48 protein-coding genes (1 of these 48 running past the window's edge) are annotated in these 57671 nt (G+C 48.9%); 30 read left to right on the forward strand and 18 right to left on the reverse strand.

What is annotated here, in order from left to right:
- The coding region (locus BM082_RS18035; protein WP_074928047.1) for an IS3 family transposase at window positions 1-282 on the reverse strand (282 nt) is incomplete at its 3' end.
- A 151-nt stretch (window positions 283-433) separates the two neighbouring features.
- Entirely contained in the window at window positions 434-934 is a 501-nt protein-coding gene (locus tag BM082_RS18040) for an FxsA family protein (protein WP_208862537.1), read from the reverse strand.
- Window positions 935-1334: 400 nt separating this feature from the next.
- Here BM082_RS18040 and aspA point away from each other — a divergent pair, with 400 nt between their 5' ends.
- The 7 genes from aspA (at window position 1335) to BM082_RS18075 (ending at window position 10320) form a co-directional block, all read left to right on the forward strand.
- Window positions 1335-2795, forward strand: coding sequence for an aspartate ammonia-lyase (gene aspA / locus BM082_RS18045; RefSeq protein ID WP_074928051.1), 1461 nt, complete (start codon window positions 1335-1337; stop codon window positions 2793-2795).
- A gap of 225 nt (window positions 2796-3020) precedes the next feature.
- Window positions 3021-4328: an anaerobic C4-dicarboxylate transporter gene (locus tag BM082_RS18050; RefSeq protein ID WP_074928053.1), complete on the forward strand. Its 1308-nt coding sequence runs from the start codon at window positions 3021-3023 to the stop codon at window positions 4326-4328.
- A gap of 184 nt (window positions 4329-4512) precedes the next feature.
- Window positions 4513-6348: a protein-disulfide reductase DsbD gene (locus BM082_RS18055; RefSeq protein WP_074928055.1), complete on the forward strand. Its 1836-nt coding sequence runs from the start codon at window positions 4513-4515 to the stop codon at window positions 6346-6348.
- A gap of 140 nt (window positions 6349-6488) precedes the next feature.
- Window positions 6489-7127 carry a LuxR C-terminal-related transcriptional regulator gene (locus tag BM082_RS18060; RefSeq protein ID WP_017007869.1) on the forward strand — a complete coding sequence of 213 codons (639 nt, stop codon included), beginning with the start codon at window positions 6489-6491 and terminating at the stop codon, window positions 7125-7127.
- 452 nt (window positions 7128-7579) lie between these two features.
- On the forward strand, window positions 7580-7846 hold the full coding sequence (locus tag BM082_RS18065; protein WP_017007870.1) for a DUF4212 domain-containing protein: 267 nt from the start codon (window positions 7580-7582) through the stop codon (window positions 7844-7846).
- Window positions 7847-7858: 12 nt separating this feature from the next.
- The gene (locus BM082_RS18070) at window positions 7859-9586 is read left to right on the forward strand and encodes a sodium:solute symporter family protein (RefSeq protein ID WP_074928057.1); all 1728 of its coding nucleotides are present in this window, start codon (window positions 7859-7861) and stop codon (window positions 9584-9586) included.
- 236 nt (window positions 9587-9822) lie between these two features.
- On the forward strand, window positions 9823-10320 hold the full coding sequence (locus BM082_RS18075) for a hypothetical protein (RefSeq protein ID WP_026024949.1): 498 nt from the start codon (window positions 9823-9825) through the stop codon (window positions 10318-10320).
- Window positions 10321-10490: 170 nt separating this feature from the next.
- On the opposite strand, the gene BM082_RS18080 is transcribed toward BM082_RS18075, so the two are convergent.
- The 3 genes from BM082_RS18080 to BM082_RS18090 all read right to left on the reverse strand — a co-directional run bounded on the left by BM082_RS18080 (window position 10491) and on the right by BM082_RS18090 (window position 15532).
- Window positions 10491-10703 (reverse strand): hypothetical protein, encoded by a 213-nt coding sequence (locus tag BM082_RS18080; protein WP_017007873.1) that lies wholly within the window; start codon window positions 10701-10703, stop codon window positions 10491-10493.
- Between the two features lies 1 nt (window position 10704).
- Window positions 10705-14157 carry a hybrid sensor histidine kinase/response regulator gene (locus BM082_RS18085; RefSeq protein WP_074928059.1) on the reverse strand — a complete coding sequence of 1151 codons (3453 nt, stop codon included), beginning with the start codon at window positions 14155-14157 and terminating at the stop codon, window positions 10705-10707.
- A gap of 199 nt (window positions 14158-14356) precedes the next feature.
- The gene (locus tag BM082_RS18090; RefSeq protein WP_017014479.1) at window positions 14357-15532 is read right to left on the reverse strand and encodes a 3-phenylpropionate MFS transporter; all 1176 of its coding nucleotides are present in this window, start codon (window positions 15530-15532) and stop codon (window positions 14357-14359) included.
- A gap of 199 nt (window positions 15533-15731) precedes the next feature.
- Between BM082_RS18090 and BM082_RS18095 the strand changes: the two genes are divergently transcribed.
- From BM082_RS18095 to acs, 3 genes are all read left to right on the forward strand, one after another.
- On the forward strand, window positions 15732-17531 hold the full coding sequence (locus BM082_RS18095) for a DUF294 nucleotidyltransferase-like domain-containing protein (RefSeq protein WP_074928061.1): 1800 nt from the start codon (window positions 15732-15734) through the stop codon (window positions 17529-17531).
- 1 nt (window position 17532) lies between these two features.
- Window positions 17533-18156 (forward strand): 3'-5' exonuclease, encoded by a 624-nt coding sequence (locus BM082_RS18100; RefSeq protein ID WP_017007878.1) that lies wholly within the window; start codon window positions 17533-17535, stop codon window positions 18154-18156.
- A gap of 229 nt (window positions 18157-18385) precedes the next feature.
- Window positions 18386-20335 carry an acetate--CoA ligase gene (gene acs, locus BM082_RS18105; protein WP_017007879.1) on the forward strand — a complete coding sequence of 650 codons (1950 nt, stop codon included), beginning with the start codon at window positions 18386-18388 and terminating at the stop codon, window positions 20333-20335.
- 36 nt (window positions 20336-20371) lie between these two features.
- Here acs and BM082_RS18110 read toward each other — a convergent pair whose 3' ends face one another.
- Window positions 20372-20938, reverse strand: coding sequence for a cytochrome b (locus BM082_RS18110; protein ID WP_017016961.1), 567 nt, complete (start codon window positions 20936-20938; stop codon window positions 20372-20374).
- 628 nt (window positions 20939-21566) lie between these two features.
- Here BM082_RS18110 and aroQ point away from each other — a divergent pair.
- The 9 genes from aroQ to BM082_RS18155 all read left to right on the forward strand — a co-directional run bounded on the left by aroQ (window position 21567) and on the right by BM082_RS18155 (window position 29772).
- Window positions 21567-22022 (forward strand): type II 3-dehydroquinate dehydratase, encoded by a 456-nt coding sequence (aroQ, locus tag BM082_RS18115; protein WP_017007881.1) that lies wholly within the window; start codon window positions 21567-21569, stop codon window positions 22020-22022.
- Window positions 22023-22049: 27 nt separating this feature from the next.
- Complete coding sequence (accB, locus tag BM082_RS18120; protein ID WP_074928063.1) at window positions 22050-22505, forward strand: acetyl-CoA carboxylase biotin carboxyl carrier protein; 456 nt, start codon at window positions 22050-22052, stop codon at window positions 22503-22505.
- 12 nt (window positions 22506-22517) lie between these two features.
- Window positions 22518-23864, forward strand: a complete 1347-nt coding sequence (gene accC / locus BM082_RS18125; protein ID WP_017007883.1) for an acetyl-CoA carboxylase biotin carboxylase subunit — start codon at window positions 22518-22520, stop codon at window positions 23862-23864.
- Window positions 23865-24174: 310 nt separating this feature from the next.
- Window positions 24175-24456, forward strand: a complete 282-nt coding sequence (locus BM082_RS18130; protein ID WP_017007884.1) for a YhdT family protein — start codon at window positions 24175-24177, stop codon at window positions 24454-24456.
- A complete protein-coding gene (gene panF / locus BM082_RS18135) occupies window positions 24449-25906 on the forward strand; it encodes a sodium/pantothenate symporter (protein WP_017014475.1) in 1458 nt (485 codons plus the stop codon). Before BM082_RS18130 ends, panF begins: the two co-directional genes overlap by 8 nt.
- Window positions 25907-26079: 173 nt before the next feature.
- On the forward strand, window positions 26080-26964 hold the full coding sequence (gene prmA / locus BM082_RS18140) for a 50S ribosomal protein L11 methyltransferase (RefSeq protein ID WP_017014474.1): 885 nt from the start codon (window positions 26080-26082) through the stop codon (window positions 26962-26964).
- Window positions 26965-27111: 147 nt separating this feature from the next.
- Window positions 27112-28077 carry a tRNA dihydrouridine synthase DusB gene (gene dusB, locus BM082_RS18145; protein ID WP_026024948.1) on the forward strand — a complete coding sequence of 322 codons (966 nt, stop codon included), beginning with the start codon at window positions 27112-27114 and terminating at the stop codon, window positions 28075-28077.
- 23 nt (window positions 28078-28100) lie between these two features.
- Window positions 28101-28397 (forward strand): DNA-binding transcriptional regulator Fis, encoded by a 297-nt coding sequence (fis, locus tag BM082_RS18150; RefSeq protein ID WP_002542007.1) that lies wholly within the window; start codon window positions 28101-28103, stop codon window positions 28395-28397.
- Between the two features lie 211 nt (window positions 28398-28608).
- A complete protein-coding gene (locus BM082_RS18155) occupies window positions 28609-29772 on the forward strand; it encodes a glycosyltransferase family 4 protein (protein ID WP_017016958.1) in 1164 nt (387 codons plus the stop codon).
- Between the two features lie 93 nt (window positions 29773-29865).
- On the opposite strand, the gene BM082_RS18160 is transcribed toward BM082_RS18155, so the two are convergent.
- Window positions 29866-30168, reverse strand: a complete 303-nt coding sequence (locus tag BM082_RS18160; RefSeq protein WP_017007889.1) for a carboxymuconolactone decarboxylase family protein — start codon at window positions 30166-30168, stop codon at window positions 29866-29868.
- Between the two features lie 234 nt (window positions 30169-30402).
- The gene (ppnP, locus tag BM082_RS18165) at window positions 30403-30681 is read right to left on the reverse strand and encodes a pyrimidine/purine nucleoside phosphorylase (RefSeq protein WP_017007890.1); all 279 of its coding nucleotides are present in this window, start codon (window positions 30679-30681) and stop codon (window positions 30403-30405) included.
- Between the two features lie 257 nt (window positions 30682-30938).
- Between ppnP and tpx the strand changes: the two genes are divergently transcribed.
- Window positions 30939-31442 (forward strand): thiol peroxidase, encoded by a 504-nt coding sequence (gene tpx, locus BM082_RS18170; RefSeq protein WP_074928065.1) that lies wholly within the window; start codon window positions 30939-30941, stop codon window positions 31440-31442.
- A gap of 95 nt (window positions 31443-31537) precedes the next feature.
- Here tpx and zntR read toward each other — a convergent pair whose 3' ends face one another.
- Window positions 31538-31948: a Zn(2+)-responsive transcriptional regulator gene (gene zntR, locus BM082_RS18175; protein ID WP_074928066.1), complete on the reverse strand. Its 411-nt coding sequence runs from the start codon at window positions 31946-31948 to the stop codon at window positions 31538-31540.
- 180 nt (window positions 31949-32128) lie between these two features.
- Between zntR and purH the strand changes: the two genes are divergently transcribed.
- On the forward strand, window positions 32129-33721 hold the full coding sequence (purH, locus tag BM082_RS18180) for a bifunctional phosphoribosylaminoimidazolecarboxamide formyltransferase/IMP cyclohydrolase (protein WP_017007893.1): 1593 nt from the start codon (window positions 32129-32131) through the stop codon (window positions 33719-33721).
- 125 nt (window positions 33722-33846) lie between these two features.
- Window positions 33847-35133 carry a phosphoribosylamine--glycine ligase gene (gene purD / locus BM082_RS18185; RefSeq protein WP_017007894.1) on the forward strand — a complete coding sequence of 429 codons (1287 nt, stop codon included), beginning with the start codon at window positions 33847-33849 and terminating at the stop codon, window positions 35131-35133.
- 121 nt (window positions 35134-35254) lie between these two features.
- Here the strand turns inward: purD and BM082_RS18190 are convergent, their stop codons facing one another.
- Together BM082_RS18190 and hupA are read right to left on the reverse strand one after the other, a co-directional pair.
- Entirely contained in the window at window positions 35255-35938 is a 684-nt protein-coding gene (locus BM082_RS18190; RefSeq protein WP_017007895.1) for a DUF1481 domain-containing protein, read from the reverse strand.
- Between the two features lie 43 nt (window positions 35939-35981).
- Entirely contained in the window at window positions 35982-36254 is a 273-nt protein-coding gene (gene hupA, locus BM082_RS18195; RefSeq protein ID WP_002542017.1) for a nucleoid-associated protein HU-alpha, read from the reverse strand.
- 235 nt (window positions 36255-36489) lie between these two features.
- On the opposite strand from hupA, the gene BM082_RS18200 reads away from it, so the two are divergent.
- The gene (locus tag BM082_RS18200; RefSeq protein ID WP_017007896.1) at window positions 36490-37686 is read left to right on the forward strand and encodes a hemolysin family protein; all 1197 of its coding nucleotides are present in this window, start codon (window positions 36490-36492) and stop codon (window positions 37684-37686) included.
- A 47-nt stretch (window positions 37687-37733) separates the two neighbouring features.
- On the opposite strand, the gene BM082_RS18205 is transcribed toward BM082_RS18200, so the two are convergent.
- Entirely contained in the window at window positions 37734-38321 is a 588-nt protein-coding gene (locus tag BM082_RS18205; RefSeq protein ID WP_017007897.1) for a YjaG family protein, read from the reverse strand.
- A 136-nt stretch (window positions 38322-38457) separates the two neighbouring features.
- Between BM082_RS18205 and BM082_RS18210 the strand changes: the two genes are divergently transcribed.
- Both BM082_RS18210 and BM082_RS18215 read left to right on the forward strand, forming a co-directional pair.
- Complete coding sequence (locus BM082_RS18210; RefSeq protein WP_074928068.1) at window positions 38458-39366, forward strand: D-2-hydroxyacid dehydrogenase; 909 nt, start codon at window positions 38458-38460, stop codon at window positions 39364-39366.
- A 2-nt stretch (window positions 39367-39368) separates the two neighbouring features.
- Window positions 39369-39947, forward strand: coding sequence for a uracil-DNA glycosylase family protein (locus BM082_RS18215; RefSeq protein ID WP_074928070.1), 579 nt, complete (start codon window positions 39369-39371; stop codon window positions 39945-39947).
- 387 nt (window positions 39948-40334) lie between these two features.
- Here BM082_RS18215 and hemE read toward each other — a convergent pair whose 3' ends face one another.
- The 3 genes from hemE to BM082_RS24995 all read right to left on the reverse strand — a co-directional run bounded on the left by hemE (window position 40335) and on the right by BM082_RS24995 (window position 43801).
- Window positions 40335-41402: a uroporphyrinogen decarboxylase gene (gene hemE / locus BM082_RS18220; protein WP_074928072.1), complete on the reverse strand. Its 1068-nt coding sequence runs from the start codon at window positions 41400-41402 to the stop codon at window positions 40335-40337.
- 303 nt (window positions 41403-41705) lie between these two features.
- A complete protein-coding gene (locus BM082_RS18225) occupies window positions 41706-43625 on the reverse strand; it encodes a sigma-54-dependent Fis family transcriptional regulator (protein ID WP_074928074.1) in 1920 nt (639 codons plus the stop codon).
- A 38-nt stretch (window positions 43626-43663) separates the two neighbouring features.
- Window positions 43664-43801: a hypothetical protein gene (locus BM082_RS24995; protein ID WP_017016949.1), complete on the reverse strand. Its 138-nt coding sequence runs from the start codon at window positions 43799-43801 to the stop codon at window positions 43664-43666.
- A 122-nt stretch (window positions 43802-43923) separates the two neighbouring features.
- Between BM082_RS24995 and BM082_RS18230 the strand changes: the two genes are divergently transcribed.
- Genes BM082_RS18230 through BM082_RS18245 form a run of 4 tightly spaced genes read left to right on the forward strand, consistent with a single transcriptional unit; the run spans window position 43924 to window position 48108 of the window.
- Window positions 43924-44994 carry an ATP-NAD kinase family protein gene (locus tag BM082_RS18230; RefSeq protein WP_017016948.1) on the forward strand — a complete coding sequence of 357 codons (1071 nt, stop codon included), beginning with the start codon at window positions 43924-43926 and terminating at the stop codon, window positions 44992-44994.
- Window positions 44987-45970, forward strand: coding sequence for a thiamine pyrophosphate-dependent dehydrogenase E1 component subunit alpha (locus BM082_RS18235; protein WP_017016947.1), 984 nt, complete (start codon window positions 44987-44989; stop codon window positions 45968-45970). The genes BM082_RS18230 and BM082_RS18235 overlap by 8 nt, the downstream gene beginning before the upstream one ends.
- A gap of 18 nt (window positions 45971-45988) precedes the next feature.
- The gene (locus BM082_RS18240) at window positions 45989-47002 is read left to right on the forward strand and encodes an alpha-ketoacid dehydrogenase subunit beta (protein ID WP_017016946.1); all 1014 of its coding nucleotides are present in this window, start codon (window positions 45989-45991) and stop codon (window positions 47000-47002) included.
- Window positions 46999-48108 (forward strand): acetoin dehydrogenase dihydrolipoyllysine-residue acetyltransferase subunit, encoded by a 1110-nt coding sequence (locus BM082_RS18245; RefSeq protein ID WP_074928076.1) that lies wholly within the window; start codon window positions 46999-47001, stop codon window positions 48106-48108. Before BM082_RS18240 ends, BM082_RS18245 begins: the two co-directional genes overlap by 4 nt.
- A 51-nt stretch (window positions 48109-48159) precedes the next feature.
- Here the strand turns inward: BM082_RS18245 and nudC are convergent, their stop codons facing one another.
- Window positions 48160-48918, reverse strand: a complete 759-nt coding sequence (gene nudC, locus BM082_RS18250) for an NAD(+) diphosphatase (protein ID WP_074928078.1) — start codon at window positions 48916-48918, stop codon at window positions 48160-48162.
- A gap of 141 nt (window positions 48919-49059) precedes the next feature.
- Between nudC and BM082_RS18255 the strand changes: the two genes are divergently transcribed.
- Entirely contained in the window at window positions 49060-49539 is a 480-nt protein-coding gene (locus BM082_RS18255) for an Rsd/AlgQ family anti-sigma factor (protein ID WP_017014457.1), read from the forward strand.
- 285 nt (window positions 49540-49824) lie between these two features.
- Here the strand turns inward: BM082_RS18255 and rpoC are convergent, their stop codons facing one another.
- The gene (gene rpoC / locus BM082_RS18260) at window positions 49825-54036 is read right to left on the reverse strand and encodes a DNA-directed RNA polymerase subunit beta' (protein WP_017016913.1); all 4212 of its coding nucleotides are present in this window, start codon (window positions 54034-54036) and stop codon (window positions 49825-49827) included.
- 87 nt (window positions 54037-54123) lie between these two features.
- Window positions 54124-57671: the 3' portion of a DNA-directed RNA polymerase subunit beta gene (gene rpoB / locus BM082_RS18265; protein ID WP_017007904.1), read on the reverse strand. It continues 478 nt past the right edge of the window; 3548 of the gene's 4026 nt are visible here — the last part of the coding sequence; its start codon lies off the right edge, out of view; the stop codon is at window positions 54124-54126.

Here is a 57671-nt window from a genome sequence, read left to right on the forward strand (position 1 = left end):
GTCTTCAAGCTGTTGCTCTAACTCTTTAATCCGCTGTTCGGGGGTTTGGGGCGTCGATGTATAAGGCATAGCATCACCTAGACGGGTTGGTGTGAGAGAACCTTTAGTCCAATTTAGATGACCATACTTGCGAAGCCAAGTTAATACAGTGGAACGACCTTGAATGCCGTAACGTAATTGGGCTTGTTTGCAGGTCATTTCGCCTTTTTCTACTTGGTCTACGACAGCCAATTTAAAGGCGAGGGAATAATCTCGTTGGGTGCGCTTGGTTGTTGATTTCATAACACTCTCCAATTTCGGGTTGGAAAAGTGTCAACCTTATTTAGGACGGGACAATAGAGACAAAAAAGCCAACCCTCGGGTTGGCTTTTTGTTTCTCGCTCATCCATTCAATGTCGAGGCTGAACCCTTTACGACACCGAGGTGAGGCGATCTAGTTCAGGCGATCTTGATCATCGTTCTTGCGCTCATATTCCCCTTCGAAGGTACTGCCGCCCTCTTGGTTCTTTCTCGGATCTTGTTGAAAAGGCGCTTGGCCAAAAGGCCCCTGCTGCTGATTAAAGCTACTTTGAAAGTTCGCTACCTTCACGCGGCTCATGATCTGTTGAGCCAACCATGCGCGCGGCCAAGGCAGTAACACTGCCATACCCATGGCATCGGTCATAAAGCCGGGGGTTAACAGCAGTACACCTGCTACAGCAAGCATCACACCTTCAACGATTTGCTGAGCAGGTAATTCGCCTTGTTGCAAACGCTGTTGAACAGAAAGTAGCGTCTGAATGCCTTGGCTTCGAACCAAAGACGCACCCACAAATGCAGTTAGTAAAATCAATGCAACGGTTGGCCACAGTCCCAACACACCACCAACTTGAATGAAAAGTGCAATCTCGATGATAGGCACAGTAATAAACATCAAAAGCAAAATAGGAAACACAGTGAAACCTCTCATTCAGTGCAGACGTGCATCCTAGCATTCTGTCGCCGTTTTTGCCGATTGGTCAACGGCAATTGTTAGCTTGCCCACGTCTGCTTTAGATTCTGTCTTTATTTATTAAATACGCTAACAGTTTTTAACGGTATCAATACATTTCACCCCGATGACAGCTGTCCAAAAGGCAATACATAGCGATCGAGATCACATAATAATGCAATTAAATTCACTTCGTTTCGAATGGTGATCTCACGCATGTTTTTACTGTAATTGCTGAGTAAAATCACCCCATATTAAACGGATACAAAAGCTTGTGTATCCAGCCAAAATCTCTGATGAACGGACTCTACAGCGAAATTTGCGGCTACAGAATAACCAATTATAAGTTCATTAGGGCCAAATCATGTCTCAGACGATTGATCTCGAAAACAACCTGACTATCCCTCACCTTACTACACGTATCGAAGAAGATTTACTTGGTGAACGCCACGTACCTGCTGATGCGTATTACGGCATTCATACTTTGCGCGCTGTCGAAAACTTTAACATTTCACGTACCACTATCTCTGACGTACCAGAGTTCGTTCGCGGTATGGTTTTCACCAAGAAAGCAGCAGCAATGGCGAACAAAGAGCTGGGTGTTATTCCAGCGGATGTGGGCGACTACATCATCAAAGCGTGTGACCTGATTCTGGACACAGGCAAGTGCATGGACCAATTCCCTTCAGATGTTTACCAAGGCGGCGCAGGCACCTCTGTAAACATGAACGCAAACGAAGTGATTGCAAACCTTGCGCTTGAGCTGATGGGCAAAGACAAAGGCGAATACGACGTTGTTAACCCTAACGACCACGTCAACAAGAGCCAGTCTACTAACTGTGCATACCCTACCGGTTTCCGTGTTGCGGTATATAACAGCATCCTGACGCTGGTTGATTCTATCCAGTACCTACAACGCGAATTCGATGCGAAAGCAACAGAAAACGCGGGCGTACTGAAAATGGGCCGTACTCAGCTTCAAGACGCAGTGCCAATGACTGTCGGCCAAGAGTTCCGTGCATTCACAACCCTTCTAAAAGAAGAAGTGAAAAACCTGAAGTACACAGCAGAGCTTCTGCTAGAAGTGAACTTGGGTGCAACGGCTATCGGTACTGGTTTGAACGCTGCAGCGGGCTACCAACAACTTGCTGTTCAACGTCTTGCTGAAGTAACCGGTCTGAACTGCACACCAGCAGAAGACTTGATCGAAGCAACGTCTGACTGTGGTGCATACGTGATGGTTCACAGTGCGCTGAAGCGTCTAGCCGTTAAACTATCTAAAATCTGTAACGACCTTCGCCTTCTGTCTTCTGGTCCTCGTTCAGGTCTGAACGAAATCAACCTACCAGAAATGCAGGCAGGTTCTTCAATCATGCCAGCAAAAGTAAACCCAGTTATCCCTGAAGTGGTTAACCAAGTGTGCTTTAAAGTGATCGGTAACGACATCACGGTGACATTCGCTGCAGAAGCAGGTCAGCTTCAGTTGAACGTCATGGAACCTGTTATCGGTCAGGCGCTGTTTGAATCTATCGAGATTCTTTCGAATGCATGTATCAACCTTGGCGAGAAGTGCGTAAACGGCATCACTGTTAATAAAGAAGTGTGTGAAAGCTACGTTTACAACTCTATCGGCATCGTCACTTACTTGAACCCGTTCATCGGTCACCACGAAGGCGACATCGTCGGTAAGATTTGTGCTGAAACAGGCAAAAACGTTCGAGACGTCGTGCTTGAGCGCGGTCTTCTGACGGAAGAACAGTTAGACGATATCTTCTCTGTTGAAAACTTGATGCACCCGCAGTATAAGGCAAAGCGCTATAACTAAGACGTAAACAAAAATGGGTATCGGTAATCGATACCCATTTTTTGTCGTAGCGACTAAACGAAGTGACTCTTCACCACGCTAGAAAACCCCTTTAACACAGAAAATTAACGCAATGGAATGCATGGCAGGATGCCAATCGACACGATTATCGTGGGATGCATGTTGTCTGGGGAAAGAGTAACTCCGTTTGGTCTTTATATTTAAAAATTAAAACAGGAGTCATCCATGATTGCAGTGGAGTTGTTTGTCGTACTCGCCTTCATTTTCTTAGGCGCACGTATCGGCGGTATCGGTATCGGCTTAGCCGGTGGTGCAGGTGTGATTGTGTTGTCATTGCTGCTTGGCATGCCAACAAGTCAAAGCTACATCCCTATCGACGTTATCTTAATTATCATGTCTGTGATCACCGCGATTGCAGCAATGCAAGTGGCTGGCGGTATGGATTGGCTGGTTGAACTGGCTGAAAACTTCCTTCGAAAGAACCCAAAACAAATCACCTTCTACGCGCCTATCGTCACCTACATGATGACCATGATGGCGGGTACAGGCCACACTGCGTTCTCAACCCTTCCCGTGATTGCTGAAGTGGCAAAAGAGCAAGGCATTCGCCCATCTCGTCCACTTTCTATCGCTGTTATCGCCTCTCAAATTGCCATCACAGCATCCCCAATTTCAGCGGCAGTTGTGTTCTTCTCTGGCATCCTTGAACCAATGGGCGTGGGCTACTTAACCCTGCTAGGCATTTGTATCCCAACCACGTTCACCGCCTGTATGGTTGGTGCATTCGTTGCCAACTTCATGGGCTGCGAACTGAAAGACGATCCTGTTTACCAAGAGCGTCTTGAGAAAGGTTTGATCAAAATCCAAGGTACTCAAAAACGTGAAATCGCACCAAGCGCGAAGAAAGCGACCTTTATCTTCCTTACCGCAATCGTGCTGGTATTGGGCTATGCTGCGGCAATCTCAAGCTCCATTGGCTTGATTGAGAACCCAACATTGGGCCGTAACGAAGCGATCATGACCTTCATGCTTGCTGCGGCAACGGCGATTGTTTTCACCACAGGTATCGATGCATCGAAAATTGCTGCTGCGCCAACGTTCCGTTCAGGCATGACAGCATGTGTGTGTGTACTGGGTGTCGCGTGGCTGGGTTCAACCTTTGTTAACGCACACGTTGAAGGCATCAAAGAAGTCGCGGGCACGTTACTGGCTGACTACCCTTGGATGCTGGCGATGATCCTTTTCTTCGCGTCTATGCTGCTTTACTCACAAGGTGCGACCACTACAGCGCTAATGCCTGCGGCACTGGCCATTGGTGTTGCACCACTGACCGCCATTGCATCATTTGCAGCAGTCAGCGCCCTGTTCGTTCTGCCAACGTACCCAACATTGTTGGCAGCGGTTGAAATGGATGACACAGGCTCAACCCGTATCGGTAACTTGGTCTTCAACCACCCGTTCTTCATCCCAGGTGTGGTGACCATTTCCACGTCGGTAGCGCTTGGTTTTGCAGTGGGCGGCATCGTACTGTAACCCAACGCGACACAGTCAACATGTAATGAAAGGGCTCTTCGGAGCCCTTTTTTATTGCCTGAAAATGATAAACAGAAAAGCAAAACCCAAAGATACCGACGAATCTTTGCGAATCGGGAAACGAATTCGGCCTTTTCCGGTCTCAGTGATATAGTGAAATTAACTCTAGGAATAACCCATCCCGATGAAGGTCATGTCGACAATAGGCTCCCGAATATTCGCCCTTTTTGTGCTCTCGTTGTGCAGTGTTTTACCTGCGCACGCCGAGTTCTCTCTTTTTAATTCACCGTCTCCTATTGCGAGTAATGCCCCTGCATTTGTGCCCGTTGATCAGGCATTCCCGTTTAATTTCACCCAGCAAGGGGATAGGGTTTATCTCGATTGGCAAGTCACGCCAGGTTACTACTTGTACCAAGACAAGATAGGCGTAACACCAAGCAGTGATGCGCAGATTGGCACACCCGACATGCGCCAAGGGCAGCCTTATGAAGATGAATTCTTCGGTGAAGTGAACATTTACAAACAGCCGTTAACCGTCTCTGTTTCTGTGCTCGCAGCGACCGATTCGTCAATGCTAACAGTGACCTATCAAGGGTGTGCTGAAGCGGGATTTTGTTATCCCCCTGAAACCGTCAATGTGCCGCTTTATGCCGTGGTGGGAAGCACTGCCACGCCACCCGCAGATAGCGTTATCGAAACACCCACAGACACATCCAATATTTCTTCTGAAGCATCAACACAGGTTTCTGCAAAGGAGGCGACACCTAGCCAACAAACTGATGTCAGTAGCCTTGCCGACAACTGGTGGCAACCATTGCTCTTCCTTGGCCTGGGCATAGGGCTCGCGTTTACGCCGTGTGTACTTCCGATGTACCCAATATTGACCGGTATTGTGCTAGGCGGCGGGAAGAAAACCCACGGTCAAACGTTCCGACTCTCCATGCTGTATGTGCAGGGTATGGCGCTTACCTATACCTTACTCGGGCTTGTTGTTGCATCGGCAGGGTTGCAATTCCAAGCGGCATTCCAACACCCTTATGTTCTGATTGGGTTAAGCACACTTTTCGTCTTGCTGGCCATGTCGATGTTTGGCGTGTTTAACCTACAACTCCCTGCAAGCCTGCAAACCCGGTTAAGCCAAATGAGCAATCAACAAACCGGTGGCAGCAATCTGGGCGTATTCAGCATGGGGGCAATTTCTGGCTTAATTTGCTCACCTTGCACCACAGCCCCTTTATCTGGTGCTTTGCTTTACGTGGCTCAAAGTGGTGATTTGCTTACGGGTGCAATCACCCTGTATGCATTGGCATTAGGCATGGGGATCCCTCTGATTCTGGCTGCGATGTTCGGCAACAAATTACTGCCAAAGGCCGGAAATTGGATGAACACCGTCAAAATCTTCTTCGGCTTTGTTTTACTGGCAGTGCCATTATTCTTGCTTGAACGTCTACTCCCAGAGCAAGCCAGCGTGGGCCTTTGGATGGGTTGGCTTATTGCCGCATTAGGTTGGCTTTACCATATCAGCCGTTCACTCAAGCCAGGTAAGTTAGCTAGCACGCTGGCCATCATTTCGATCCTCGGGCTAAGCACTGGCGCGGCATACACCTATAATGCGCTCAATTCGACCGTAAAAGCAGATGTCCCTGACGTGAGTTTTATTCGCATCGAGAGTATTAATGATCTGAACCGTGAGCTCGCCGTAGCAAAACAAGCAGGCAAACCTGTGATGGTCGATTTCTACGCCGATTGGTGTGTGGCATGTAAAGAGTTTGAAAAGTACACCTTCCACGATCCGAAGGTGGCCACTGAGCTACAAAACTTTGTGCTGCTTCAGGCTGATGTCACCGCGAACCGCCCTCAAGACATCAAATTATTGATGTCGCTAAATGTGCTTGGATTGCCAACGCTGGACTTTTGGGATGCCAATGGCACCCCGATGCCTGAAGCTCGCTTAACCGGATTCATGAAAGCCTCTCCGTTTCTCTCGCATCTTGTTCAAAATCAGCTGATTAAACAATAACGCGGGTTTGCAACCAAACTTGATCTCCCTTACATTGCCACAAATCTAGGGGGATCAAGCTCTTACTTCGCGTCCATCAAAATTGATCTAACCGATCCCGAGTGTTAGCGTGGTTGTTAACGAGGTATTAAATATTCCCTATGGACGCACAATACACAATAGTCATCGCAGATGATCATCCGCTGTTTCGTAATGCGCTATTTCAGTCCGTTCATATGGCGATTAGCGGCGCGAACCTGTTGGAAGCAGACTCGCTCGATAGCCTCACCGCATTACTCGAGAAAGAGCCAGACATAGACTTACTGTTACTGGACTTAAAAATGCCCGGTGCCAACGGTATGTCGGGATTAATTCATCTTCGCGTCCAATACCCAGAACTCCCCATTGTTGTCATTTCTGCCAGCGAAGAGTCCAGTGTGATACGCCAAGTACATAGCCATGGCGCGTTTGGATTCATCCCGAAATCCAGTGACATGCGAGAGCTGATCGGTTCACTCAATCAAGTCCTAGACGGTGAACCTTGCTTCCCTAGGGGTATCGACTTTAGCGATGCAGGTGACGAAGAGTCCTTGATGGATAAAATCGCCTCACTTACTCCTCAGCAATACAAAGTACTCAGCATGTTGTCTGACGGTTTGCTCAACAAGCAAATCGCGTATGAGCTTGATGTATCAGAAGCCACCATCAAAGCCCATATGACGGCAATATTCAGAAAGCTCGGCGTTAAAAACCGCACCCAAGCCGTTATCCTGCTTCAACAAACTGACCCTAACGCTTAACGTATTCTCCGGCGTGCCTGAGTGGATATTCACAAACAACGTTAGTGTCACTTACTTATTGCTTTTGATTAATGATTGCGTCGCGCGTAATCAGCCCATCTATTGCCCTGAGCCATCCCCACTTTAATACGTTGAATCTAAGTAGAAAACGCAACATACACGTCCACGTCGAACACGGTTCACCGTCGTAGAAACCACTTACATTGATTACAACAGAGAATTTGCAGTCATACGGTATCTCCCTTTTCGACTTAGCCTAAAGCCTATTAGACCTTTGGCGTAGTTAACATCTTGTTAACCCCATCAAATGCATGCCTTGAATCACACAAACCCAGCTTTGACAGCCAGTTATCACGCTTTCTCGCTCGACTAAAGTTGCAGTGTTCCCTTGTCTTTAGGCTGCTATTGTCGGGAAGTAACAATCCGTTAACGTGTCAATTAAGGAGATGGCAATGGCGTTCGAAAACAAGGAACAGTCACAAGCCTACTGGAATAAAAACCTACGACTGATGGTGATCCTGATTTCCATTTGGTTCGTGGTCTCATTCGGTTGTGGAATCTTATTCGTCGATGCTTTGAATACGATTCAGATTGGTGGTTACAAACTCGGGTTCTGGTTTGCTCAGCAAGGCTCAATTTACGTCTTCCTCGGCATTATTTTCGTTTACGCGCGTCAAATGCGAAAGCTTGACCGCGAATTCGGCGTAGACGACGAGTAAGGGGTTTTAGAAATGGATTTGAAAACAATTACCTACCTCGTAGTAGGGGCGACATTTGTCCTGTATATCGCGATTGCAATTTGGGCGCGAGCAGGGTCGACAAAAGAATTCTATGTTGCAGGCGGTGGCGTTAACCCTATCGCCAACGGCATGGCGACAGCAGCAGACTGGATGTCTGCGGCGTCATTTATCTCCATGGCAGGTTTGATAGCTTTCATGGGCTACGGCGGCTCGGTCTTCCTGATGGGTTGGACTGGCGGCTACGTGCTTCTTGCACTTCTTCTTGCACCTTACCTTCGTAAATTCGGCAAGTTTACCGTGCCAGAATTTATCGGTGAGCGCTTCTACTCCAATACGGCACGCATTGTTGCTGTTGCCTGTCTGATCATCGCTTCTATTACCTACGTTATCGGTCAGATGAAAGGTGTTGGTGTTGCATTCGGTCGCTTCCTTGAAGTGGACTACGCAACAGGTCTTGGCATTGGTATGTGTATCGTATTCATCTATGCCGTGATGGGTGGTATGAAAGGGATCACCTACACCCAGATCGCACAGTACTGTGTTCTGATTTTGGCGTACACCATTCCTGCGGTATTTATCTCTCTACAACTGACAGGTAACCCACTGCCACAGATTGGTTTAGGCAGCACAATGGTAGGGACGGATCAGTATCTGCTCGACCGGCTTGATCAGGTGGTGACCGAACTCGGGTTTACGGAATACACCACCACCTCTCGGGGAGACACGTTAAACATGTTTGTTTACACCCTGTCTCTGATGATTGGTACGGCGGGTCTGCCACACGTTATCATCCGCTTCTTCACCGTACCAAAAGTGCGTGATGCACGAACGTCTGCAGGTTGGGCACTGTTCTTCATCGCGATTTTGTACACCACGGCTCCAGCAGTGGCAGCAATGGCACGTATCAACCTGATGGACACGGTTAACCCGGCGCCAGGTCAGCACCTTGCGTATGACGAGCGTCCTGATTGGTTTAAGAACTGGGAAAAAACAGGCCTTCTTGGTTTTGATGACAAAAACAACGACGGCAAGATCCAGTACACCTCAAGTGCAGAAACCAACGAGCTGAAAGTTGACCGTGACATCATGGTTCTCGCGAACCCTGAAATCTCGAAACTTCCAAATTGGGTGATTGCACTGGTTGCCGCAGGTGGTTTGGCAGCAGCACTGTCTACCGCAGCAGGCCTTCTGCTCGCTATCTCGTCGGCGGTTTCGCATGACTTGATAAAAGGGGTTATCAATCCGTCGATATCCGAGAAATCGGAGCTACGGGCAAGTCGAATAGCCATGGTATTCGCCATCTTGGTGGCCGGGTATCTCGGGCTCAATCCGCCTGGCTTTGCCGCCGGTACGGTCGCACTCGCCTTCGGCTTAGCAGGGTCCTCAATCTTCCCTGCCTTGATGATGGGTATCTTCTCGAAGACCATCAACAAAGAAGGCGCGATTGCGGGCATGATTGCAGGTATCAGTGTCACGCTGTTCTACGTATTCCAACACAAAGGCATCTTGTTTGTTGCTGATTGGAAATACCTACAAGATTGGGGCAGCAACTGGTTCTTCGGTATCGAACCAAACGCATTTGGTGCAATCGGCGCAATGTTCAACTTCGCTATCGCTATCTTGGTATCTCGCGTAACCGCAGAGACACCAGAAGAAGTGAAAGAATTGGTAGAAAGTGTTCGCGTACCAACAGGTGCAGGTGACGCTCAATCTCACTAAGCACTAAGCACTAAGACAATGTTCGTCGCGGTTCTCTATGGACGTTCGCGCCATAGAGAATCCGCTGAACAGACTCTCCAAACCCTCTTGCAGCAGGGCGATGACGTTGCAAGAGGCAAAAGAGAGATAGAAGCATCACGTAACGACGAAAAAGCCCCGCCTTGGGGCTTTTTTTATCACTCGGGTACGGTATGTTGAGCCTTACTCAAGGATGAATGTGGAAAAGTCTCATTATTATGTTTAAAAACAAACACATTGTACTTGCGATGATTGTCGCACCCATCTTAGCCATCATTGCTTATTTTGGGGTTGATTTAGCCGTCAGTGAAAAAGCGCTTGTCGCGAAAGAAGGCGAAACCTACAAGCTCGCCGCTCGCTCGAATTGTCGATATACCAGTGGCCTTTGCACACTCGCCAATGGCGATTTTAAAATTCAATTACGCTCAGAACGCCTCACCGACAGTGAAGTCGTGATCAAACTTACATCAGATTTTATTCTTGATGGTGCCAAGATAAGCATCATGCAAAATAAAGAACAACCTTCATCCCCTATCGACATGGAAAGTAACAGCGCTAACGGCACAGAGTGGATGGTTGATTTACCTGCGCCTACCAGTGAAGAAAGCGCACTCCAATTGGTCGTAAAATCAGAAGGGACGCTCTATTACGGCGAAACGCCAGCAACGTTCGTGGAATACAAAACGTACTTTTCAGACGATGAAAAAAGCCAGTAAACATACTGGCTCTGACTTTCTTCGCTCGGATCAGCTGTTCACGTCAAGCAAGAAACGATGAGCAGTGTTTAGGGAAGACATCTCCTTATCAGCGCGCGTTTAAGCGCGCATTTTTTTCTGCATGTGACGACCTCAGACTATGCGCAGAAATACATCGTCAGTAGCACCGGTCACACCAAGTACAACTTGGCAGCGGCAATCACTGCGGCAATCCGCGCTTCATGCTCTTGCTCGGTCATCCAAAACGTCACATCCATCCAACCATCAGTGCCCATGAGGGCTAACTCGGTGAGTTGAATATCTGCAGTAACGGGATCCCATTGACCTTCGGCGCGGATCAAGCCGACTTCGGTATCTAATCGAGGGATCGAAAACACTTCCATCTTAGCTCACTCCTTGTTGAAGTAATGCGCGTAACTTCAGCGGCTTCACAGGTTTAGCAATATACCCAAAACCTTTGGCTCGAATGCATTGCTGCGTTTCTTGCGTTCTGTCTGCGGTAATGATGGCACCATAAAAGGCATCCCCCAGCAAACGTCGACATTCTTGAAGGACATCTAACCCAGTCAATGAAGGCGCGAGGTGGTAGTCACTCAATATAAAGTCAGGCAACCAATCATGCTGGAAACACGCGACGACCTCATCCAGATCCTCTGCGACTTTCACTTCGCAACCCCAGCGAGATAACAAACTTTCCATGCCTGCCAAGATGTCCCTTTCATTATCCACACACAGCACACGAACCCCAGCCAGTTGCATACTATTTTTTGGTGCTGCGTCAGCCTCAACCCCTGTGTCACACACCTGAGGCATCACTGTTGTCACATGCGCGGTAATGGAAAAAACCGTGCCTTTGCCCGGCCAAGAACGAAGATCCAATGATTGGTTTAAGATCCGGCTAATCCCGCGCGCAATCGCAAGACCTAACCCCAATCCCAATTCAGCGCCCTTTCGATCAATGCGCGTAAATTCATCGAAGATATCTTGTTGCCTGTCTTCAGGGATCCCCGGTCCGTTATCCCACACCTCGATGCTGCACTCATCGCCTCGACGACGCACACCCAGCAGTACACGCCCATCTGGGTTATATCGAAACGCATTTGTCAGGAAGTTTTGCAGCACACGACGAAGAAGACGGCGATCGGAACGAATGCGTAACCCCGTTGGCAGTACTTTGAATTGCACGCCTTGTGCATTGGCAATCATGCCAAATTCCGCCGCGAGGGTTGAAAACACCTCATCCAAATCGAAGTCGGTAATTTGGGCCTTCATTTTTCCCGATTCCAAACGAGAAATATCCAACAAATCCCCGATCAAATCTTCCGCCGCGCCTAGGGCACTTTCAATGTGTCCCGACATGTTCTGCACATCTTGGTCTTGTGCCATTTCATTGAGCGAAGAGGCAAACAAGCGCGCGGCGTTCAGTGGTTGCATTAAGTCGTGACTTACAGCAGCTAACAAACGGCTTTTCGATTGCGAGGCATGTTCTGCTTTGTTGGTTGCACTGATCAGGCGTCGGTTTAGCGATTCCAATTCCTGTGTACGGGCAATAACGCGTGCTTCGAGGGTTTCATTGGACTGTTTCAATGCTTCTTCCGCATCACGGAACGCCGTGATGTCGGTAAAACTCATGACGAATCCGCCGCCCGGCATGGGGTTCCCCTGCACTTCGATAACCCGTCCATCGGGGTGAACACGGGACGAAGTATGAGGCGAACCTTGGCGCAAATACGAAACACGTTTTGCTACGTGCGCTTCTATCTCACCAGGGCCACAAAGCCCTCGCTCCGCGTTATAACGCACCACATCAGCAATGGGTCTGCCGACTTGAATCAGATCCGGCGGGAATTTGAAAAGCTCAACATAACGTTGGTTCCACGCCACCAGCCGCAGTTGTTTATCCACCACCGAAATACCTTGGCTGATATGTTCGATCGCCCCTTGCAATAAGCCACGGCTAAAATCGAAGAGTTCCGACGCTTCATCAACAATGGTCGCGATTTCTTCCAGTTGCATGTTGCGGCCTTGCAGCGCGGAGGTAAGCACTAATTTCGCTGACGATGCACCAAACACACCCGCTAATACACGCTCTGTGTGACGGATCAACGCTGCACTGGCTTGCTGTTGTGGCAGCAAGGTTTCACCGCGTTGCTCACCAAACGTGCGGAAGGTTTGCCGCATGCGTGTTCGGCCAACAAATCGCGCCGCGAGCATTTCCAATTCCGCCACGGTGACACGGCTTTGGTACAAGCTGCTGTCATCGCCTTCCGGCAACGGTGTCCCCACAAAACTCGCAGCTTGTAAGCGCTCGCTAAGTGACGGGCGTGTTGCCATCGACACCCCAACAAAGCACACGGTATTGACCATCAAACTCAGCACCATCCCCCAATCAACCGCGCTTAAATCACGGAAGAATGGCAGTGCTGGCGGTTCCAAAAGCCAGAGTACGAGGTTGGTCTCAGCCGTGCCCGCCAGCATGCCGGTTTGCGTCATGAGCGTCATTAGCCAAACGATGAAACCCGACACTAAACCAGCATACACGCCCTTCTTATTGGCCTGACGCCAATAAATACCCGCCACCAATGGCGGCGCAAACTGGGCAATAGCAGCGAAAGATAAAAAGCCAATGGCAGAGAGTGAAGGCACTTCAAGAATAAGCTGATAAAAGCCCCACGCAGCAATCAGTAGGAAGAAAATCAACGCACGGCGAACATTCAACAATAGACCAGAGAACTGCGTAAAATTGCGGTTTGAAATACGCATTCTTCGCAGTAATTGCGGCAAGACAAGGTCGTTAGACACCATGATCGCAAGCGCAATAGTCGAAACGATCACCATGCCACTCGCAGCGGATGCACCGCCTAAAAAGGCCAACAGCGCTATGCCATCATTGCCTGTCGATAAGGGGAGTTGGATAACATGAGTATCTGCCGAGAACTGCGGCAAAAAGACTTGCCCTGCATAGGCTAACGGCAAGACAAACACACCCATCAGCAACAAATACAAAGGGAATACCCAGCGCGCCGTATGTAAGTCTTGTGCGCGTGCGTTTTCCACCACCATGGTGTGAAACTGCCGTGGCAGACAGATAATGGCCGCTATGGTGAGCAACGTATGAACCAACAATGCCCCCCAATTGGGTGGGCCTACCACACCGGTTTCTGCCAACGAAGGTAAGTCTATATCCGTTTCAAGCAACATGCTGACGGCAAACAAACCCACCACCAAAAACGCCACCAGCTTGACGATAGATTCAAACGCCACCGCCATCATCATGCCACGGTGATGCTCGGTAGAATCGATGTGCCTTGTACCAAAAAGTACCGTAAACATGGCCAGTGATACACACACTAGCCAAGTGATCTGCCCTTGGTCTAAGCCTGCATCTTTGCCAATATTGGGGGCGATAACATCTAGCCCCATGGTGATCCCACGAAGCTGAAGAGCGATATACGGCAAAATACCGACAACGGCGATCACGGTGACAAGCACCGCTAAGCCTTGTGATTTTCCGTATCGCGCCGCGATAAAGTCAGCAATCGAGGTGATGTGTTCGCGCTTGGCAATCAAAATGATCCGCGCGAGAAAACGCCAACCTATGGTGAACACCAATATAGGGGCGAGATAAATAGGAAGGAATGACCAAGGCTGGCTGGATGCTTGCCCCACCGTGCCAAAAAAAGTCCAAGAGGTACAATATACCGCGATAGAAAGGCTATAAATCCACGGTCGCCAGCCTCGAAGCCAGCGCGGGCGATTGTCGCCATACCATGCGATTAAGAACAAAACCCCGAGGTAAGCCAGCGCCACGGGCACCACGATCCATCCAGCTGACATAATCCCTTCCATGAGATGTCGTTATTTCAAGGTGTTGTTTACCACGCCGACATCGTGACAACAACGCGCTGCTTTATCCCCGTGAGCTAGCTCTCCTAAGTAATGCGACAATCAATCTCTATTCATCAAAGTGCATTTCCCGCCCTCTTATCCTGAGCGTTTCCATCATCAAAAACGTGCTCGATAATGGCAAGAACGATCAGCCTGTTGCCTCCTCAGACGGCGCTTCTTGTTTTGATGCTGGGAGCGATAAAAACAGAACAGGTAAACCAAATGCAGCCATCACGAAAAAGCTGCTTCCCGAAAAGGAAGAATACAGCTCGCCACTGAGCATCGTTACCAGTGCCATCACAGCCCCTAGAGCCAACGCATTGTATAACGCCTGCAATGCCATAATACGTTCTGCGGGTTGCTGCTGGATGTAACGCATGGCGGCGATGTGGGTAATACCAAACGTGAATCCGTGAAGAGATTGCGCCAAAATAAGCACGTTAACGTCTGTCGACCATGCGGTCAGCGTCCAACGAATGATGACGGAAAGCGCCGCCACACGGAACAATGTCTGCACCGACCAATCACCAAAAAAACGCGAACACACGGCAAACATCAACACTTCAACGCCAACCCCTAAACTCCATAAATAGCCAACGGTTGAATCCGCCAACCCTGACTGGGTCCAATGAATGGAGCTAAATGCATAGTAAGCAGCATGGCTACTTTGCAGTAAGGAGACTATCACCATGAAAGTGATGACATGAGGTGCTTTTAGCACACTCAATAAAGGCGGGCGATCAGGTGCATCTGTTTCTTCCCCTTTGGGCGAAGGGTGAGGCGTCATCAAACTGAGCCCCCATCCCACCAGCATCGCCGTTGCAGCGACAGGCACAATGATACCCGCACCAAATTCCTCCACTAACCATCCTGTCACGGTCGAGCCCACGATAAATGCGATAGAGCCCCACACGCGAGCACGGCCATAGTCCAACAACTTACGGCGGTGGTAGTGGTTTGCAATGGCATCAGTAACAGGAATAGATGGGCCAATGACGCAATTGATGAAGACAGAAAGTGCCGAAAGCACGAACAAATTGGGCGATGCGGCAAGGTGAACAAACCCAGCAACCGCACCAAGAAACGACAACCAACGAATGGCGGGGAGTAAATGTCGAGGCAAATGAAAGCGCGGCGTGATCGTCAGGTTCACTACAAAGCGGGCCATGACCCCCGCCCCAATCACAATGCCAATGTCATCTGCCGATAACCCTAACCATGCCAACCACAGCGACCAGAAAGGCAAATACACGCCAAAAGAGAAGAAGAATGCGCTGTAGTAAAAAGAAAGCCAGCGATACGGCGAAGGTCGGAGAAGAGACAAGACGGCAAATCCTTAGTGCCAACGAGGTGGTGGCTATTTTGACAGCGAACCGCCTAAGTTAACAGCGATTCTCTGGCTTAATATCTAGACTAAAGTCGGCTGGCGAGCCTCTCACCACTAAGACACACTTAGACTAAATGTACGAAGTAAGACCTCTGTTTTTGCGTGAAAAATATCGTCTCGCACCTTGGGAGTCTCTATGCCACAACCGTTCGACACCACCTCGCCGCCTTTCAATCGGCTCACCCCAAAGGAAGTAAAGCAGCTTGTTTCTTCTCTCGACGTTTCTTATTTTCGTCGCGGCGACAGTGTCATCGAACAAGATGCAGAAACAACGCACCTTTACATCGTGCTGAAAGGCCGAGTAGAAGAGCTAGACAGTGAAACGAAAGAGGTGTTCGCGCAATACATCAAAGATGACATCTTCGATGCACACGCCGTATTGAGTGGCACCGCCAAACACAGATACAAGGCGCTGGAAGACACGCTTTGCTATGTGCTGCCCAAATCGGTGTTTTTGTCACTGTACGAAAACAACCCGTCATTTGCGGACTATTTTACGGCGAGTTTCAGCCAGCGAAAAAAATTGCTCGAGCACGCGCAAAAACAAAAGAACCTCGCAGAATTCATTCTGACGCAAATCGATGAAACCAATATTCAGCCGATACTCACCTTGCCACACGAAACCTCGATTCATGAGGCGACGTTGATCCTAAAGAAACAGCAGCAAGATTGCGCATTGGTATCACTGGAGGGTAAACCTAACGGTATCGGCATCATTACGCGCACCAACCTTTTGCATGCCATCGTCGAGAGCGCACTTCCAACTGCACACCCCATTGGCGAGGTTGCCACCTCCCCCGTGATAAGCGTGACGTTGGGTGATTACCTGTTTAACGCCATGATTTTGATGACGCGAGACAGAGTAAAGCGCGTCCGTGTTACCCATGAAGATCACACCGTCGGCATGCTCGACATGACACAAGTGTTGAGTTTGTTCTCGACCCACTCCCACGTACTGTCACTACAAATCAATCGCGCATCGTCCATTGAGGAGCTCGCTCAAGCGGCAAATAACCAACAACAACTCGTCGAAACCCTCAGCAACAACGGCATCCATACGCAGTTTGTGATGGAGCTTATCTCTGCGGTGAACGAGAAAATCATCGAGAAAGCCTTTCAACTCACCATTCCAGCACATCGCCATGCACAATGTTGTCTTTTCGTCATGGGATCTGAAGGCCGTGGAGAGCAAATCCTGAAAACAGACCAAGATAACGGACTCATCGTGCAGGACAGTGTGGATTGGCCAAGTGTTCATGACGACATGCAAGCATTCAGCAAAGTGCTTTCAAGATTGGGATACCCCGCATGCCCAGGCCAAGTCATGGTCAGCAACCCCAAATGGGTGAACACAGAGTCAGAATGGAAAAAAAGAGTCCGTTACCTTTCAAAGGTCTCCGACGAAAGTAGCCTCATGGATCTCGCTATCCTTGCAGATAGCCATGCTGTCGCAGGAAATTCCACATTATTGACCGCCATAACCTCGACCTTGGTCGACACTCTGAAGGGGAACATGCTTGCACTCAATACCTTCATTCGTCCCAGTCTCGCGTTTAGCGTTCCCCTTACGTTGTTTGGCGGTCTAAAAGCAGACAAACAAGGGCTCGACGTGAAAAAAGGCGGCATATTCCCCTTGGTACATGGTGTGCGAACGCTCGCGTTGGAATACGGTTTACCTCAAACCAACACCTTCGAACGCTTAACTGCGCTTGTACAAAGCAATGCCATTGATGAAGACACCGCGAATAACCTGACTGAGGCATTGAAACTGTTTGTGAAAACGCGTTTACGCCAACAGCTAGATGACGATGCCGCCCGCAATTTGCTCGACGTCTCGGCCTTACCAAGAACGGAGAGAGACTTGCTGCGTCATAGCTTGAGCGAAGTTAAAGCGTTCAAAGCACGGTTAGCGGCGCATTATCAAGTGAGGGATTAACATGAACCTGCTGCGTCGTCATTGGTATCGCTATCGGTTTAAGCACACTGCCTACGCGTACCTATTCGATAAGCCCACCAATGACGAAGTCGTCTCACTGGATTGTGAAACCACCAGCCTCGATCCGCATAAAGCCGAACTCATCACTATTGCAGCGACGGTGATACGCGGAAACACCATCATTACTAGCCAACCTTTTTCCATATCATTACGCGCGCCGCAAAGCCTCACGGCACAATCGATCGCCATTCATCGTATTCGCCATCAAGATTTGGACAATGGACTGAGCGACCAAGAAGCCATGACGCGGCTGATTGATTTTATTGGCAACCGCCCCCTGGTGGGTTATCACATCCGTTATGACAAATCGATTTTAGATCGCTATGCACACCGTTTATTCGGTTTTCCTCTGCCGAATCAATTAATAGAAGTTAGTCATCTTTATCGAAAACGACTCGAACATATTTTGCCCAATGCCTACTATGATCTGAGTATGGAGGCGATAGGACACCATCTCGATCTACCACTGTCTGGTCGACATGATGCACTTGAGGATGCCATCAGTGCTGCACTCATCTATGTGCGACTGAAGTATGGCGATGTACCAATGCCCAAATCCGTTTGAATAGAACGCAAACTGCCGCATTGAAATGAGAGCGATGCCTCATACCCCAAAGTGCCACATCACAGTTTTCATAGAAAACACAGTCCTCATCCTAAAGTCTAATTGTCGAGAAACCTCAACTAACCGACCTTAGTGGGACTAGGCCACAATATCGCATCCTATTCTTATTTTTCGTGGTCAATAAATGGACATGCCAAAGGCATAACGCAGGAACACAAGGAGAAAGACAATGAGTGAGATCCACCTGCACCCGGTGATGCCGGAAATCGAAGCAAACGCACACGTTAACGATGACAAATATCGCGAGATGTATCAGCAGTCTGTCGTTAACCCAGAAGGATTCTGGCGTGAGCATGGCAAGATTGTTGATTGGATCAAGCCTTTCACCAAGGTCAAGCAGACCTCTTTTGATACAGGCCATGTCAACATCAAGTGGTTCGAAGATGGCACACTGAACGTTTCTGTCAACTGTATTGACCGTCACCTCGAAACCAAAGGCGATCAAGTCGCGCTGATTTGGGAAGGCGACGATCCCGCCGATGATAAAACCCTTACATACAAAGAACTTCACAAAGAAGTGTGTAAGTTCTCCAACGCCCTAAAAAGCCAAGGTGTTCGTAAAGGCGACGTTGTTTGTCTTTACATGCCAATGGTCATGGAAGCGGCAGTTGCCATGCTGGCTTGTACCCGCATTGGCGCCGTTCACACCATCGTTTTTGGTGGTTTCTCGCCAGAAGCACTCGCAGGCCGAATTGTTGATTCAAACGCAAAAGTGGTTATCACCGCTGATGAAGGCGTTCGCGGCGGTCGCGCTGTTCCACTGAAACAAAATGTGGATGCTGCACTGAAAAACCCAGCCGTCACTGGTGTTGAGAAAGTCGTTGTTTACCAACGCACTGGTAACACAGTCGAGTGGCAATCCGATCGCGACGTGTGGTGGCATGAAGCAACGGCTGTCGTTTCAGACAACTGCGAACCAGAAGAAATGAACGCGGAAGATCCGCTATTCATTCTTTACACCTCAGGGTCTACAGGCACACCAAAAGGTGTTCTTCATACGACGGGCGGCTACCTCGTTTATGCCACCATGACCTTTAAATACGTGTTCGACTATCAAGACGGCGAAGTTTTCTGGTGTACCGCGGATGTGGGTTGGATCACTGGCCACAGCTACTTAGTCTATGGACCATTGGCAAATGGTGCGAAAACCATCTTGTTCGAAGGTGTACCTAATTACCCATCAACTGCACGCATGAGCGAAGTGGTTGATAAGCATCAAGTGAACATCCTCTACACCGCACCAACTGCTATCCGTGCATTGATGGCCAAAGGTAACGAAGCGGTTGAAGGCACCAAGCGTGATTCATTGCGTATCATGGGTTCAGTGGGTGAGCCAATTAACCCAGAAGCGTGGGAGTGGTATTACAAAACGATTGGCGACAGCAAGTGCCCAATCGTGGATACCTGGTGGCAGACAGAAACAGGCGGCATCTTGATTTCGCCGTTGCCGGGTGCAACTGCGTTGAAACCTGGATCTGCAACGCGTCCATTTTTCGGTGTACAACCCGCGCTGGTCGACAACATGGGTAACATTGTTGAAGGCGCAACGGAAGGTAACTTGGTCATGCTAGATTCATGGCCGGGTCAAATGCGAACTGTATTTGGTGACCACGAGCGTTTCGAGCAAACCTACTTCTCAACCTTTAAAGGCATGTACTTTACGGGTGATGGCGCGCGTCGTGATGAAGACGGTTACTACTGGATCACGGGCCGTGTTGATGACGTATTGAACGTATCCGGTCACCGCATGGGTACTGCAGAAATCGAATCCGCACTGGTTGCCTTCGATAAGATTGCTGAAGCTGCGATTGTTGGCGTTCCGCACGACATCAAAGGTCAGGCTATTTATGCCTACATCACGCTAAATTCAGGTGAAATCCCAAGTGCTGAGCTGACCAAAGAAGTGAAAAATTGGGTACGTAAGGAGATTGGTCCTATCGCGACACCTGATTTCATTCACTGGACAGATGCGCTACCGAAAACCCGTTCTGGTAAAATCATGCGCCGTATTCTGCGTAAGATTGCTACCGGTGATACAGGTAGCCTTGGTGACACATCAACGCTTGCCGACCCTGGTGTAGTAGATAAACTCATCGCAGAAAAATCTACCGTGGTGTAAACCAAACATCGGCAAGACATGCCTCAAAATGGGTCGCTAAATGCGGCCCTTTTTATGCTTAAACGTCAACGCCACGCCTTTAGGCGGTAACAGCCTTTCTATGATGTTATCCCGCATCCAGTACTGGTGATAAAGCGCAGCAGCAATGTGCACAACAACAGTAAAGGCCAACAATGCACAACTCACTCTGTGTAACGTAAAGAAGTAGGCGTTGATCGCGGGCTCACTGACGATATTGGGAATTTTAAACAACCAAAAAAACCAGAACGGTTCTTTCAGCATCAAAAAGCCCGTCACAAAGACAAAGAACATCAAACTGTAAAGAATACCGTGAACAAACTTGGCAATGTTTCTATCCAGCTCCGTACCAGAAGCCATTGTCTTTACCTTTGGGCGAAATGAACGCCACACCCAACGCACCACGAACAATCCAGCAGCAATGGTCGACAAGGACATATTGATGACAGAGAGAACATGAAAAATCGCGGGGTGTGAGTCGATAACCAAGTGCATGACATAGCCTGCAATGGTCGCATAAATGATGATGAGCGCCATGCTCCAGTGCAGCACTCGGCTGAGGGCATCGTAGCGTTTTTGTATCATAAAGCCTCCTAAGATGACTCGTCGTAAATTCAAACCCTGTGCAGATGACATCACTGCACCATTGTCTGAATTAGCGGGCAATTTAGGAAAAGCTTGATGAGCGCTTTGTTCGAACCTTGCGGTTCTGGGTGATGGGTTCAAAACTGAAGCACAAAAAACACAGATTACAGGGAGCCCTGTGATGTTGTGCCAACGTTGAGATATTTAATGAGAAAGCCCGCAGTACAGGCATTCCATGCGCAACGAAATAGATATACCTGCCGTTTTAAACAACAAACACACTGGTGTCTTAATTAAAAGACACCAAATGTAACGCCTTTGCGAGTCAGATAGATGACTTCTCCAGAACAGCCCTTAATATGTGAGAGCTATCTGGCAGTTTGATGCTTAAGCGTGATTAATTCGTGAACTACTGCGCCGAAACGTCTGTCAGAATCACGTAATCTATAACGTTGAATGTCAAATTATGTCTGATTAGACCAGTATTTTGCTGCCATTTGCGGTGATTTCTCTATAATTGCGTTTTAGTGTGTAGCAGAAGAGCTAAATATCAGGGCTTACTCCCCGATTCACACGAAAACGAAAGATACGGTCTTTTAGCAACAAGAACAGGAACAAAGCGATCAACATGACGACAAATCGCAAAGTTTTACTCATAAACGGCCCTAACTTAAATATGTTAGGCGTTCGAGAGCCTGGACACTACGGACAGCAAACGTTGAAAAGCATTGTCGAGGACATGACATCGCTAGCAACGCAACTCAATATCCAGCTTGATCATGTGCAGTCAAACGCCGAGCATGTCCTGATAGATACCATTCATCAGGCCATGGGCAACACTGATTTCATCATCATCAATCCAGCTGCATTTACGCACACCAGCGTAGCCTTGAGAGATGCCATTCTCTCGGTAGGTATTCCTTTTATTGAGGTACACCTGTCCAACGTGCATGCACGTGAACCTTTCCGTCACCATTCCTACCTATCGGATAAAGCCGTGGGCGTTATTTGCGGATTGGGCGCAGACGGATACGAATTTGCCCTGAAGGCAGCGGCTCGCCGCCTGCAGTCAGATGCCAACTGAACAACAATTTTGAAGAGATAAGACACCATGGATATTCGTAAAATCAAAAAACTGATTGAGCTGGTAGAAGAATCTGGTATTGCTGAACTGGAAATCTCAGAAGGTGAAGAATCAGTGCGCATCAGCCGTGCAGTGGCACCCATTGCAGCACCTGTACAATATGCAGCAGCGCCGGTTCCTGCACCAGTAGCACCTGTACCAGCGGCGGCACCTGCAGCCCCTGTTGAAGCTGCACCAGCAGAAGCCTCTGGTCACAAAGTTCTATCTCCAATGGTAGGTACGTTCTATCGTTCACCAAGTCCAGAAGCAAGCTCATTCGTTGAAGTGGGTCAGCAAGTGAATGTTGGCGATACCCTTTGCATCATCGAAGCGATGAAAATGATGAACCAAATCCAGTCTGATAAAGCGGGTGTGGTTAAAGCGATTTTGTTTGAAGACGGCCAAACCGTTGAATTCGACGAAGCACTTATCATCATCGAGTAATCGAGGACTGCTATGTTAGATAAAATTGTCATCGCTAACCGCGGTGAAATTGCACTTCGCATTCTGCGTGCGTGTAAAGAGTTAGGTATCAAAACCGTCGCGATCCACTCAACAGCGGACCGCGATCTGAAACACGTATTGTTGGCCGATGAGTCGGTTTGTATTGGTCCAGCATCCAGTGTTGAGAGTTACCTAAACATCCCGCGCATTATTAGTGCAGCGGAAGTCACTGGTGCTATTGCGATTCACCCTGGCTACGGTTTCCTTTCGGAAAACGCAGACTTTGCTGAACAAGTTGAGCAATCTGGCTTTATTTTTGTAGGCCCGCGCGCTGAAACCATTCGTTTGATGGGCGACAAAGTGTCAGCCATCAATGCAATGAAAAAAGCAGGCGTACCTTGTGTTCCGGGTTCTGATGGTCCTTTGGACGACGATGAAGCCAAGAACAAAACCTTCGCAAAACGCATCGGTTACCCCGTCATCATCAAAGCGTCTGGTGGCGGTGGTGGTCGTGGTATGCGCGTGGTTCGCTCGGAAGAAGAGCTCACAAATTCTATCGCGATGACCCGTGCAGAAGCGAAAGCAGCCTTTAATAATGACGTTGTTTACATGGAGAAATTCCTTGAAAACCCACGTCACGTTGAAGTACAAATTTTGGCTGATGGCCAAGGCGGAGCAATCCACCTAGGTGAACGTGACTGTTCAATGCAGCGTCGTCACCAAAAAGTGGTTGAGGAAGCCCCAGCACCAGGTATTACGGCAGAAATGCGCAAGTACATTGGTGAGCGTTGCTGCCGTGCATGTGTCGAAATCGGTTACCGCGGTGCGGGTACGTTTGAATTCTTGTATGAAAACGGTGAGTTCTACTTCATTGAAATGAACACCCGTATTCAGGTTGAACACCCAGTCACTGAAATGGTGACCGGCGTTGACCTGATTAAAGAGCAACTGCGCATTGCTGCAGGCCAGCCTTTGTCATTCACGCAAGACGACATCGTTATTCGTGGCCATGCTATCGAGTGTCGTATTAATGCGGAAGATCCAGAGCGTTTCCTTCCTTGTCCAGGCAAGATTGAGCGTTTCCATGCGCCAGGTGGCATGGGTGTGCGTTGGGAATCGCACATTTACTCTGGCTACACCGTACCACCGCACTACGATTCAATGATTGGTAAGCTGATTTGTTTTGGTGAAAACCGCGATGTTGCTATTGCGCGCATGCGTAACGCGTTGCAAGAAACCATCATCGATGGCATCAAAACCAACATTCCACTTCAGCTGGAAATCATGAAAGACGAGAACTTCCAACACGGTGGCGCAAACATCCACTACTTGGAAAAGAAATTGGGTATTCATAAGTAATCACGTATTACTTAGATTCCTCATGTCTCTAAAGGCTGCAGTAATGCAGCCTTTTCTTTTTGTGCTTCTTTTAAAAACAAACACCATCACTGCTCTCACCTCGCCATTAACACATTCCCATTAGCCATTGTTCAGCACCAACACATTCACCTCACTGGCGTTTCTGGCCGCCGCTTCTTTGATAAAGACAGACACACATCTTAACCCCTGCACCTGATAAGGGATTGGGAGTACAATGTGCCCCTTTTCTTCACACTGTATTGTTGCAAACAGACACTGGGAACCACCGTTTCTGTTTTGGAGACGTCTTATGAAGACACTTAGCAGCCGATACCACCAAGCGCACAAAGAAGCGAAATGGGCCATTGCGCTCGCCATTGCTTATTTTGTTTGGTGGTATGCCTCCGCTTATGGACTGGCCCCTGAAGGCATTGAACAAACGCTTCCCACGCTGTATTTCGGCATGCCACTTTGGTTTCTCATGGCATGTGTTATCGGCCCTCTACTCTTTACCGTACTGTGCGCCCTCATGGTGAAGTACCTCTATAAAGATATGCCTCTCGATATCGAACAGGACACGCCCAATGAATAGTCAATTACTCATTCCGATGGTCTTGTATTTGGTGGCCGTGTTCGCATTGGCGATATATTCACGCAGGGAAGGTAAAAAGAGCCAAGGCTTTCTTAACGAATACCTGCTCGGTAACCGCAGCATGGGCGGTTTTGTACTCGCGATGACCTTAGCCGCCACTTACGCAAGTGCCAGCTCGTTCATTGGCGGCCCAGGAGCCGCGTACAAAATGGGGTTAGGCTGGGTGTTGCTGGCGATGATTCAATTGCCTGCCGCTTGGCTTACCTTGGGCGTGCTCGGTAAAAAATTCGCCATTGAGTCTCGTCGTCACAACGCACTGACCCTCAATGACATGCTCTATGCGCGATATAAGAACCGTGCCGTGGTCATTTTTGCTTCCCTCGCGCTCCTACTGGCTTTTTTCGGCACCATGGTGGTTCAATTCGTCGGCGGCGCACGCTTACTGCAAACCGTCACCGGGTTGTCTTACATGCATGGATTGATGCTGTTTGCCTTGACGGTCGGCATATACACCACCATTGGTGGCTTCCGCGCAGTGGTCATGACCGACACCGTGCAAGGCATCATGATGATAATCGGCACCATTGCGCTCTTGGTTGGTATCGTGCATGCAGGTGGCAGCATTGGTGAGATGATGACAGAGCTGCACGCCATCGACCCCGCACTGATCACGCCTTATGGCCCTGATGAATTCCTCTCTCAGCCATTTATGCTCAGTTTCTGGGTCTTGGTGTGTTTTGGGGTTATCGGGCTGCCTCACGCCGCTGTGCGCTGTATGTCGTATAAATCGAGCGGCTCACTGCACAAAGGCATGGTGATCAGCACCGCCATGGTGGCATTCTTAATGCTCGGGATGCACCTCGCTGGCGCGCTCGGTAGAGCCATCGTGCCCGATGTGGCCAACCCAGACCAAATCATGCCCACCTTGATGATGACAGTACTTCCTCCTGTGGTTGCAGGGGTGTTCCTGGCGGGCCCCATGGCAGCGATCATGTCCACCATCGATTCACAGCTGATTCAAGCATCGGCAACCTTGCTCAAAGACTTGTACCTGAACTACATCAACCCGAATGCCGATCGTCAGCCTGAAATAGAACGTAAACTGCCAACCCTGTCTCTGTGGGTTACGGGTATTTTTTCTCTACTGGTCTTCGTCGCAGCCACCAATCCCCCAGACATGATCATATGGCTCAACCTGCTTGCGTTTGGTGGTATGCAGGCTGTGTTCTTATGGCCACTTGTTCTGGGGTTGTATTGGAAAGGCGCAACCTCTGGCGGTGCGATGGCCTCAATGCTAACAGGGCTGGGCAGCTATGCCGGTCTGTCTACCTTCAAGCCGGATATGGCGGGCGTACACGCCATTGTGCCATCGCTTCTCATTAGTCTTGTTGCTTTTGTTACTGTTAGCTTATTGCAAGCAAGGAAGCCTCAGACCGCAAACGCTGTGTAAATCAAGACTCTCACGTGTTCAACATCACGCTAAAAACCAATAACGGGTAGTCTTGCTACCCGTTTTTTTATGCTTTTCTTATCCATGACGAATATCTTGCCTATCCCGAGTGACTACTTTTTATGCTAGACTCCGCCCCCTAAAAATATAGCTAAACGATAAGCGAAGAAACCATGCCTTGGATTCAAATCAAACTGAATGCAACCATCGAGAACGCAGAAACTATCGGTGACATGCTGATGGACGAAGCGGGCGCGTTGTCTGTCACTTTCCTCGACGCGAAAGACACGCCTGTTTTTGAACCTCTTCCAGGTGAAACTCGCCTGTGGGGTGAAACCGATATTCTGGCGCTTTACGATGCAGAAACGGATATGGACGCAGTACTGGCGATCCTAAAAGCAAGCCCACTCCTTGCTAACGACTTTGCCTATAAGGTAGAGCAGCTAGAAGATAAAGATTGGGAACGTGCTTGGATGGACAATTTCAAGCCAATGCAATTTGGTCAGCGTCTTTGGGTTTGCCCAAGCTGGTGTGATGCCCCCGATCCTAATGCGGTGAACATCATGCTCGATCCAGGCCTTGCGTTTGGTACGGGTACACACCCAACCACCGCACTTTGCTTACAGTGGCTAGATGGCCAAGAACTCACAGGCAAAACTGTGATCGACTTCGGTTGTGGTTCAGGCATTTTGTCATTGGCTGCACTTCTTCTGGGTGCAGAGAAAGTGATCGGTATCGATATCGACCCACAAGCACTGCAAGCATCAAAAGACAATGCAGAGCGTAATGGCGTCGCTGACCGTCTTGAGTTGTACCTTCCACAAGATCAGCCAGACAATCTGAAAGCAGAATTCGTGGTAGCAAACATCCTTGCGGGTCCATTACGCGAGCTATCGCCAGTGATCAAAAGCTTGATGATGCCGAACGGTAAACTGGCCATGTCAGGCGTTTTAGATACGCAAGCAGAGTCAGTAGCCGACTGTTATCGCGATGAATTGACCATTGACGACATCATTGTGAAAGAAGAATGGTGCCGTATTACGGGTCAAAAGGCCTAACTCGGTGATAACTGAGCAATTTTTGTACTAAAAAATTGAATTACATGGCTTTTTATAAAATCAAGATAAAACGCTCAAATATTGGCCTTTTCAGACTGGGAAAAAATGCGTAAAATGCGCGCCCTTGCTGACATAGAAGGTAATCCCTTGCAGATCGGACCATACAAACTGGAAAACACCCTTATCGTGGCGCCTATGGCTGGCGTAACTGATAGGCCATTTCGCGAGCTCTGCCTTAGCCACGGCGCAGGTATGGCGGTGAGTGAAATGATGTCTTCCAATCCAGCGATGTGGCACACAGCCAAATCGATGAACCGGATGGTTCATCTCGATGAGAAAGGGATTCGTTCTGTTCAGATTGCTGGTGCAGAACCTACATTGATGGCGGATGCCGCGCGTTACTGTGTTGAGAATGGCGCTCAGATCGTCGATATCAACATGGGTTGCCCGGCAAAAAAGGTCAATAAGAAACTGGCTGGTTCAGCATTGCTGACCCGACCTGACATCATTGAGCAAATCCTGAAAGCAGTTGTTGCAGCGGTTGATGTTCCCGTCACCCTGAAAACACGGACAGGATGGGATCCGGAGAACAAAAATTGCCTCCAGATTGCCAAACTGGCAGAAGACTGCGGCATCCAAGCGTTGGCCCTACACGGTCGTACACGCGCTTGTATGTATAAGGGGGAAGCTGAGTACGACAGCATTCGTGCCGTTAAAGAGGCTATTTCTATTCCCGTTATCGCCAACGGAGATATTGATACCCCTCAGAAAGCGAAACACGTGCTGGAATACACAGGTGCAGATGCCTTGATGATCGGTCGCCCTGCACAAGGGCGTCCATGGATTTTCCGAGAAATCCAACACTACCTCGACACTGGCGAAGAACTTGCTGCTCCGCCAATGGAAGAAGTAAAAGCAATTTTGTTAGGTCATGTTCAAGAGCTGCACCAGTTTTATGGTGAACTCAAAGGACTGCGTATCGCACGTAAACACGTGGGATGGTACCTGAAAGAACATGACGTAATTGGCGATTTTCGCCGGACTTTCAACGCAATCGAAGACGCCAACCAGCAGATCGATGCGCTGCAAGATTATTTCGTAAACGTTGCATAAAATACGAGAAGAGCTGACAGAGTATGTTCGAACAAAACCTGACTTCAGAAGCATTGACAGTGACTACTGTGACTTCGCAAGATCAAATCACCCAGAAGCCACTGCGTGACTCAGTAAAAGCCTCCCTGAAAAACTACCTAGCGCAGTTGAATGGACAGGAAGTCAATGACCTGTACGAGCTGGTACTGGCAGAAGTTGAGCAGCCACTGCTAGACACCATCATGCAGTACACGCGCGGTAACCAAACTCGCGCAGCAACCATGATGGGTATCAACCGTGGTACTCTGCGTAAGAAACTGAAAAAATACGGCATGAACTAAGTTCGGCCATATAAACAGTTTTAAAACAAAGGCCAAGCTTCTGAAGTTTGGCCTTTGTTGTTTCTCCCCTCCGAAAAGCACCACTCTCTCTTTGATTTTTCTCTTCTAATTGGACGTGATGAGCAACGCTGAACCCTGCATTTTGATATGGTTTGGGTATATACTCTTCCCCTAAATCGCTCGGCCTTTACGTATGATTGGAGAGACACAAATGGGGCACACCAACGCCACCAGCAACACCCAAAAGATGGGCAACCAGGGTAAACCCGCCATCTTACATATCTGTCTTTCTACAGGCTGGGGCGGGCTTGAAATGTACCCTTCACGAATGGGTAAAGAGTTTATCGACAAAGGCTACCGCGTATTCGGGTTGGCATCAGAAAACTCACGTGTTGCCAATGCGATGAAAGAGGCGGGCATCGACGTGTTTACCGTGCCAAAGAAAGCGGCCTTATTTGGCCCCACACTTTTCGCGCTCAACAAATGGCTCAAAGCAAACAACGTTCAGATCGTCCATTGCCACAAATCCGGCGATATCCTGATTTCAGCATTGTTAAGTCTTCTCACTCGCCGGCATACCCTGTTTACCGAGCACATGGGCGTTAAGCGCCCGAAAAAAGATATCTACCACCGTTGGGTATATGGTCATGTTGATCAGGTGCTTTCAATCAGCAACGAAACCTACCAACGCAATATCAAAGCGCTCCCTGTCGTCGAAAACAAAATCGAGAGGCTATGGCTAGGCACCTACATTGAGAAGAAAACCTTCGATGAAGAAAATCGCCCCCACCTTTTAGCGGACGAATACGGTCTTTCTCATGACACCACCTTTATCGGTTCAGTTGGCCGTATTTGTGATGGCAAAGGTCAGGCTGATTTACTGGCAGGGTTTGAATTGATCGCGGCTGATTATCCCAATACGCACTTGGTATTGATTGGTGGGCTCAACCCTGATGAAGGCGCAGATGAAGATTTTTCTAACAAGCTGCAAGAGAAAGCCAAGTCTTCCGTTTTTGCAGACCGCGTGCATCTTGCTGGGTACCGTAAAAACGTACCAACACTGCTAGAAGAAATTCAGATTGTCTGTCTACCCTATTGGAATGAAGCATTTGGTTTAACGGCGATTGAAGCCATGGCCCAGCATTGCGCCATCGTGGCATCAAATACAGGGGCGCTACCTGAGATATTGGAAGAAACAGGCGTGTATTGCGCACCTCAAGATCCGCAGTCTATTGCCGCAGGGCTGAAGCAGTACTTAGATGATCCCGCGTTAATGGCGAAAAATGCACAAGAAGGATATTTACGCGCTGTTGAGCATTTTTCGATGCAAGGGCACGCAGACAAGCTTGAAGAGATCTATTTGAGAGGCATTTAGCCCTACAATGATTGCCTAAGGTAGAAGCCGACGCTCACTGGTTGAGCATAAAAAAGCGCCAGCAACGGCGCTTTCACTTCATCGCTTATTTTGTTAATCAAACAAGTGCGTACCATGTGTTATCGCGCCACCAGCGCGAATAGCGGCAGCAATATGCACCACTTCCGCAAACTCTTCTGCCGTTGCACCCGCTTTCAAGGCGGCCCCCTTGTGAGCCTCAATGCAATAGACACATTGCGTTGTTAACCCCACAGCAATAGCAATAAGTTCCTTATACTTTTTAGGGATTGCCCCATCCGCCAGTGCGGCATTGTCATACTGCCAAAATCCATCCGTCGCCGGTTTCGCATGATCTTTCAGTTTTGATAATTTCTTTAGGTTGTCCATATTATGCATTGGTAACTTCTCCACGTTTTTATTATCGGTAGGGTGTTAAGAGCAGGATTGGCTACTCACCTAAGGCAATTTAATCGGGGTAAAGCGAAAAGACGACGGAGAATACCTGTGCAGTAGGAGAACAATTCCTTTACTGAATTTAACGTATGCAGAAAATATGAAGACAAAAAAAGCGCCCTAAAAGGCGCTTTTCTTTCATGATAACAACCACCTAAACGATGAGGCGATCACTCGTTACAGATACTCACAAAGGTATGCAGTAGTTTGTTCAACTTTCACTTGGAAAGAAGACTCACCAGGGACTTCAAAGTCATCACCCGCGCCGAAGGTTTCCCATTCGATGTGGCCCGGAAGCTTAACGGTAAGCTCGCCTTTAACCACTTTCATGCGCTCTGGTGCTGCAGTACCAAACGTGTACTCACCCGCTTCCATTACGCCTACGCTCAATGGACCTTTGTTTTCAAAGCTGATGGACTTCACGCCACCATCAAAATATTCGTTAACCTTTAACATCTTTGTCCTTACTTCTCTTGTGATGTACCCACTGATGGCAAGGTGTGTTTTTTCACTGCGCGCTATTCAGGGTACGTATCCTTTCGGTTTCCTTGACGCTACCACACTCTTTTTACGTTCCCAAACACTATTTAGGTCTCATGACGAAGAGAACCAAATCAGAGTCTTAGGCTGTATCACATATTTTATACACGTGGTATTCGCTGCATGTGCCAGACTTACCAGTCACGCGCGTTTTCATTAACAAGGAACCCACAATGTCACAAGTTACATTTCACGGACAGCCTCTTCCACTCTCTGGTTCACTCCCTGCGACGGGCGCCCCTGCACCCGGTTTTTCACTGACGGCAGGCGATCTGTCTGATCTCACACTAGAAAGTCTGCGTGGCAACAAAGTCGTGCTCAACATTTTCCCAAGCATTGATACACCAACGTGTGCGACTAGCGTGCGTGCATTCAATGAAAAAGCGGCCTCCACCAGCAATACCAAAGTGGTGTGCATCTCTGCCGATCTACCGTTTGCTGTGAGCCGTTTTTGCGAGCTAGAAGGTTTGAACAACGTTCAGCATGCTTCAACGTTTAGAAGCCCTGCGTTTCTAAAAGACTACGGCCTTTTGATTGCTGAAGGACCACTACGTGACTTAGCCGCGCGCGCTGTCGTGGTGTTGAACGAAGGTGGTGTAGTTACCTATGTTGAGCTGGTCGGCGAGCTGGGTGATGAGCCAAACTATGACGCTGCACTCGCGGCGCTGTCTGCGTAATGTTGCTTTAACGCATTCAACACAAAAGCGAGCTTAATGAGCTCGCTTTTTTATTGCCACCTCAAACAACCTCAAGGTGTTACAAGAGAAGTCCGTTAATCATCCGCTAACGCTTCAAGTATCGAGCAATGACTCGCATCATCATCCACGTGACCACAACAAGCATCGTTGAGCTTTTTCAATGCCATGCGAATTTGCGTAAGCTCGGCAATTTTCTGGTCGATTTCGTTCAGTTTTTTCTGCGTGATGCCTTTGACTTCCGCACAGCTGTGTTGGCTCGCTTCAAGACGAATATCCAACAATTCTTGAATCTCTTCGAGGGTGAGGCCAATGCGTTTTGCTTTTAATATAAAATGGATACGCGATATGGCATCTTCATCATAAAGACGATAGCCGCTGTCACTGCGCGAAGCGGGTTGGAGTAGTCCCACTTTCTCATAAAAACGCAACGTATCCCCTGACACACCCGCCCGTTTAGCAAGCTGCCCAATCTGCAACATCGTCATGAATCATTTCTTCCGTATTCCGTGACAAAACCATAAAAGCAATCGATTGCGTCACTAAATTAGGTTAGAATGTGCGCCATTCCAACATGAGACACCGCGGTGTCTGGGTCTTTGGCAAAATGGTCGCGTATTGACCATTTTGCCAAATATCCTATCCCCACAGTTAAAGAGATGGTAGCAATGGAAAACGCTCGTCCTATTCGTCGCGCATTGATTAGCGTATCTGACAAAACTGGCATTGTTGAATTTGCCAAGGCCCTCGCGGAAAAAGGTGTAGATATTCTCTCCACCGGCGGTACTGCTCGCCTACTGGCAGAACAAGGTCTCGCGGTGACTGAAGTTTCAGATTATACCGGTTTTCCAGAGATGATGGACGGACGCGTTAAGACCCTGCATCCGAAAGTACACGGTGGCATTTTGGGTCGTCGTGACACCGATGACAACATCATGAACGAGCACGGTATTGCACCTATCGACATGGTGGTTGTAAATCTTTATCCGTTCGCAGAAACCGTCGCAAAAGAAGGTTGTACACTGGAAGATGCGGTTGAGAACATCGATATCGGTGGTCCAACAATGGTGCGTTCTGCGGCTAAAAACCACAAAGATGTCGCCATCGTGGTTAATGCATCTGATTATAGCCGTGTGCTGACAGAACTAGAAACCAACGGCGGTTCTCTGACACTGAAAACGCGCTTTGATTTAGCCATCTCTGCTTTCGAGCATACAGCAGCGTACGACGGCATGATCGCTAACTACTTCGGTACCATGGTGCCATCGTACGGCGATAACAAGGAAGGCGATGAAGAATCTGCGTTCCCACGTACCTTCAACCAGCAGTTCATCAAGAAACAAGACATGCGTTATGGCGAGAACAGCCACCAAGCTGCTGCGTTCTACACAGAAGCGAACCCAGAAGAAGCCTCTGTTTCTACTGCGACTCAGCTTCAAGGTAAAGCGCTGTCTTACAACAACATCGCAGATACCGACGCCGCACTTGAGTGTGTGAAAGAGTTCGTTGAACCCGCGTGCGTTATCGTTAAGCACGCAAACCCTTGTGGCGTTGCGCTCGGCGACAACTTACTTGAAGCGTACGATCGCGCTTACAAAACCGACCCTACCTCGGCATTTGGCGGCATTATCGCCTTTAACCGTGAACTGGATGCGGAAACCGCACAAGCCATTGTTGACCGCCAGTTTGTAGAAGTCATCATTGCACCATCCGTTTCTGCAGCAGCCTCTGACGTTGTCAGCGCGAAGAAAAACGTTCGCCTTCTAGTATGTGGCCAATGGAGCACACAAACCACGGGCTTCGACGTGAAACGCGTTAACGGTGGTTTGTTGGTGCAAGACCGCGACCAAGGCATGGTGTCACTGGATGATTTGAAAGTGGTGTCTAAACGTCAACCGACTGAAGAAGAACTTCGTGACGCGCTGTTCTGCTGGAAAGTGGCGAAGTACGTGAAATCAAACGCGATCGTCTACGCAAAAGGCAACATGACCATCGGCGTAGGCGCAGGTCAAATGAGCCGCGTTTACTCTGCGAAAATTGCGGGCATTAAAGCCGCTGATGAGAATTTGGAAGTGGCAGGTAGCGTAATGGCTTCAGATGCCTTCTTCCCGTTCCGTGATGGTATTGATGCAGCCGCTGAAGCGGGTATTACCTGTGTGATTCAACCAGGTGGTTCTATGCGTGATGACGAAGTGGTTGCTGCCGCTGACGAGCACGGCATGGCAATGGTCTTCACGGGTATGCGTCACTTCCGTCACTAAGAGACCGTCACTAATAAATAACACGCGATGCGCAGTATCTCGAAGAGACTGCGCATCTATCCACACTTACGTTTTTGCCCTTTTAAGCGCGCTATTGCCTTAAAAGAAAGAGGGAACGCAAAAATATGAACATCCTTGTTATTGGTGGCGGTGGTCGTGAACATGCACTTGCATGGAAAGCCGCTCAATCTGCAAATGTTGAAACGGTTTTTGTTGCACCAGGAAACGCAGGCACTGCGCTAGAACCAAAGCTTGAAAATGTCGCTATCGATGTTGAAGATATTGCGGCTCTTGTTGATTTTGCCAAATCAAAAAATGTGGCATTGACGATCGTTGGCCCTGAAGTACCTTTGGTACTGGGTGTGGTTGACGCTTTCCAAGCAGAAAGCCTCGCCATCTTTGGCCCAACACAAGCTGCAGCGCAGCTTGAAGGCTCAAAAGCCTTCACCAAAGATTTCTTGGCACGCCACGCGATTCCTTCTGCGGATTACCAAAACTTCACCGAGATTGAGCCAGCATTGGCCTATGTTCGTGAAAAAGGTGCACCTATCGTCGTCAAAGCCGACGGTCTTGCCGCAGGTAAGGGCGTTATTGTTGCCATGACCTTGGAAGAAGCAGAAGACGCTATCCGTGACATGCTGGCAGGCAACGCATTTGGCGAAGCGGGTCACCGTGTGGTGGTTGAAGAATTCCTTGATGGCGAAGAAGCCAGCTTCATCGTGATGGTAGATGGCGAGAATGTATTGCCAATGGCCACCAGCCAAGACCACAAACGTGTAGGTAACGGCGATACAGGACCAAACACTGGCGGCATGGGTGCGTATAGCCCTGCACCGGTTGTTACTCCTGAGATTCATGACCGCGTGATGAACGAGGTTATCTTCCCGACCGTTCGCGGTATGGCTGCAGAAGGCAACCCTTACTCAGGGTTCTTGTACGCAGGCTTGATGGTTATGGCTGACGGCACACCGAAAGTGATCGAGTACAACTGCCGCTTTGGTGACCCTGAAACGCAACCTATCATGCTACGTCTTCAATCTGACTTGGTTGCACTTTGCCAAGCTGCTGTTGCGGGCAAGCTTGATACGGTTGAATCTAAGTGGGATCCACGCGCTTCAATTGGTGTTGTGCTGGCAGCAGGCGGATACCCTGCGTCTTACAACAAAGGCGAAGTGATTTCAGGATTGTCCGCTGAATCGTCTGACAGCGCGAAAGTCTTCCACGCAGGAACAGCGGAGAAAGACGGTAACGTTGTGACTGCAGGCGGTCGTGTGCTGTGCGCAACAGCGATGGGCGATAGCGTATTAGACGCTCAGCAGCGCGCATACGCGCTTGCATCGCAAATTAGCTGGGACGGTATGTTCCACCGCGATGACATCGGCTACCGCGCAATAGCGCGCGAGAAACAGTAGTTTCTTGCTTTGTTAGCAGAGCCATTCAGTAAGAAAAGCAAAAACGCGCCGATTGGCGCGTTTTTTAATGCTTCTGTCGAACGATCTCTTAACGGTGTTCGCAGTAATCAGTGCATGTCCGTCAATTAAAGCTCGGACGCTCAAAGCAATCTGCACTGTCTTTGTCTAATGCGATAATCGTGTCGACAGTATTTTCTTTTCGACCGACTTTACCCACTGCGGCAAGGAAGTTGTCTTCTTTGTTTAAACGCTCAAAGAGGTAGTCAGGAAAAGAGACGTTAAACGTCAATGCCTTTTCTTTACCTGTGTTGCACGCTTCCAACACACCTTCGCTCCAATACCCTTGGAAGAACGTCTGCTTTTTCTTCACTTGCTCACGCGTGTTCGCTAGCGCTTGCTCGGCCTCGCGCGCGTAACGCACAAGTTCTGTTGTTCTTAGAGGCAGCAAATCACCATCAACACGATACTGCTGATACACCGCTTCGCCTTCTGAGTCATAACGAATGAGCACAGCTTGATGTTTTAGCTTGCCATCAATCAGCACATCGCCTTCACGCTGGATCTCACGCACGACCCCTTTTCGCCAACGGTATTCTGAACTGTATTGACCATAATCGCCCAGCAGGACTTTTTCAGTCAGGGTTTCTGGAAAACTTTGTCGCTCATCCAACCAATAAATACTGGTGGCATCACCTTGGACAATGGCGGTTTGGGAAAGCGTAGGAGGCTGAATACTCTCTGTCGAGCCACAGCCCGTCAAAGCAACAGTGAAGAGAATTAAGAGAGGTTTTACTGATCGGTGCATAAATATCCGCCAAAACAAGGAATTTGTTTTGGCGGAGTATAACTTACTTAACTGCGTCTTTAAGCGCTTTGCCCGCAACAAACGCAGGAACGTTTGCAGCTGCAATTTGAATTTCCTGACCAGTTTGTGGGTTACGGCCAGTGCGCGCAGCACGGTGGTTAACTTTAAACGTACCGAAACCGATCAGTTGAACCTGGTCACCATCTTTCAGTGCACCTTCGATGCCTGCAAGAGTCGCTTCCAGTGCAGCTTTTGCTTGAGCTTTAGACAGGTCCGCTTTTTCAGCAATCAGGTCGATCAAGTTGGTTTTGTTCATTAGGTCTTCCCTTCTTAGGTTTTCTTGAGACAAGGCAACTCTAATTCAAAAGAAGCCCGACTGGCAAAGGTTTGTGGCGCTTCAAGTGACTGTATGCAGAGTCTTTAACCACAAACTGAGCGCATCCTCACAAAATATTGGGTATATTTTACCTCCAACTCTTGTATTTACAGCGCTTAGACCTGATCTTTGGCGCTACTATTACCCCCAATTACTACTATTACGCTGGAATATAATGATTCTGCTCATCATGTTTGTTGCACTGTCTATCGGTGTTTCATTTATTTGCTCGGTGCTCGAAGCGGTTCTTTTGAGTATCACCCCCAGTTACTTGGCCCAAATGCGACAACAAGGTCACCCTGCCGCGGCACGCTTGCAAGAACTCAAAGATGACATTGATCGCCCACTGGCTTCTATCCTGACACTGAACACCATTGCACACACCGTCGGTGCGGCAGCATCTGGTGCACAAGCAACCAAAGTATTTGGTGATGCATGGCTAGGCGCATTCTCTGCATTCTTAACACTCGCTATTTTACTATTGTCTGAAATTGTGCCAAAAACCATCGGGGCAACTTACTGGCGTCAAATGGCACCAGGCGCTGCGTCTATCCTTCGTTGGATGGTATGGGCCCTCACCCCGATCGTTTGGGCATCAGAACAACTGACGCGTCGTTTGTCTCGTGGCAAAGAACAACCAAAGCTGCGTGACGAAATTTCTGCGATGGCGCTGCTAGCAAAAGAAAACGGTGAATTGGCAGACGACGAATCCACCATGCTGACCAACCTGCTTAGCTTGCGCGATGTGTCAGTCACCAAACTCATGACGCCACGCCCTGTGCTATTTCGCGTTGATGCAGAGATGACCATTGAAGAATTTCTAGACCAACACCATGACACGCCGTTCTCTCGCCCTCTGGTTTATACAGAACAGCGCGACAACATCATGGGCTTTGTGCACCGTCTAGAACTGTTCTCAGCGCGCCAACATGGCCGCGGTGACGATAAGTTGGGTTCTTTAATGCGTCCCATTCCTGTTGTTCACGATTCAACTCATGTGCCAAAGGCATTTGATCGCTTAATGGCGCAACGTTCACAGCTTGCGCTGATCGTTGACGAATACGGAGATGTTCAAGGCATCATCACGCTGGAAGACATCTTTGAGCACCTGATGGGCAAAGAGATCGTGGATGAAGCAGATAAAACCATGAACATGCAAACGCTCGCTCAAGAGCGCTGGGCTGACTGGAAAGAAACCCACGGCGTGATCGAAAGTAAAGATGATGACGAAGAAGATGCAAAGAAAGCGGCGATTGACGCAGCTGCAGCCTCTAATGCGAACATGACTGACACAGCAAACAAACATGCTGACGATGCAAAAGAAAAAGCCGAAGCGTCGAGCAGTGAAGCAGACGTAAAATCATCAAAATAAAAAAACGGGCGAAAGCCCGTTTTTTTCATCTCAACGTTCACGGTTACCTACAGTGATAAGCCGAGGTTACTCACACCGTCTTCGCGAAGCTCATTACGAATACCGCGGATCAATTCAATGTCACGTGACTCAGCGTCTTTGAGTGCGCGGAAGATTTCCCACTGCACATCCCACTCAGCACACACCGCTTCATTCTCTTTTTGGTTTTCATTGGTTACTTCAACGCCCGTCTGCGCTTCTTCTAACTGAGCAACGCTAGCAACCGACTGCTGACTGATTTTCAGCACGGATTCCATCATCAGATCGCGATCAAGCAGTGTATGAAGTAGCGTCGACATTGATATGCAGGCATCAACAGCGGGGTAAATCATATAGATGTCATAATCTTCAGTGTTAGGGATCAACTCTTCCAGCTTCTCGAGCTGGTTTTCAAAGTTAATCTTGGCCGTTTTCACGGTCATGATTTCCCACACTGCGTCCAACAGGTTTCGAAAAGCCTGCGGTTCAGCAAAGTCCGTCTGCTGGCAAAATGCTGCATAATTGGGATACATGCGCTCCACCAGCGCTGCCATAAAAGTGATATGCTGCCAAGGTTCAAGTTTTTCGAGTCGCAGCTGGATCGGATTTTGTAACATGGTCTGCCGTCTATCTTATGGCACAGCATGTGCTGGCCAGAAAGGAATGTGAGGCAAGTTTACTTGATAACCACGAACTACCTCAAGAAACATGCTTCATAGGCGTTTCAAGGATGATTCAAAATAAAAGGAAGTGATGTTGAACCGACTTTATCTTTGTTCAGAAAACCATGACCAATACGCAGATTTGCTCGCTAAAGCGAATCTTCCCAACGTTATCCTTACCACGCATATTGAAGAAGCCAATCTGGTTCTCGCTGATCCTCCAGCCTTTGCCCATCAACTTGAACACGCCCACCAGCTTGCTTGGCTGCAGTCGACGTTTGCGGGTTGTGATGCCCTGCTTGCTAACCCAAAACGGGATTACCAACTCACCAACGTGCGCGGAATCTTTGGTCCACTGATGTCGGAATATGTCTTTGGACAACTGCTTTCAGTCACTCGCCATTTACGCCAATACCAAGCCCAACAAGTTGAACGTCTTTGGTCACCCATTTCCTACAGCAGCCTTCAAGGTATGCACATGGTGGTATTAGGAACAGGATCCATTGGTGCGCACGTCGCGGCTACCGCGAAACATTTTGGTATGACGGTGACAGGCGTGAGCCGAAGCGGCACCCCAACAGCCCCATTTGACGATGTCGTATCAAACGCCGACTTACGCACTGCACTGTCATCGGCAGATGTGATTGTGTCGACGCTGCCTTCCACGCCGCAAACCAAACACCTGTTAAATGCAGACTCTCTGTCTCATTGCCATCAAGCATTGCTGTTTAATGTTGGTAGAGGGCCCGTATTGGAAGAGCAAGGGCTGTTAACCGCCATTGAAAAGCAACACATCAGGCACGCTTTTCTGGATGTGTTCGTAACCGAGCCACTGGGTAGCGAGCACCCATTTTGGACACATCCTGCCATTTCAGTTACACCCCATATCTCGGCGATAAGCGTTCCAGAGCAAGTCATGATCATCTTCAAAGAGAACTACCTGCGATGGGTTAAAGGACAGCCACTTCAACATACTGTCGACTTTGAGTCAGGTTACTGAGCATGCCCAAAACCCTGCCTTCACTTCTTGAAGACATTAAACGGTGCCAAATCTGTGCAGAGCATTTACCGCTGGGTCCCCGCCCCGTCGTGCAAGCAGCATCATCGGCAAAAATATTGATCATTGGCCAAGCGCCGGGAACGCGTGTTCATGAAACAGGCATTCCGTGGAATGACCCTAGCGGCGACCGCCTCAGAGAATGGCTCCAAATAGATAAAACTCGATTCTACGATCCCAATATCATTGCGATCATGCCGATGGGGTTCTGCTATCCGGGAAAAGGAAACTCTGGGGATTTACCGCCGCGCCCCGAATGTGCGCCAACATGGCACGCTGATGTTAAACAGCACCTTCCAAACGTCGCGTTGACTTTGCTGATTGGCGATTATGCACAGCGCTACTATTTAGAAAATAAGCCACGAACACTGACAGAGACCGTCAAAGCCAACACTCAGTGGTCGCCAGATTTTATTGCGTTGCCGCACCCATCACCGCGAAACAACATCTGGCTGAGAAAGAACCCTTGGTTTGAGAGAGATGTGCTTCCTTACCTGCGAGAAAGAATTAAACAGCTTTTATAAGCTTGAACTGCTTTTTGCTGTACGACAATTTCAAACTCAAACACCAAACCACATAAAATATTGATATTTAATACATAAAATACTGCGTACAGCTTTCTTAGCAAATTTCCCGATGAACCTTGAAGAGCTAAACTCTGTCCTAAACCACCAAAAAAGCAGCTATCACTCACCCGTTCAGCTTTTAGTGAAAATATCAGCTTTTTTGTTCACAAGAATGACCACAAAGAGTTACCGCCATCTATTTCATTGATAATTATAAATTAAATGAGATGTGCAGCTTTTCGAGGAATTTTCCAAGTGAACCTTCACGCGACCGATTCGAGTGCAAGCCCAAAAACAAAAATGGCCAGCAAACGCTGACCATTTTCAAACAACACCGCTAGGTGCTTACTTGTGGTATGGCTTTGAAAGCTCATGCACGGCATCAACGAACACACCGGCATTTTCAGGTGGCACATCCAAATGAATGCCGTGGCCCAAATTGAATACGTGGCCAGTATTGCTGTTACCAAACCCTTCAAGAATGGTACCCACTTCTTGGCGAATACGTTCAGGTGATGCATACAGAATGGAAGGATCCATGTTGCCTTGAAGCGCCACTTTGTCACCAATGCGGCGTTTTGCTTCACCAATGTCAATGGTCCAATCTAGGCCAACACCATCACAGCCCGTCGCTGCAATTTTCTCTAGCCACATGCCACCGTTCTTGGTGAACAAGGTCACAGGTACGCGGCGACCGTCATTTTCACGGATCAAGCCATCAACGATTTTGTGCATGTATTGCAGTGAGAAGTCATTGTAATCACGTGGCGTCAATACACCGCCCCATGTATCAAATACCATCACAGATTGTGCGCCCGCTTTGATTTGCGCGTTCAAATACTCAATCACGCTATCTGCAAGCTTATCAAGAAGTAGGTGCAGCGTTTGAGGATCGGCGTACATCATTTTCTTGATCTTGGTGAAGGCTTTCGAGCTGCCACCTTCCACCATATAGGTAGCCAGTGTCCAAGGGCTACCCGAGAAACCAATCAACGGCACATCACCGTTCAACCCTTTTCGGCAAGCACGCACTGCATTCATCACGTACTGCAATTCACCTTCAGGGTCCGGCAGGCCGATCTTTTCCACATCCGCTTTACAAGTAATAGGACGCTCAAACTTTGGACCCTCACCGGTTTCAAAGTACAAGCCGAGCCCCATTGCATCGGGAATTGTCAGGATGTCTGAAAATAGAATCGCAGCATCAAGAGGGAAACGACGCAGAGGTTGCAGGGTGACTTCACAAGCCAGATCTGCGTTTTTGCACAATGACATAAAGTCGCCAGCTTCTGCTCGCGTCGCCTTATATTCAGGCAAGTAACGGCCAGCCTGACGCATCATCCATACCGGCGTGTAATCAACCGGCTCTTTTAACAGAGCGCGTAAATAGCGATCGTTCTTTAGTTCTGTCATTGTTTACATCCTGCAAATTAAGTAACGCTATTGTATCACCCTATATTATCAACAAAAGCCACCCTTTGTGGACGCGATCATAAATACAGCTTCTAAGGCTGCGGGGAGTTTGATGGATGTTTACGAGCATGTTAAAAAATTGCTTCTAATAACAGTTGTCGGACAGGCAACACCCAAAAAATCGCATCTTACTCCCGCCCCCTACGGCGGGTTTTTTTTGACCTTTTTCAAAGCAGGACATCAACGTCCTTAATAGAGGTAAACCTCACCATATCGTCTGCTGAGGATAGCTGCATGTTCCATTTAAGAAGGCCGATAGTGTCGAGACAACCCGGCTTTCTTGATCCGGCGATGAACGGTAGAGCGATCAACCCCTAACACTCGCGCCGTTTCAGAAATGTTCCAATGACACGTTTCCAATGTCGACAATATATCGCCAGCAACACAGGCAGAGTCACAGCGATTTTCCGCCACGCTCCCCCTTGTGAGCCAACCTTGAATATCTTCCGGTAAATGTTCCGGCAGTATTTCACTCCCCAAACAGAATGCCAGCGCAAAACGTATTGTGTTGTCGAGTTCTCGAATATTCCCTGGCCACGAATAGGTATTAAATAGGTGTTGAACCGACGCACTCAGCACCATGGGTTTCGACGCGGATTTTTCAACAAGCTTAGTGGCGAGCCAGACAATGTCTTTACGCGCTCTTAGAGGTGGAATTGCAAGCCGTGCGCCACTGATGCGATAGAAAAGGTCTTCCCGAAAACGACCGTTTTGTACACCCAGCGAAAGGTCTTGATGGGTTGCAGCCAACACCCTCAGTGAAACAGGAATGGCTTTCGTTGCCCCCACTGGGAGCACTTCACTTTCCGCTAGCACTCTCAGCAAGCGAGCTTGCAAACTCAACGGCATATCGCCAATTTCATCCAGAAACAGTGTGCCTCCGTCCGCTTGTTCGATCAGCCCTTTTTTCCCTTTTCCTCTTGCACCGGTAAACGCGCCATCTGCATACCCAAACAGCTCACTTTCAATCAGTGACTCGGGAATCGCCGCGCAATTGATGGCGACAAACGTCCCATTCTTTTGAGGGCTACTTTGGTGAATCGCCCTCGCGAGGTACTCCTTACCACTACCCGTTTCCCCCGTAAGTAGCAGTGGCAACGAAGACAGAGAAAGTTGCGATGCTTGTTGAGCCAATCTTTCCATCGCCCTATCCCCTTGGTACAAGCAGGCAAATGCTTCGCTGCTTACGCGTCGCTTTCTCCTCCCCAATGGAAGTTGCTGCGGCGCAAGCGCATGTGCAAACCAAAGCTCCCCCGATCGTGTGCTGATCAAACGCTCTTCCGTGGGCAGCGCTCTGCTCAACGTCGGTAATTCATTAATATGGAGATGAAAGTATTCAGACAATAGCGACCCCAGTAAGACACTCGGATTTCGCCAATCGGTGTGATGAATATGCGCCAACAGGCGTTGCGCACTGTGTGTCATTCCGATGATTTCTCCACTGCTGTTTACCGCTATCGCACACTCGGGATCAACATCAAGAAAGGCGGGAGATTGACTCAGCCTTACGATCCAATCTCGGCGAAAGGTATTCATGAGTGCGGCCATTTCAATGCGTCGAGTACAAGATTGCACCAAACTAAGTGCAAGGGCTTGGCCTGATTTAGGTTCAGGGCTTTGCAAAGCAGAAATGTCGAGAACAGCGGCAAGTGAACCATCAACATCGTAGATAGGTGCCGCAGTACAAGACAGTGGTGCGTGCGTGGCATCGAAATGATCGGTTTGATGTACCGTGATCGCTTCTCCCGTGTAGATACACGATCCGACACCACACGTCCCCGCCCGCGCTTCTGACCATTCTGCACCAAGAAACAAGCCTGATTTTCGAAGCTCCCAAGTGGTGGCGCGATCACCTTGAAAATCAACCGTGACGCCATCAGCATCCGTCAACAAGATGACATAGCCATGTTGGGCAATTTGCCGATACAGGGTATTCAGCCCATAACGTGCCGTGTTTAACAACTTATCCAGCCGTTCTTGATGCTCTTTTAATTCAGAGTGAGGAACAATATACGCTTCTTGCAACACCAAAGGGTCTAACTGATAGTCTGACACACACCGCTGCCATGACTGTGCAATCGCGGCATCTCTCTCACTGGCGATGCCTTCCGCGACACGCTGAACTTCCTGAATATGATCACTGACCCGATTTACAACTGCCATGGGATGACTCCTTTCACTTTTTGAAGTATGAACCGCCCTCAAGGTTTAGGCGCCTCTTCCACAACGATAAACACAATCCATTTATCCCACTCGCGACGCCGAGACAGCGATAACTCTTTCGCGACGCTTTTCCACTCGCCATGCCACACCTGTTGCAGTTGCCACACTTCAACCACAGCACCCACCAGCCAAAAACAACACTAACAACATGAAATACATCAACTAAATAAGGTTTAGGCACAATGGCATGCTTCTTGGTTTATGACATTCAAGGATCATGTTTTAAAAGGACGTTGTGATGAGCGCCATCACTGTTGGCATTATTGCGAACCCGGTTTCAGCGCGCGATATCCGCCGAATCATTGCGCATGCTGCCAATTTACACATCACCGATCGCGCCAATATGGTGCTGCGCATTCTGGCTGGCCTTGCTCATACAGGCATCAATAGCGTGGTCATGATGCCTGAGCGGGCGGGCCTCGGTATTCACATTCAGCGTGGATTGAGACAAGCCAAGCAGGCTGACGAAGCACGTTTCCCCGCTTTCTCTTGGCTTGATATGCCTGTCACTGGCACCGCACAAGACACGGTGCATGCCACGCAATTGATGAAAGAACAAAACGTGGCAGCCATCATCGTGCTAGGGGGAGACGGCACACATCGCTTGGTGGTGAGAGAATGTGGAAACATTCCAATCGCAGGTGTTTCCAGCGGCACAAACAATGCGTTCCCTCCCCTACTAGAACCCACTATCACGGGGCTGGCAACCGGATTGGCCATCCGTGGAAAAGTACCGTCCTCTGAGGCCTTTCGAAGCAATAAATGCTTAGACGTTCGCGTCAATGATCAACGCGATATCGCACTTGTCGACGTGGCGATTGTGCGCGAACAATTCACGGGGGCGTTGGCTGTGTGGAAAGCCGAAAGTTTGCGTGAACTGTTCGTCACATTTGGTCGCACTGACGGTATCGGGTTGTCTTCTATTGCAGGGTTGTTGAACCCGATAAATCGCGATGACCCAGTTGGATTACACGTTCTTTTTGATGGCCATGGCTCGTCATCCACCTCTCAATATCTTTCAGCTCCCTTGGCGCCTGGTTTATTGGCAGAGTTACCCATTCAATCTTCTTCTGTCATTCAACCCAACACGCGAATAACACCCGCAACGACAAGCGGCTCACTTGCACTAGATGGTGAGCGTGAGTTGCCATTTTCCGCCTCTGACAACGTCTGCATTACGTTGCGCCTCAATGCCTTCAACACGATCAATGTCGAGCGTTGCATGGCATTCGCGGCACAACATCGCCTGTTTATTCAATCACGCAGGCGGATGCCTGCGCCATCCTCACAAGGAGAACACCATGAGTGACAATCCCTTTCCACTTTCTCGCGAGCAACTGCTCGATGCCTATCGAATGATGAAAACCATTCGGGATTTTGAAGAACGTTTGCACATTGATTTTGCGCGCGGTGACATTCCCGGTTTCGTGCACCTTTACGCCGGTGAAGAAGCGACGGCAGTCGGCATCATGATGCACCTCAATGACAATGACCGTATTGCATCAACCCATCGAGGTCACGGCCATTGCATCGCAAAAGGGGTGGATGTTCACGCCATGATGGCGGAAATCTATGGCAAGCAAACGGGTGCTTGCTGCGGTAAAGGTGGTTCGATGCATATCGCTGATTTATCAAAAGGCATGATGGGCGCTAACGGCATCTTGGGCGCGGGCTCCCCCTTGGTGTGCGGCGCAGCCTTAGCCGCGAAACAACTCGGGCACTCTGGCGTAGGAATCAGCTTTACAGGTGATGGCGCATCAAACCAAGGCACATTTTTAGAAAGTTTAAACCTTGCTGCTGTATGGGAGCTCCCCGTCATTTTTGTGGTCGAGAACAATGGGTATGCAGAGTCTACTGCAGCAGAATGGGCGGTGTCTTGCGATTCCTACGTGGATCGCGCTACCGGCTTTGGGTTGCCCGGTATCACTGTCGACGGTACAGACTTTTTTGCGGTGTACGAAGCGGCCGGTGAAGTGATCAAACGGGCGCGGAATGGCGGAGGCCCTTCTTTGTTGGAATGCAAAATGGTGCGCTTTTTCGGCCATTTTGAGGGCGATGCGCAAACTTACCGCGCAGAAGGCGAGATCGAGAACATTCGAGATCAACGAGATTGCTTAAAGCTACTTCGTCAGCGCGTTGAAGAAAGCGGCCTTATTTCCACACATGAGTTTGACCAGATTGATCTCGATGTTAAAGCCCTCATCGACGATGCGGTTCAGGCCGCCATCGCCGCCCCAACACCTGATGAGTCAGCCTTGCTGGCTGATGTTTACATCACATATTAATTCAAGGAGGAACACGTTATGGCCAGAAAACTATCAATGAAAGATGCCATCAATGAAGCCATCGATCAGGAAATGAGTCGCGATCCAACCGTCTTTATGATGGGAGAAGACATCGTCGGTGGCACGGGTGCTGCGGGGGAAGATGATGCTTGGGGTGGTGTGCTTGGCGTCACAAAGGGGCTGTATGCGAAACATCCCAATCAATTGATTGATACCCCACTATCAGAGAGTGCCTATGTGGGTGCCGCCGTCGGTGCCGCCGCTTGCGGGCTTAGACCCATTGCGGAGCTCATGTTTATCGATTTCATGGGCGTTTGTTTTGATCAGATATTTAATCAAGCCGCCAAGTTCCGGTATATGTTTGGCGGGAAAGCAGAAACGCCCGTGGTGATCCGCGCCATGTGTGGCGCAGGTTTTCGCGCAGCGGCACAACACAGCCAAATGCTGACCCCTCTTTTTACTCATATTCCCGGCTTGAAAGTGGTTTGCCCATCCAATGCCTACGACACCAAAGGGTTACTCATACAAGCGATTCGAGACAATGACCCGGTTATTTTCCTTGAACATAAAAACCTCTATGGTACTGAGGCGGAAGTGCCTGAATCTTCCTATGCCATTCCATTCGGTGAGGCGAGCGTTGTTCGAGAAGGGAAAGACGTAACCTTGGTCAGCTACGGTCAAATGGTTCATCGTGCACTTGATGCGGCAAACCAACTCGCGAAACAAGGCATTCAATGTGAAGTGATCGATCTTCGCACGCTGTCTCCACTCGATTTAGATACTGTCCTAGAGAGCGTCGAGAATACAGGCCGCTTAATCTGCATCGATGAGGCACACCCTCGCTGTTCAATCGCAGCCGATATTTCCGCCCAAGTGGCAGATGCCGCATTTGAACACTTACGCGCACCTATTCGCATGGTCACCGCACCGCATACCCCTGTTCCTTTTTCGCCAACGCTTGAAGACGCATTTATTCCCTCTGTTGATGCCATTGTCGACGCGGTTAATTCGGTAGCAGGAGCACGTGCATGAATGAGAGAATAATTCCGGTCGTCATGCCCAAATGGGGACTGTCGATGAAAGAGGGAACCCTCACTGAATGGCACGTCAAAGAAGGCGATACCATTGAGGTGGGCCAAATTATCATGGATGTCGAGACCGACAAGATTGCCAGCGAGGTTGAAGCCCCAGACGCAGGGCTTCTTCGCCGATGTATCGGCCAAGAAGGTGACGTTTATGGCGTTCAAGCCTTACTAGGTGTGCTCGCGCCCGATGATGTTTCTGACCAAGACATCGCTTCCTTTATTGCCAGCTATCAAGAACCCGCTACGGATGAAGGCAACGATGACGAGAAGCAAACTGCCTATCAATATTTGGACACGAATGCCGGCAAGATTCGATACAGCTATCGACAAGGCGAAGGTAAGCCCTTTGTTCTCATCCATGGTTTTGGGGGCGATTTAGATAATTGGCTATTCAACATAGACACGCTAAATGAAAAAGGCCCTGTGCTCGTGCTTGATCTGCCCGGCCATGGTCAATCAACTGCCTCGACGGAGGCTCTGACTCTCGAGCTTCTCAGCCAATCCGTTGTGGATGTGGTGGCTGCTAACGATATTCGTAACGCGCACTTCGTGGGCCATTCAATGGGCGGACTTATCTGTGGCCATCTGGCGCTCACTCATCCAGATATCGTCCAATCACTGAGCCTTATCGCCAGTGCTGGCTTAGGCACTGACATCAACGCTCATTACATTAATGGGTTCGTCAGCGCCCAAAATAGGCGTGAGCTTAAACCGATTTTGCAGCTTTTATTTGCAGATCCGGCCTTAGTCACCCGAAATTTGGTTGATGATGTTCTCAAGTACAAACGGCTAGATGGCATCAATCATCTGCTCGACGGACTGTCGGCTCACCTATTCAAGGAAACACAACAACGCTCTGTCATTTCAACACAACTAGACCAACTCTCTATTCCTATTTTAACGCTTTGGGGAGAGCATGATCTTGTTATCCCGAGTCAACATGCTGAATCAGTGACAACGGCAAACGTTCACGTGTTTAGTGCTGCTGGCCATATGGTTCAAATGGAGGCTGCCTCCGACGTCAATGCAGCAATTTTAACGCACACACAATAGCGGTACGCAAAAACCAACGAAGGGAAGGCTACAGGCAGCCTTCCCTTCTTTTTAAGCGCTAGGACACACGGCTTCAATCAACCGTCTCGCAATGGTGCCTTTTGGTGCCACCAGCGGAAGCGCATCTGGCGAGAACCACTGTGCATCCGTCAACTCTTCGTAATCAGGCTTGATCTCACCGCTGTCATATTCGGCAAGAAAGCCCATCATTAAATTGGAAGGAAAGGCCCAAGGTTGGCTATCAAAATAACGAATATTCTTTACCTCAATCCCCGTCTCTTCTTTCACTTCACGCGCAACACACTGCTCAAGGGTTTCTCCTGCTTCAACAAAACCTGCCAGCACAGTGTACATGCCGTCTTTATGCCTAGGATGATGTGCAAGCAAGATTTGATTGCCTCGTGTCACTGCGACAATGATGCAAGGCGACACCCTCGGGTAATGCACAGTCTGACATGATGAACACACCATGGCGGGATGCGTTGCATCAAAGTGGTTCTCGCTGCCGCAAGACGCACAGAATCGCTGAGAGTTACGCATATATTCGAGCTGAACCGCCTTGCCCGCCAAGGCAAACAATTCTGCCGGCATACTCAACAATGCGCGTAACGTCTCATAGTCTTTTGAATCAAAGACATCAGCACCAAAAACGACATGAACTGCGTTGTTTTTGTAGTGTCCAATTTCGTAGCTTGTAAGTCCTAATTCTTCAATTTTTCTTTTTGAGATCAATGGCAAGCTGTGATCGGGCTGCCACAACTTACCCCCTGTTACACAACATAAATACACAACATCATTCTGATTAGACATAACAATACTTCGATCCTTGATAAGCGTGACGATTACTGGCACTCTAATTTTCAGCAACTAAATGTTAGTAAATTGATGGCCTGAAAGATATGGCTGTAATCCGATAAGCGCGCAGTAGCGCTGATCATGAGGAACGTGGTCATGCTAAATAAACTCGAAAAAGCACAGCAACAGTGGGGCGGTTACAGTGACGTAATCGACTACTGGTTGACCCTTAGACAAGAGCTACTTGTTGAATATTCCAAGATGGCTGGATTGTCAGGCGGCAGTAAGACATGTTTACCGACAGAAGAGAAATTGAATCAATTCTGTGGTGCCTTGGTGGATTACATCTCTGCAGGGCATTTCAAGATCTATGACATGGTAATGGAACGCTGGAAATCAACAGGCTTTTCATCCAATGCGGAGATCGACACCCTGTATGCGCGCATTGTAGAAACCACAGAGCCACTGTTGAACTTCAACGACAAGTACAGCAGTTTCGTACTCGATGAAGACAACTTTGCGGGTTTTGATAATGACATCTCTGTCGTGGGTGAAATTATGGAAATGCGATTTGAGCAAGAAGACATGCTCATCCAGCTCATCGCAGACAGTCTGGCGATACCACCAGGCGCATAGTAACGCACGCATTCTGATGGACTTCGGTTGATTGACATATCGACCGGAGTTTCCTTCGCTTCTCGCTTCTCAAGATGACGCTAACGGCTGCGAACAAACAACGCCAGAATCTCGCACTACTTTTCAAACACCGCCAACGAAAGCACTCTCTGCCACCTTGCTCACTCTTCTCCTAATAGCCCTTCTAACAAGAAAACCTGTGTCGTGGTTTTAATAAATCATCGAGACAAACAAAAAAGGCACCCCGAAGGATGCCTTTCATTTAAATCAACGAAGTATCGTTAATTAATCGTCGCTTAGACCAGCATTAAGCAATGCAGCCAGATCGTGTGATGCTTGTTCAGCATCGATCTGAGGTGCAACAGGCGCTTCAGCTACAACACGCTTAACTTGACGTGTTTTGTGGTATGCGAAACCGGTACCCGCTGGGATCAAACGACCCACGATAACGTTCTCTTTCAGACCACGTAGCTCATCACGCTTACCAGAAACCGCAGCTTCGGTTAGAACGCGAGTCGTCTCTTGGAACGATGCCGCTGAGATGAATGACTCAGTTGCTAGAGATGCTTTAGTAATACCAAGCAAATCACGTTCAAAGGTAGCAATCTGCTTGCCTTCGTCTTCAAGTTTACGGTTCGCAATCGTTACGCGAGAGAATTCTACTTGCTCGCCTTCTAGGAACTCAGAGTCACCAGATTTCGAGATAGTTACCTTGCGTAGCATCTGACGAACAATCGTTTCGATGTGCTTATCGTTAATCTTAACGCCTTGCAGACGGTAAACGTCTTGCACTTCGTTAGTGATGTACTCAGTTACCGCACGTACGCCACGTAGACGCAGAATATCGTGTGGAGACTCAGGACCATCGGCGATTACGTCACCTTTCTCAACTTTCTCGCCTTCGAATACGTTCAACTGACGCCACTTAGGAATCATTTCTTCGTATGGACTGCCATCCGTTGGAGTGATGATCAAACGACGCTTACCTTTGGTTTCTTTACCGAAGGATACAGCACCTGTGATCTCAGCTAGAATCGCAGGCTCTTTAGGCTTACGTGCTTCGAACAGGTCTGCTACGCGCGGTAGACCACCGGTGATATCTTTCGTACCACTTGCAGCTTGCGGGATACGAGATAGCACTTCACCGATACCAACGGTTGCACCATCTTCCAACTGGACAATTGCTTTACCAGGTAGGAAGTATTGTGCTGGCATGTCAGTACCAGGGATCATCACAGCGTTACCAGATGCATCAAGCAACTTCACGGTAGGACGCATGTCTTTACCTGCAGAAGTACGCTCAGCCGCGTCTAGGATAACCATTGAAGATAGACCCGTCAGTTCATCCGTTTGACGCTGAACGGTAACACCGTCCACCATGTCTGCGAATTCAATGCGACCTTCTACTTCGGTGATGATTGGCATTGTGTGCGGGTCCCAGTTTGCTACGGTTTCACCGATAGCCACTGCGTCGCCGTCTTTCTTCGCCAGGATAGTACCGTAAGGAAGCTTGTAGCTTTCCTTAGTACGACCAAACTCATCAACGATAGTCAGTTCAGAAGCACGAGACGTGATAACCAGCTTGCCTGCGTTGTTCGTTACGAACTTCGCATTGTGCAGGTGCAACGAACCGTTGTTCTTCACTTGAATGCTGTTTTCTGCTGCCGCACGAGATGCCGCACCACCGATGTGGAACGTACGCATCGTCAGCTGTGTACCCGGCTCACCGATTGACTGAGCAGCGATAACACCCACTGCTTCGCCATGGTTCACAATGTGACCACGTGCCAAATCACGACCGTAACAGTTTGCACAACAACCAAAGTCAGTCTGACAGCTTACTACAGAGCGCACTTTAATTTGGTCAACAGAGTTCTGTTCTAGAATCTCACACCACTTCTCATCAAGAAGGGTGTTACGAGGTGCAAGAACTTCTTCTGTACCAGGCTTCATGACGTCTTCAGCAACAACACGACCAAGAACACGCTCACGCAGTGCTTCTTTAACGTCGCCGCCTTCGATAACTGCCATCATGTGGATACCTTCGCTGGTACCACAATCGGTTTCAGTGACTACAACGTCTTGTGCAACATCTACTAGACGACGAGTCAGGTAACCTGAGTTCGCAGTCTTAAGTGCTGTATCCGCTAGACCCTTACGAGCACCGTGAGTCGAGATAAAGTACTGAAGTACGTTCAAACCTTCACGGAAGTTCGCAGTGATTGGCGTTTCGATGATTGAGCCATCCGGCTTAGCCATCAGACCACGCATACCCGCCAACTGACGAATCTGAGCAGCAGAACCACGAGCACCAGAGTCGGCCATCATGTAAACGCTGTTAAACGATTTCTGCTCTTCTTGCTCGCCATCACGGTTGATAACAGTGTCATGCGACAAGTTATCCATCATCGCTTTAGCAACTTGTTCGTTGGCTGCAGCCCAGATATCGATAACTTTGTTGTAACGTTCGCCCGCTGTAACCAGACCTGACTGGAACTGTTCCTGAATCTCTGCAACTTCAGCTTCAGCTGCTTCGATTAGGTCGTATTTCGCCTGTGGAATAACCATGTCGTCGATACCAACAGATACACCAGACAGTGCCGCGTATGCGAAACCGGTGTACATGATTTGGTCAGCGAAGACTACAGTGTCTTTCAAGCCCAGTTTACGGTAACAAGTGTTCAGCAAGTTAGAGATCTGCTTTTTGCCCAGCGCTTGGTTAACAATCTCGTATGGCAGGCCTTCAGGCACGATTTGCCATAGCATTGCACGACCAACGGTGGTGTCACGCAGCTCTACAGATTCAGAACGGTTACCCATCTCATCAAACAGAACTTCTTTCAAGCGTACTTTTACGCGAGCGTGAAGTTCAGCGTTGCCGGTACGGTAAGCTTTTTCAGCTTCCGCAGGGCCAGATAGGTAAAGGCCTTCACCTTTCGCATTAATTTTTTCGCGGGTCATGTAGTACAGACCCAATACAACGTCCTGAGAAGGTACGATGATTGGATCACCGGACGCAGGAGACAGGATGTTGTTGGTCGACATCATCAGAGCACGTGCTTCAAGCTGCGCTTCCAGCGTCAACGGTACGTGTACCGCCATCTGGTCACCATCGAAGTCGGCGTTGTATGCCGCACAAACGAGTGGGTGCAGTTGAATTGCTTTACCTTCGATCAACACAGGTTCGAACGCTTGGATACCCAAACGGTGAAGTGTTGGTGCACGGTTCAGCAGTACTGGGTGTTCACGGATAACTTCATCCAAGATATCCCAAACAACAGCTTCTTCACGCTCAACCATTTTCTTAGCAGCTTTGATCGTCGTCGCAAGACCACGTGCTTCTAGCTTGCCATAGATGAATGGTTTGAATAGCTCAAGTGCCATCTTCTTAGGAAGACCACACTGGTGCAGACGAAGGTATGGACCTACGGTGATTACCGAACGACCAGAGTAGTCTACACGCTTACCAAGCAAGTTCTGACGGAAACGACCTTGCTTACCTTTGATCATGTCAGCCAGAGACTTAAGCGGACGCTTGTTCGAACCAGTAATGGCACGACCACGACGACCGTTGTCTAGCAGGGCATCAACTGACTCTTGCAGCATACGCTTTTCGTTACGTACGATGATGTCAGGTGCAGCCAGATCCAGTAGGCGTTTCAGACGGTTATTACGGTTGATTACACGACGGTACAGATCGTTAAGATCTGACGTTGCGAAACGACCGCCATCCAGTGGTACCAGAGGACGAAGATCCGGTGGCAGAACTGGAAGTACAGTCAGGATCATCCACTCAGGGTTGTTTCCAGACTGTAGGAATGCTTCAACAAGCTTCAAACGCTTGGTGATTTTCTTACGCTTAGTTTCAGAGTTAGTTTCTTCCAACTCTTCACGCATAAGTTCAGTTTCAGCTTGAAGGTCCATGTTGGCCAACAATGCTTTAACTGCTTCAGCACCCATACGAGCGTCGAATTCATCACCCCATTGCTCAAGCGCGTCAAGATACTGTTCTTCTGACAGCATTTGGCTACGCTCAAGATCGGTCATGCCTGGTTCGATCACAACATATGATTCGAAGTACAGAACACGCTCGATGTCACGCAAAGGCATGTCCATCAGCAAGCCGATACGAGATGGTAGTGATTTTAGGAACCAGATGTGGGCAACAGGTGAAGCAAGCTCAATGTGACCCATACGCTCACGGCGTACTTTAGTCTGAGTAACTTCAACACCACACTTTTCACAGATCACACCACGGTGCTTAAGGCGTTTGTATTTACCGCAAAGACATTCATAGTCTTTTACTGGGCCAAAGATACGTGCACAGAAAAGACCGTCACGCTCAGGCTTGAAGGTACGGTAGTTAATTGTTTCTGGCTTTTTAACTTCACCAAAAGACCATGAACGAATCATGTCTGGTGAAGCTAGACCGATTTTGATTGCATCAAATTCTTCGGTCTTATGCTGTGCTTTCAGAAACTTAAGTAAGTCTTTCACATTTGGCTCCTGTGAGGAGTTGACCCATAAAGGCGCTGGCAGGCAGCGCCTTCATATTGATACCGGAATTAACGTTCAAGCCTTGGCTTATTCGTCTTCCAGCTCGATGTTGATACCCAACGAGCGGATTTCTTTCAGCAATACGTTGAAAGATTCCGGCATACCCGGCTCCATGCGGTGATCGCCGTCGACGATGTTCTTATACATCTTCGTACGACCATTCACGTCATCCGACTTAACAGTCAGCATTTCTTGGAGGGTATATGCTGCGCCGTATGCTTCAAGCGCCCACACTTCCATCTCACCGAAACGCTGGCCACCGAACTGAGCTTTACCACCCAGCGGCTGCTGAGTAACAAGGCTGTAAGAACCGGTAGAACGGGCGTGCATCTTGTCATCAACCAAGTGGTTCAATTTCAGCATGTACATGTAACCAACAGTTACAGGACGCTCAAACTTCTCACCAGTACGGCCGTCGAATAGGTTCAACTGGCCAGACTCTGGTAGATCACCCAGTTTCAGTAGCTCTTTGATTGACGGCTCAGGCGCACCATCAAATACAGGCGTTGCGATCGGTAGACCTGCACGCAAGTTTTGAATCAGTGTACGCACTTCGTCATCAGTCATCGTGCTGATATCGACTTTTTGACGCGTATCACCCAGGCTGTAAACCTTCTGCAGGAATTCGCGGAATTTCGCCAATTCTTGCTGCTCTTTAAGCATCTTGTTGATCTTGTTACCGATACCTTTCGCCGCTAGGCCAAGGTGGGTTTCAAGGATCTGACCGATGTTCATACGAGACGGTACACCCAGTGGGTTTAGAACGATGTCTACTGGCTCACCAGTTTCGTCGTACGGCATATCTTCAACAGGGTTGATCTTAGAGATAACACCCTTGTTACCGTGACGACCTGCCATCTTATCACCAGGTTGGATACGACGTTTAACAGCCAGGTAAACCTTAACAATCTTAAGGACGCCCGGTGCCAAGTCATCACCCTGAGTGATCTTACGGCGCTTGGTGTCGAACTTCTTATCGAAGTCAGCTTTCAATTCGTCGTACTGCTCAGCCAGTTGCTCTAGCTGAGTTTGCAGCGCTTCGTCGTCAAGGGTTTGCGTTAGCATGCTCTGACGATCCATGTTCGCCAGTTTTTCTTGGCTATAACCGGCATGACCCAGTACGCCACGAACACGTGCTACCAAACCACCTTCAAGAATAGAGAACTCTTCTGTCAGGTCTTTCTTGGCTTCTTTCAGCTGCATTTCTTCGATTTCTAGCGCACGCTTGTCTTTCTCTACACCATCACGGGTAAATACTTGTACGTCGATAACCGTACCAGATACACCGTTAGGAACACGTAGAGAAGAGTCTTTCACGTCAGACGCTTTCTCACCAAAGATTGCACGTAGTAGTTTTTCTTCTGGCGTAAGTTGGGTTTCACCTTTAGGTGTTACTTTACCTACCAGAATGTCACCGCCTTTCACTTCCGCACCGATGTATACAACACCAGATTCGTCAAGCTTAGACAGCGCCGCTTCACCCACGTTAGGGATATCAGCAGTAATTTCTTCGCTACCCAGTTTAGTATCACGTGCCACACAAGAAAGCTCTTGAATGTGGATAGTCGTCAGGCGGTCTTCCTGTACTACACGCTCAGATACAAGGATGGAGTCCTCGAAGTTGTAACCGTTCCAAGGCATGAACGCGATACGCATGTTCTGGCCAAGTGCAAGTTCACCTAGGTCGGTTGAAGGACCATCAGCCAGCACATCACCACGAGCACATAGTTCACCAGGCATCACCGTTGGACGCTGGTTAATGCACGTGTTCTGGTTAGAACGGGTGTACTTCGTCAGGTTATAGATGTCGATACCCGCTTCACCAGAAACCAGTTCGTCTTCGTTAACCTTGATAACAATACGAGATGCATCTACTGACTGAACCATACCGCCGCGCTTAGCAACAGCAGTTACGCCCGAGTCAACCGCTACTGCACGCTCAATACCAGTACCAACCAACGGCTTATCAGCACGTAATGTTGGCACTGCCTGACGTTGCATGTTCGCACCCATAAGTGCACGGTTAGCATCATCGTGCTCTAGGAACGGGATCAGGGATGCCGCCACCGATACAACCTGGTTGGTTGCAACGTCCATGTACTGAACGTGATCGCTTGGGTGCAGACCTGAATCGCCTTTCTGGCGAGCAGTAACAAGTTCTTCACCGAATGAGCCATCGTCATTCAACACGGCATTTGCCTGTGCAATAACGAACTGACCTTCTTCGATAGCAGAAAGGTAATCAATTTGATCCGTTACTTTACCGTCAACAACTTTGCGGTAAGGCGTTTCTAGGAAGCCGTACGGGTTAGTACGTGCATACGCAGACAGCGAGTTGATCAAACCGATGTTTGGACCTTCAGGTGTTTCGATAGGACACAGACGACCGTAGTGGGTTGCGTGTACGTCTCGAACTTCAAAGCCTGCACGCTCACGCGTCAGACCGCCTGGGCCCAATGCAGAAATACGACGCTTATGCGTTACTTCTGACAACGGGTTGTTTTGGTCCATAAACTGTGACAACTGAGAAGAGCCAAAGAACTCTTTCACTGCCGCAGAGATAGGTTTAGCGTTGATCAGATCTTGAGGCATGATTGCATCAAGGTCGCCAAGGCTTAGACGTTCTTTAACTGCACGTTCAACACGAACCAGACCTACACGGAATTGGTTCTCTGCCATTTCGCCAACAGAACGAATACGACGGTTACCCAAGTGGTCAATGTCATCCACTTCACCGATACCGTTACGGATATCGATAAGCTTACGCATTACCTGGATAATATCGTCATGGCTAAGCACACCAGAACCGGTCATTTCTTCGCGGCACAGTGAACTGTTGAACTTCATGCGACCTACCGCAGAAAGATCGTAACGATCTTCTGAGAAGAACAGGCTTTCAAAAAGCTGCTCTGCTGCTTCACGCGTTGGTGGTTCACCAGGGCGCATCATGCGGTAGATTTCTACCAATGCAGACAGACGGTCAGTCGTACTATCGATACGCAAGGTATCAGACATGTATGGACCGTGGTCTAGATCATTGGTGAATAGGGTTTCGATCTTCTTGTGGCCAGCTTGAGAAAGAAGCGCTAGGGACTCTAGGCTTAGTTCTTGGTTAGCAGCAGCAATGATCTCACCGGTTTCCTCGTTGATATAGTCACGTGCAGCAATTTTGCCCACGATGTACTCAACAGGAACATCAATTTGTTTGATGCCGTCTTTTTCTAGCTGACGGATTTGGCGCGCAGTGATACGACGGCCTGTTTCCACGTAAACTTGACCGTTAGCTTCAATATCGAAGCTCGCAGTTTCGCCACGTAGACGATCCGGTACCAGTTCCATCACCAAAGATTTGCCTTGTACTTCGAACACTACTTTGTCGAAGAACAGGTCAAGAATTTGCTCGGTGGTGTATTCCAGCGCACGCAGAATGATCGACGCAGGAAGCTTACGACGACGGTCAATACGTACGTAGACAGCATCCTTAGGATCGAATTCAAAATCCAACCACGAACCGCGGTAAGGAATGATACGTGCGTTGTACAGCACTTTACCTGAGGAATGGGTTTTACCCTTAT

It is taken from the genome of Enterovibrio norvegicus DSM 15893 (assembly GCF_900115495.1).
Taxonomy (GTDB): Bacteria; Pseudomonadota; Gammaproteobacteria; order Enterobacterales; family Vibrionaceae; genus Enterovibrio; species Enterovibrio norvegicus.

Bases quoted from the DNA above. Each gene is read 5' to 3' on its own strand.
- aspA (WP_074928051.1), top strand. From the start codon at position 1,335: ATGTCTCAGACGATTGATCTCGAAAACAACCTGACTATCCCTCACCTT.
- BM082_RS18050 (WP_074928053.1), top strand. From the start codon at position 3,021: ATGATTGCAGTGGAGTTGTTTGTCGTACTCGCCTTCATTTTCTTAGGC.
- BM082_RS18055 (WP_074928055.1), top strand. From the start codon at position 4,513: ATGAAGGTCATGTCGACAATAGGCTCCCGAATATTCGCCCTTTTTGTG.
- BM082_RS18060 (WP_017007869.1), top strand. From the start codon at position 6,489: ATGGACGCACAATACACAATAGTCATCGCAGATGATCATCCGCTGTTT.
- BM082_RS18065 (WP_017007870.1), top strand. From the start codon at position 7,580: ATGGCGTTCGAAAACAAGGAACAGTCACAAGCCTACTGGAATAAAAAC.
- BM082_RS18070 (WP_074928057.1), top strand. From the start codon at position 7,859: ATGGATTTGAAAACAATTACCTACCTCGTAGTAGGGGCGACATTTGTC.
- BM082_RS18075 (WP_026024949.1), top strand. From the start codon at position 9,823: ATGTTTAAAAACAAACACATTGTACTTGCGATGATTGTCGCACCCATC.
- BM082_RS18080 (WP_017007873.1), bottom strand. From the start codon at position 10,703: ATGGAAGTGTTTTCGATCCCTCGATTAGATACCGAAGTCGGCTTGATC.
- BM082_RS18085 (WP_074928059.1), bottom strand. From the start codon at position 14,157: ATGTCAGCTGGATGGATCGTGGTGCCCGTGGCGCTGGCTTACCTCGGG.
- BM082_RS18095 (WP_074928061.1), top strand. From the start codon at position 15,732: ATGCCACAACCGTTCGACACCACCTCGCCGCCTTTCAATCGGCTCACC.
- BM082_RS18100 (WP_017007878.1), top strand. From the start codon at position 17,533: ATGAACCTGCTGCGTCGTCATTGGTATCGCTATCGGTTTAAGCACACT.
- acs (WP_017007879.1), top strand. From the start codon at position 18,386: ATGAGTGAGATCCACCTGCACCCGGTGATGCCGGAAATCGAAGCAAAC.
- BM082_RS18110 (WP_017016961.1), bottom strand. From the start codon at position 20,938: ATGATACAAAAACGCTACGATGCCCTCAGCCGAGTGCTGCACTGGAGC.
- aroQ (WP_017007881.1), top strand. From the start codon at position 21,567: ATGACGACAAATCGCAAAGTTTTACTCATAAACGGCCCTAACTTAAAT.
- accB (WP_074928063.1), top strand. From the start codon at position 22,050: ATGGATATTCGTAAAATCAAAAAACTGATTGAGCTGGTAGAAGAATCT.
- accC (WP_017007883.1), top strand. From the start codon at position 22,518: ATGTTAGATAAAATTGTCATCGCTAACCGCGGTGAAATTGCACTTCGC.
- BM082_RS18130 (WP_017007884.1), top strand. From the start codon at position 24,175: ATGAAGACACTTAGCAGCCGATACCACCAAGCGCACAAAGAAGCGAAA.
- panF (WP_017014475.1), top strand. From the start codon at position 24,449: ATGAATAGTCAATTACTCATTCCGATGGTCTTGTATTTGGTGGCCGTG.
- prmA (WP_017014474.1), top strand. From the start codon at position 26,080: ATGCCTTGGATTCAAATCAAACTGAATGCAACCATCGAGAACGCAGAA.
- fis (WP_002542007.1), top strand. From the start codon at position 28,101: ATGTTCGAACAAAACCTGACTTCAGAAGCATTGACAGTGACTACTGTG.
- BM082_RS18155 (WP_017016958.1), top strand. From the start codon at position 28,609: ATGGGGCACACCAACGCCACCAGCAACACCCAAAAGATGGGCAACCAG.
- BM082_RS18160 (WP_017007889.1), bottom strand. From the start codon at position 30,168: ATGCATAATATGGACAACCTAAAGAAATTATCAAAACTGAAAGATCAT.
- ppnP (WP_017007890.1), bottom strand. From the start codon at position 30,681: ATGTTAAAGGTTAACGAATATTTTGATGGTGGCGTGAAGTCCATCAGC.
- tpx (WP_074928065.1), top strand. From the start codon at position 30,939: ATGTCACAAGTTACATTTCACGGACAGCCTCTTCCACTCTCTGGTTCA.
- zntR (WP_074928066.1), bottom strand. From the start codon at position 31,948: ATGACGATGTTGCAGATTGGGCAGCTTGCTAAACGGGCGGGTGTGTCA.
- purH (WP_017007893.1), top strand. From the start codon at position 32,129: ATGGAAAACGCTCGTCCTATTCGTCGCGCATTGATTAGCGTATCTGAC.
- purD (WP_017007894.1), top strand. From the start codon at position 33,847: ATGAACATCCTTGTTATTGGTGGCGGTGGTCGTGAACATGCACTTGCA.
- BM082_RS18190 (WP_017007895.1), bottom strand. From the start codon at position 35,938: ATGCACCGATCAGTAAAACCTCTCTTAATTCTCTTCACTGTTGCTTTG.
- hupA (WP_002542017.1), bottom strand. From the start codon at position 36,254: ATGAACAAAACCAACTTGATCGACCTGATTGCTGAAAAAGCGGACCTG.
- BM082_RS18200 (WP_017007896.1), top strand. From the start codon at position 36,490: ATGATTCTGCTCATCATGTTTGTTGCACTGTCTATCGGTGTTTCATTT.
- BM082_RS18205 (WP_017007897.1), bottom strand. From the start codon at position 38,321: ATGTTACAAAATCCGATCCAGCTGCGACTCGAAAAACTTGAACCTTGG.
- BM082_RS18210 (WP_074928068.1), top strand. From the start codon at position 38,458: ATGTTGAACCGACTTTATCTTTGTTCAGAAAACCATGACCAATACGCA.
- BM082_RS18215 (WP_074928070.1), top strand. From the start codon at position 39,369: ATGCCCAAAACCCTGCCTTCACTTCTTGAAGACATTAAACGGTGCCAA.
- hemE (WP_074928072.1), bottom strand. From the start codon at position 41,402: ATGACAGAACTAAAGAACGATCGCTATTTACGCGCTCTGTTAAAAGAG.
- BM082_RS18225 (WP_074928074.1), bottom strand. From the start codon at position 43,625: ATGGCAGTTGTAAATCGGGTCAGTGATCATATTCAGGAAGTTCAGCGT.
- BM082_RS18230 (WP_017016948.1), top strand. From the start codon at position 43,924: ATGAGCGCCATCACTGTTGGCATTATTGCGAACCCGGTTTCAGCGCGC.
- BM082_RS18235 (WP_017016947.1), top strand. From the start codon at position 44,987: ATGAGTGACAATCCCTTTCCACTTTCTCGCGAGCAACTGCTCGATGCC.
- BM082_RS18240 (WP_017016946.1), top strand. From the start codon at position 45,989: ATGGCCAGAAAACTATCAATGAAAGATGCCATCAATGAAGCCATCGAT.
- BM082_RS18245 (WP_074928076.1), top strand. From the start codon at position 46,999: ATGAATGAGAGAATAATTCCGGTCGTCATGCCCAAATGGGGACTGTCG.
- nudC (WP_074928078.1), bottom strand. From the start codon at position 48,918: ATGTCTAATCAGAATGATGTTGTGTATTTATGTTGTGTAACAGGGGGT.
- BM082_RS18255 (WP_017014457.1), top strand. From the start codon at position 49,060: ATGCTAAATAAACTCGAAAAAGCACAGCAACAGTGGGGCGGTTACAGT.